Below are 57671 nucleotides of genomic sequence, written 5' to 3' on the forward strand. Positions count from 1 at the left end.
CATTCAGACCCGCCATCGCCGCGACATCTGCGGGTGGGGACACGCCGTGCGGCTGGATGGAAAACACTGCAGGCACGTTCAGATAGTCGAGTCGCGTCAGATCCGGATCGGGATGATGCAGGCGGATGGCGAAGCGGCTGGGTTCACCCAGGGTTTCATGCCCTTCGAAACTGATCACGCTGAAGGCGTTTGCCGTGAGTCCGGCCCGGGGAATTTCGAGTTGATAGCTTTGCCGAAAGTTGGTGAGCAGCGAGCCTGCGATATCGAGCGCCTTCATCGATTTTTCCTTGAATTGCTCAAGCCGAACTTGAACGTCTGTTCCGACAGCGAGTGGATTTTCTGCATGCGTGCGACGAGCGTCGCAAGAGGAGGGCAATTACAGCACCCGTGGGATTGATCGGTAAATCGAAGTCCGTAGGGTTTTTGTCTTTTATGGTTGGGTGGCGCGGGGGAGCAAAGGCGCTTCCCAGCAATCATTGAACGTAAGGAATGCTTGCCAGCGCAGGCCCGCATTTTGAAAAGCTTTGAGCCGGTGAACTTTTGAATTCCTTAAACATTGTCATACAACTCGTGCGCGGTTTCGCAGCGTTGCACGTTCCGTTTATTCCCGTAAAAGCTCATTTTGATGATCTGGGGATGAGCCGGTTTGCCAGATGGCTGCACGCGGACACAGGCGGAACTTGGCCTGATTGATTGCTCAGGCGGAAACAAATCCAGGAAGCTGAAAGGATTATTTGCAAATCCCAAAAACGCTGGATATACTCCGATCAATGTTGTACGACGTCTTATAACCATTGATACTTTATCAATCAATATTTTGTCAATCCAATAAAAACAAAGCGACAGCTATCCCGAGACAGCCCTTGTGCAGTGTTCCTGCTTTGCCTCCAGACCAGATGGCAGGGCAAGTGAATGCAAGGTTGGCGAAGCGGATGGATGCCCGCAGATCAAGCCAGGAGATTTCAGTGAGTTCAAGCAATATCGCCGCAGCCGCCGGCAAGGGCCAGACCACCCACATTCGTTATCTGATTCTGTTCATGCTGTTTGTGGTGACCACGGTCAACTACGCCGACCGCGCCACGCTGTCGATCGCCGGTTCGGCAATGAAATCGGAGCTGAGCCTGGATCCGGTGACCATGGGCTACATTTTTTCCGCTTTTAGCTGGGCCTATGTTCTGGCGCAATTGCCGGGCGGCTGGCTGCTCGACAAGTTCGGCTCCAAGAAGATCTACGCGCTGAGCATCGCGCTGTGGTCGGTGTTCACCATCCTGCAGGCCGGCGTGACCTGGATGAGTACGGCGGCAGCGGTGGTGACCCTGTTCATGCTGCGCTTCATGGTCGGCCTGGCCGAATCTCCTTCCTTCCCGGCCAACGGCCGCATCGTCGCCGCCTGGTTCCCGACGGCGGAGCGCGGCACCGCTTCGGCGATCTTCAATTCGGCACAATATTTCGCGGCCGTGCTGTTCACGCCGCTGATGGCCTGGATCACGCATGCCTACAGCTGGCACCATGTGTTTACCGTGATGGGTGTGTTCGGCCTCGTGCTGGCGCTGATCTGGGGCAAGATCATCTACAGCCCCAAGGAACATCCGATGATCAGCCAGTCCGAGCTCAAGCACATCGAAGACGGCGGCGGGCTGGTCGACATGGATAGCAAGAAGGCTGCGGTCGCAGGCCCCAAGCCCAAGAACAATTACATCAAGCAACTGCTGAGCAACCGCATGCTGCTGGGTGTGTACATCGGCCAGTACTGCATCAATGTGATCACCTACTTCTTCCTGACCTGGTTTCCGGTATATCTGGTGCAGGAGCGCGGCATGTCGATCCTGAAGGCCGGTATCGTGGCCTCGATTCCGGCAATCTGCGGTTTCATCGGCGGCGTGGTCGGCGGCATTATTTCCGACCGTCTGATCAAGCGCGGTTTCAGCGTCACCTGGGCACGCAAGATTCCTATCGTCGGCGGCATGCTGCTGTCGATGACGATGATTCTGTGCAACTACGTCGATGCGCAGTGGATGGTAGTCGGCATCATGGCGCTGGCTTTCTTCGGCAAGGGTGTCGGCGCGCTGGGCTGGGCCGTGGTGGCGGATACCGCGCCGAAGGAAATCGTCGGTCTGAGCGGCGGCCTGTTCAACATGTTCGGCAATGTGGCGGGCATCACCACGCCTATCGTGATCGGCTATATCCTGAAGGAAACCGGTTCTTTCTCCGGCGCGCTGGTGTTCGTCGGCATCAATGCCCTGATCACCGTGATCAGCTACCTTGTCATCGTCAAGGAAATCAAGCGCGTTGAGTTGAAGCCGGCCAACTGATGCCGTGGCCTGCGTCCTTTCCGGGACGCAGGCGTCGTTGTTGCAGCGATATTGAGCGTTTCATTTTTCAGCGTATTTTCAGTTTTCTTTACCCGTATTCAGCCGTATTGGAATCAGCATGAGCACCGAGACAATCCCAGCCGCCCGCCAGGCAGACGCACCGCGTTACATCATGATGAACGACACCGACAATGTCGCCATCGTCGTCAATGAAGGCGGCTTGCCGGCCGGCACCGTATTCGCCGACGGCCTGACGCTGCGCGATCGTGTGCCGCAAGGCCACAAGATTGCGCTGACCGATATCGCCCAGGGCGCGCCTATCGTGCGCTACGACGTCGCCATCGGTTACGCCGTGCGCGATATCGCCAGGGGCAGCTGGATTGAAGAGTCGCTGGTGACCTTGCCGCCGGCGCGCGAGCTCGACAATCTGCCGATCGCCACGCGCAAGCCGGCGCCGATGCCGGCGCTGGAGGGGTATACCTTCGAAGGTTTTCGTAATGCCGACGGTTCGGTCGGCACCCGCAATCTGCTGGCGATCACCACCACCGTGCAATGCGTGGCCGGCGTGGTGGAGCATGCGGTCAAGCGCATCCGCGAAGAGCTGCTGCCCAAGTATCCCAATGTGGAAGATGTGGTCGGGCTGGAACATACCTACGGCTGCGGCGTCGCCATCGATGCGCCGAATGCATACATCCCGATCCGCACCTTGCGCAACATCAGCCTGAACCCGAATTTCGGCGGCCAGGCCATGGTGGTCAGTCTCGGTTGCGAAAAACTGCAGCCGAATCGTCTGCTGCCGGAAAACATGATCCCGATCCACAAGGAAGGCGACGCCTATGTGGTCTGCCTGCAGGATGCGGAACACGTCGGCTTCAATTCCATGATTGACTCCATCATGCAGATGGCCGAGCTGCGTCTGCAAGAGCTGAACAAGCGCCGTCGCGAAACCTGCCCGGCGGCCGATCTGGTGGTCGGCGTGCAGTGCGGCGGCAGCGATGCCTTCTCCGGCGTCACCGCCAATCCGGCGGTCGGCTTTGCCACCGATCTGCTGGTGCGCGCCGGCGCCAGCGTGATGTTTTCCGAAGTGACTGAAGTGCGCGACGGCATCGATCAACTGACCTCGCGCGCGGTCAACGAAGAAGTGGCGCAAGCCATGATCCGCGAGATGGACTGGTACGACAAATACCTGACCAACGGCGGCGTCGACCGCAGCGCCAACACCACGCCCGGCAACAAGAAGGGCGGTCTCGCCAACATCGTGGAAAAGGCCATGGGCTCGATCGTCAAATCCGGCAGCAGCCCGATTTCGGGCGTGCTGTCGCCGGGCGACAAGCTCAAGCAAAAGGGGCTGATCTATGCCGCCACGCCGGCCAGCGATTTCGTCTGCGGCACGCTGCAACTGGCCGCCGGCATGAATCTGCATATCTTCACCACCGGCCGTGGCACGCCTTATGGCCTGGCGGCGGTGCCGGTGATCAAGGTCGCCACGCGCAATGAGCTGGCGCGACGCTGGCACGATCTGATGGACGTCAACGCCGGCCGTATCGCCAGCGGCGAGGCCACGATTGAAGACGTCGGCTGGGAGTTGTTTCAGCTCATGCTGGACGTCGCCAGCGGCAAGAAAACCTGGGCGGAACACTGGAAGCTGCACAATGCGCTGACCTTGTTCAATCCGGCGCCGATTACCTGATTGCCTGATTGCCTGATTGCCTGATTGCCTGATTGCCTGAGCACTGACTGGCTCCTGCAGCGTGCCGGCCATCTGTTGCAGACGCGCTGTCACGATTTCATCGCACAAACTTCATCGATAAAGAGACGGGCAATTCATGCGCTGGCGCGATTGGTGCAGGGTGAGCTCGCACGGGGAAGCAAAACATAAATAAACGCCAAGGAGACACCATGCCTGCTGCAACAACAATTTCATCCGCAGTTTCATCTGCATCCGCATCTGCAATTTCATCGTCGCCCCTGAAGCGTCTGGCCATTGCGGCTGCAGTTGCAAGCGGTCTGCTGGCCGGCGCCGGCGCACAGGCCGGCACCGTCGCCTATGTCTCGAATGCCGATAGCCAGGATATTTATGTCCTGCAACTCAACATGCAGGACGGCAGTCTCGGCCTGCTGGACAAGGTCGCCACCGGCAGTACGGTGATGCCTTTGGCGATCAGCCCGGACCGTAAATTTCTGTATGCCTCGCTACGCGCGCAACCGTTCTCGGTGGCCAGCTACGCCATCGACGCGGTCAGCGGCAAGCTGAAGATGCTATCCACAGTGCCGCTGGCGGACAACATGGCCAATCTGGCGACCGATAAAACCGGACGCTATCTGTTTGCCGCTTCCTACACTGGCCACAAGATTTCAGTGAATGCGATCGGCGCCGACGGCACGGTGCAGACGCCGCCCTTGTCGGTGATTCCGACCGGCAAGAATGCGCATGCCATCGGCAGCGATCCGGCCAATGCTTACGTGTTTGCTTCCAATCTGGGCAGCGATGTGATTCTGCAATATCGATTTGATGTTGCTACCGGCAAACTCACGCCCAATGATCCGCCGTCAGTGTCGACCAAGGCCGGCGCCGGACCGCGTCACTTTGTGTTCGCGCGCGACCGTCGTTTTGTCTATTCGACCAATGAGCTGGACGGCACCGTCAACACCTACGAGTACGACGCCGCCCGGGGCACGTTCAAGCTGCTGGCGACCGATTCGGCCTTGCCGGATGACTTCCGCAGCAGCGAACAACTGGCGACCGCCGACCTGCATCTGACGCCGGACGGCCGCTTCCTGTACGTCAGCGAACGCACTTCCAGCACCCTCAGCGGTTATCGGGTCGATGCCGCCAGCGGCCGCCTTACTCGCATTTTCAATAACCCGACCGAAACCCAGCCGCGCGGTTTCAACATCGATCCGCAGGGCAAATATCTGCTGGCCGTGGGGCAGAAATCGAATGCACTTACCAGCTACGCCATCAATCCCGACAACGGCATGTTGTCAGTCTTGTATCGCTATACCCTCGGCAAGAACCCGAATTGGGTCGAAATCATCGATCTTCCGTGAGGATTGATTCGGCCGGCGACGCGGCATACTTTCGCTCGTCGGCCTGTCTTGCAGGCCCTCGGGGCGCCTCGCATCGAGAATTAAAATGTCTTTTGATCATGATCAGGCGCCGGCGGGAGATGCGGTTTGTTTGATCTGGGATAGCGAACCCGCTATTTTTTTATACGACAATCCGCCCGGGGGAGAAGACCGTTTCCAGTCACAGAGTCTGGCAGACGGGCTTCAGGCCATCTGGTTACAACATGAATTAAATTGAGCGGAGATCGGGAATGCGGAATGTCACTGTTCGCTTTACATTGACGGCGGCGCTGGTATTGTTTTCCAGCATGATTGTGGTGGGTGCAGCGGTTGGCATCTTTGCACTGGGGCGGGCGAATGACTCGACCACTTTTGTGCACGAGATCACCGAGCGGACCTTGCTCATCAACGATGCCTACAAGGACACTACGCGTACGCGCGCCGCGCTGACGCGCGCCTACAGCGCGCTCAAAGAGCAGAACGACGAGAAGGTGCGCGATTCGGCCCTGGCCAGCGCGCAGACCACGTATGACCGCACGCTGAAGCAAATGAATGAGTTCGCGGCCTTGCCGGCCTTGGACGGCCAGGACGAGGCGGTCAAGATCGAGCTGATCGAATCGGTCAAGCAATTGTCGGATGCGCTCAAGCGATCATCCGATGCGCTCAAGGGCGGCGATACCGCCGCCTATTCCACGATCAACGGCAAGGATATTACGGTCGGCGGACAGCGTTTCAGTGCCGCGCTGGACAAGTACCAGAAGTTGGCGATGCAGCTCAACGATGATGCGGTGGAAAAGCGTCAGACTGAATACAAGCTGGTGATATGGATGGTCGGCATCGGTCTTGCCGTGGCGCTGCTGATGGTGATCGGGGTCCAGGCTATTCTCAACAATATCGTCATCAAGCCGCTCAACCGCGCGGTGGAATTTCTGAATCAGGTGGCCAGCGGCGATCTCACCGCCACCGTCAAGGTCAAGAACAGCAATGAAATCGGCAAGCTCTTTCTGGCGATTCGCAGCATGCAGCAAAGTCTGCTGAATACCGTGTCGCAGGTGCGCAGCAGCTCTGACAGCATCGATACCAATGCCAGGGAAATTGCGGCCGGCAACATGGATCTGTCCTCACGCACCGAACAGCAGGCCAGTTCGCTGGAAGAAACCGCGGCCTCGATGGAGCAGCTTACCGGCACCGTCAAGCAGAACGCCGAGAACGCGATGCAGGCCAACCAGCTGGCGCATTCGGCATCGACTGTCGCGATCAAGGGCGGCGCGGTGGTGGCGCAGGTAGTCGATACCATGGATGCCATCAATACCTCTTCGCGCAAGATCGTGGACATCATCAGCGTGATCGACGGCATTGCCTTCCAGACCAACATCCTCGCCTTGAATGCCGCAGTGGAAGCGGCCCGCGCCGGTGAGCAGGGCCGAGGTTTTGCAGTGGTGGCCTCGGAAGTGCGCAGCCTTGCGCAACGCAGCGCCAGCGCCGCCAAGGAAATCAAGGAGCTGATCGCCGACTCGGTCGAAAAAGTCGATGCCGGCAGCAAGCTGGTAGGCGAAGCCGGCATGACCATGAGCGATGTGGTCGACAGCGTAAAGCGCGTGACCGACATCGTCGGCGAAATCGCCGAAGCCAGTCGTGAACAGAGCAGCGGCATCGAGCAGGTCAATCAGGCGATTACGCAGATGGATGAAGTGACGCAGCAGAATGCGGCGCTGGTGGAGCAGGCCGCTGCGGCGGCGCAATCGCTGCAGTCGCAGGCCACCAATCTGGTCGGTGCGGTCAGTATCTTCAAGATCGATGCGACGCAGAGCGTGGCGGCGAACGGTACGAACAGTGCTGCCGGCACCGCTTCCGGCGCCGCATTCAAGCCAGCGGCCCCGGTGCGTACCGCCGTCAAGAAACCGGTCGCAGCTGCGACCGCACAGCCTGCCAGGGCGTCTGGCGACGCGCCTAAGCTGGCATCGCCTGCTGCGCGCAGCACGGCGCCGGCCAGCAGCCGCGCCAAGGACGAAGGGCAGGATTGGGAAGAGTTCTGAGGCGCTGAGCCGCCATAAAAAAGGCGCGGAAGTCAGACTTCCGCGCCACGTCTTGCGATGGCCGGCTGATGCCGGCTTTTTTATTGCTTATAGAAAACCGAAACCGATCCGGATTATTACGCCGCCGTATAAGCCGTCTTGACCGTGGTGTAGAACTCCGCTGCATAAGCGCCTTGCTCGCGCGCGCCGTAGCTGGAGCCTTTACGGCCGCCGAAGGGTACGTGGTAATCGACGCCGGCAGTGGCGGTGTTGACCATCACCATGCCGGCTTGCGCGTGACGCTTGAAGTGGGTGGCGTACTTCAGCGAGGTAGTGCAGATGCCGGACGAAAGACCGAACTCGGTATCGTTCGCCAGTTGCAGCGCATGCTCGTAATTGTCGGCCGGGATGACGGCGGCGACCGGGCCGAAGATTTCTTCACGCGAGATGCGCATGTCGTTGTTGCAGTCCGCGAACAGCGCCGGCGCCATGTAGAAGCCTTCGGTGTCGCGCTGCAGACGTTCGCCGCCGATCACCAGCTTGGCACCTTCGTCCTTACCGATGGCGACATACGACTGGTTCTGATCGAGCTGCGACTGATCGACCACCGGGCCGATCTGGCTTTCCTTCTGCAGCGCGTGGCCGACGCGCACGGCTTCCAGTTGCGCGCGAGCTGCCTCGATGAAGCGCGGGTAGATTCCCTTTTCAACGATGATGCGGCTGGAGGCGGTGCAGCGTTGGCCGGTCGAGAAAAACGCACCTTGTACTGCGGCGCTGACAGCCACATTCAGATCGGCGTCATTGAGCACCACCATCGGATTCTTGCCGCCCATTTCCAGCTGGAACTTTGCCATGCGCGTGATGCAGCCTTGCGCCACACGATTGCCGGTGGCGACCGAGCCGGTAAAGGAGATGCCGCTGACGCGACGATCTTCGATGAAGCGCTGGCCGACCACCGATCCACGGCCCATCACCAGATTGAATACGCCGGACGGAATGCCCGAGCGGCTGATGATTTCAGCAATCGCCCAGCCGCTGCCGGGCACCAGATCCGCCGGCTTGAAGACTACGGTGTTGCCGTAGGCCAGCGCCGGCGCAATCTTCCACGCCGGAATCGCGAGCGGGAAATTCCAGGGCGCGATGATGCCGATCACGCCCAGCGGTTCGCGCGTGATTTCCACATCCATGCCGGGGCGCACCGAGGCCAGTTTCTGGCCCTGAATGCGCAGCACTTCAGCCGCAAAGAATTTAAAGATGTTGCCGGCGCGCGCGGCTTCGCCTATGCCTTCCGGCAGCGTCTTGCCTTCTTCGCGCGACAGCAGCTGACCCAGTTCTTCCTTGCGCGCCAGGATCTCGTTGCCGATCTTGTCCAGCGCATCCGAACGGGCCTGAATGCTGCCGGTGCTCCAGGCCGGAAAGGCCTGATGCGCAGCCGAGATGGCGATGTCGGCCTGCTTGGCATCCGCCTGTGCATATTCGCCGACCAGATCGCTCAGATCGGAGGGATTGATATTGCGCGTGACGGCGGCGCCTTGCAGCCATTCGCCGTTGATGTAGTTTGCAAATTGCGTCATGAGTGATCTCCTTAACGAAGTGGAATATGGGGATGGCCGGCTAGCCTGTTCAGGTTTGAATTTCGATGGTGCATAAGCCTGATGCCGGTCTGGTCGTTGTCGCGGTTACTGATTGGCAGCTGCTGCAAAAATGAAAAAACCGGCCGCGCAGGATGCGGCCGGTTTGCAGGGGTGATCTCTCTGATGATTCCCGTGATCCGGAGAGTGGCCCTGAAATGCTTATTGCGGGCCGAGCTTCTTGATCAGCGCGGCCAGTTCTTCGTGCTCGGCTTCGGTGCAGTTGGTCAGCGGTGTGCGTACCGGACCTGCATCGTGGCCAACCACGCGGGCGCCGGCCTTGACGATGGAGACGGCATAGCCGGCCTTGCGGTTGCGGATTTCCAGGTAAGGCAGGAAGAAGTCGTCGATCAGGCGGCCGACGGTTTCGTGGTCGTCCTTGGCGATCGCGTGGTAGAAGTCCATCGCAGTCTTGGGAATGAAGTTGAACACGGCCGAGGAGTAAACCGGTACGCCCAGCGCCTTATAGGCCGCAGCGTAGACTTCGGCAGTCGGCAGGCCGCCGAGGTAGGTGAAGCGGTCGCCCAGACGACGGCGGATTTTCACCATCGGCTCGATCTCGCCGACGCCATCCTTGAAGCCGATCAGGTTAGGGCAGCGATCAGCCAGCTTCAGCAGGGTATCGGCATCCAGCTTGCAGACCGCGCGGTTGTAAATGATGACGCCGAACTTGACCGATTTGCAGACGGCTTCAACGTGAGCGGCGATACCGTCCTGGCTGGCTTCGGTCAGGTAATGCGGCATCAGCAGAATGCCGTGTGCGCCGAGGCGCTCGGCTTCTTGCGCGTAAGCGATGGCAGTGCGGGTCGGGCCGCCGGCGCCGGCGATGATAGGCACCTTGCCACGGCAGGTTTCCACCGCAGTGCGGATCACATCTGAATATTCGCCCGGCACCAGCGAGAAGAATTCACCGGTGCCGCCGGCTGCGAACAGCGCGCTGGCGCCGTAAGGGGCCAGCCATTCCAGGCGCTCGATGTAGGTCTTGGGGCGGAATTCGCCTTGCTCGTCGAAGTCGGTCAGCGGGAACGACAGCAAGCCGGAGGAGAGGATGTGCTTCAGATCTTGTGGTGTGTACATGACGTGTCAACTCAATGTAAAAGGAATTGGATGAAAATCTCTTGGTCTTCTTATTTATCGTTTTAAGATATCAGTCATCGTACAACATGGATTTTGAGAATGCCAGCATTTTTTAATGCCGGCTTTATTTTTGTGGGGTTTGCGCGGAAGCGCCTGCTTCGGCCTCGATTTGCGCCCGGCGCAGGCGTTCGCGGCTGTTGGTGAGGTGATTGCGCATGGCGGCGCGTGCCGCTTCGCTGTCGCCACGGGCAATGGCTTCGTAGATGTCTTCGTGTTCGCGTTGCACGCGGTCGAGATAGCTGGCTTGCGGATCGCGCGCCAGTTCAGCCGTGTTCAGACGCTTGCGCGGAATCACACCGGCGCCGAGGTGGCTCAGAATCTCGATGAAATAGCGATTGCCGGTGGCGTTGGCAATCTGGAAGTGGAAGCGGAAGTCGGGGCCGACGGTGTCGCCGCCCTTGGCCAGATTATCTTTGAAGGCATCCAGCGCCAGCCGGATTTCCTTGAGCTGAGCGTCGGTACGGCGCGCCGCTGCCAGACCGGCAGTTTCTGTTTCCAGGCTGATCCGCAATTCAAGCAGGGCGAGCAAATCCTTCATGGTGGTGATGGTGGCCGGATCGATGTTGATGTTCGATCCCTTTTTTGCTTCCAGCACAAAAGTGCCGATGCCGTGGCGGGTTTCGACCTGACCGGCTGCCTGCAGCCGCGAAATGGCTTCGCGCACGACGGTGCGGCTGACGCCTTGCGATTGCATGATCTCGGATTCGGTCGGCAGTTTGTCGCCCGGCTTGATTTGGCCCTTGGCAATCATCTCGGAAATCGCGGCGACCACCTCCTGCGACAGGCTCTGGGCCTTGCGGCGTGGGCGGATCAATGGGCTGGGAGAATCGCTGACGGTCATAATTTTGTACTTGTCGTAATGGCGGTTGCAGCATCGACTTCATCGTCAATTTGCCGGAATTTGCTGGTCAATGCCTGATGACACTGCACGCGCTGGCATAGGCAATGGCGAAGAAGGTGTTGCGGTGATGTGACATCTTATCAGATCGCTTTCTGATGATCGACGCGGCAGGCCTTTAAATCAGGCGGAGCCGACTTTCTGGCGAGGTATTCACGCGTGCTGAGCCTGGCCTGCTCAGCGGCAGTGGATTCTTTTGTAGCGCGGCAGGACAGGGCGATTGCGGCTGCGAGATTTCCGATTTAATCAGTACCTGACAGATTTACTCAGGTTTGATATACTTGACTCAAATATTCGGGAATTCAGGGAGCCGGTATTCAACTTGTTTCTGGAGCAGGAATTTCATGCGATTAACTACCAAAGGTCGGTTTGCCGTGACAGCGATGATTGACTTGGCCTTGCGCCAAGGCAACGGGCCTGTGACTTTGTCCGCGATCAGCGAGCGCCAGGAAATTTCTTTATCATATCTGGAGCAGTTGTTCGGCAAATTGCGACGTCATCAGATCGTCGAGTCAGTACGTGGTCCGGGGGGCGGTTACAACCTCGCGCGCAAGGCTCAGGACGTGTCGGTGGCGGACATCATCATCGCAGTGGACGAACCCATGGATGCAACTCAGTGCGGCGGCAAGGAAAATTGCCACAGCGCCTCGCATCCGGGCGGAACGCGCTGTATGACGCACGACCTGTGGTCGACCCTGAATGAAAAGATGGTCGAGTACCTTGACTCCGTTTCGCTGCAGGATCTGGTGGATCAGCAGCACCACAAGGAGCAGGGGCAGGAGCATCGTCTGACTGACAAACAAAGCGTGGTTGTAATGCACCGCCCTCACGCAGCGGCTTGATTGGAGTTTTGAAGATTATGAATGCACCACTGGAAAAAAGCCTGTTGGATACCCTGAAGGCACCGCATTTCCCGATCTACATGGACTACTCGGCAACCACGCCGGTTGATCCGCGCGTGGCCGACAAGATGATTCCTTACCTGCGCGAGCAATTCGGTAATCCGGCATCGCGCAGCCACATGTATGGCTGGTCGGCCGAGAAGGCGGTTGAAGATGCGCGTGAAGAAGTCGCCAAGCTGGTCAACGCCGATTCGCGCGAGATCATCTGGACTTCCGGCGCCACCGAAAGCAACAACCTGGCGATCAAGGGTGCAGCGCAGTTCTACAAGACCAAGGGCAAGCACATCATCACGGTAAAGACCGAGCACAAGGCTGTGCTGGATACTTTCCGCGAACTGGAGCGTCAAGGCTTCGAAGCGACTTATCTGCAACCGCAAGACAATGGTCTGGTGACCGTCGAGCAGATTGCCGAAGCCGTGCGCCCGGACACCATCCTGATTTCGGTCATGCTGGTCAACAATGAAATCGGCGTGATCCAGCCTATTCCTGAAATCGGCGAATTCTGTCGTCAGAAGGGCATCATTTTCCACTCCGACGCTGCGCAGGCAACCGGCAAGGTCAAGATCGATCTGGAAAACTGGAAGGTCGATCTGATGAGTTTCTCGGCGCACAAGACTTACGGCCCGAAGGGTATCGGCGCCTTGTACGTGCGTCGCAAACCGCGTGTGCGTATCGAAGCGCAGATTCACGGCGGCGGTCACGAGCGCGGTTTGCGTTCCGGCACGCTGGCGACGCATCAGATCGTCGGCATGGGCGAAGCTTTCCGCATCGCCCGTGAAGAGATGGATACTGAACTGGCGCAGATCCGCGCCATGCGCGATCGTCTGGCCAAGGGCCTGCAGGAAGTCGAAGAAACCTATATCAACGGCGACATGGATCACCGTGTACCGCATAACCTTAACGTCAGCTTCAACTACGTTGAAGGCGAGTCGCTGATCATGGCGATCAAGGACATCGCGGTGTCGTCAGGCTCGGCTTGCACCTCGGCCAGCCTGGAGCCGTCATATGTTCTGCGCGCGCTGGGCCGCAGCGACGAACTGGCGCACAGCTCGATTCGTTTTACCATCGGCCGTTTCACGACTGAAGAAGATGTCGACTTCACCATCAATCTGATCAAGAGCAAGGTCGGCAAGCTGCGCGAACTGTCGCCGCTGTGGGACATGTACAAAGACGGCATCGACATCAGCACGATTCAGTGGGCAGCACATTAAAATAACGCGCGCTGCAGCGGTCGCGACGTTTTAAGTTAAGCGGCGATGGCAGCGGAACAAATCCTCAAGGAGTATCAAAATGTCTTACTCGGAAAAAGTACTCGACCACTACGAAAACCCACGTAATGTCGGCGCCTTCGAAAAGGGCGACGAAACCGTAGGCACTGGTATGGTAGGCGCGCCGGCGTGCGGCGACGTGATGAAGTTGCAGATCAAGGTCGGCGCCGACGGCGTGATTCTCGATGCAAAATTCAAGACCTACGGCTGCGGCTCGGCGATTGCTTCGTCGTCGCTGGTCACCGAATGGGTCAAGGGCAAGACGCTCGATCAGGCGCTGTCCATCAAGAACACACAGATCGCAGAAGAACTGGCGCTGCCGCCGGTCAAGATTCACTGTTCGATTCTGGCTGAAGATGCGATCAAAGCCGCGATTCAGGACTACAAGTCCAAGCACGGCACGACCGAGCAAAAGGTCGCCGCCTGATCGGCTGAATGCGACACCGTAACAAGCTAAGAGGCTTTGCCCGACGTAGTGGTCGGGTTGAGCAGCAAGGCTGGCAGTAGCGAAATCCGCTTGATTTTTCGTGGGCCAGGGCAATATCGGCATTGAAGATCATCCCGGCGGGTTTCGCCAGGCAAGCAAAAAAGGCAGGCATCATGGCAATCACACTGACAGAAAAAGCTGCGAAACATATCAGTCGCTACATGGAACGGCGCGGCAAAGGCATAGGCCTGCGTCTGGGCGTGCGTACCACCGGCTGTTCCGGTCTGGCGTACAAGCTGGAATATGTGGACGAAGAAGTCGCTGAAGATCAGGTCTTCGAGTCGCGCGGCATTCGCGTATATGTTGATCCGAAAAGCCTGCCTTATATTGATGGCACCGAACTCGATTTCGCGCGCGAAGGCCTGAACGAAGGCTTCAAGTTCCAGAATCCGAACATGAAGGACGAATGCGGCTGCGGCGAAAGCTTCCGCATCTGAGCTTCGCAGCGTTCCCTTATATTCAGTGCTTAGCCAGATAATCAGCGATAGCCTCAGACGTTCTTTGGCCATGATCCACTCCTGATTGCCGGTCTCCAGTTTTGCCAAGCCTGTTGAAGTCCGACAGGCTTTTTATTTTTTGAACTTATGCAAAATCACTTCGCCCTGTTCCATCTGCCGCAGCGTTTTGCAGTCGACCTAAAAGCCCTGGAGTCGGCCTACCACGGTGTGCAGAATCAGGCGCATCCGGACAAGTTTGCCCACGCGGGCGATGCCGAGAAGCGAGTGGCGATGCAATGGGCGACGCGCGCCAACGAGGCCTATCAGACTCTCAAGAACCCGCTCAAGCGCGCGCGTTATCTGTGCGAGCTGAATGGCGTTGATCTGCAGACTGAATCGAATACGTCGATGGCGCCGGGTTTTCTGATGCAGCAGATGGAGTGGCGCGAAACCCTGGATGATGCACGTGCCGGCAAGGATCTGACGGCTCTGGAAACCCTGCACGAGGAACTGAAGCAGGCCCGTAAGGCGGAGGTGGCGCGGATTGAAGTCCTGCTGGATGCGGACGATTTCACGCAGGCGGCGCAGCTGGTGCGGCAACTGATGTTTCTGGAAAAATTCGGCGAAGAGATCGATTCCGTTTTCAGTCTGATCGAAGGTTGAGTTAAGTCAGCAAACCGGACAGAGCTGAGTACGGTAAATCGCAAATCTGCACGACATGTTCAAGCGATCCACAAGTCGCACCTACAATTCAAGCACTTAATCCAAGCACGTTCACTGAATTCCACCGCGACCTGAACCGACATGCCCGACGTCTTCCTCTTTTTGCTGGCTGCAATGACATTGACCCTGGCCCCAGGTCCGGACAATATCTATGTGCTGACGCGCGGCATCGCGCAGGGTCGAAAAGCCGGGCTGGTTGCTGCTTGCGGTTTCGCCTCCGGCCTGCTGTTTCACACGACGCTGGCGGTATGCGGCTTTGCCGCAGTCATCAAGGCTTATCCGCCGGCGTATCACGCCCTGCAATATGCCGGCGCGGCGTATCTGGTCTATCTCGGCATCCGCACCCTGCGTTCCGCTGCCTCGACGCTGAGCATGAATGTTGACGGCGACGCACCGCAGATTCCACTGCGCACCATCTACTGGCAAAGCGTGATCGCCAATATTCTGAATCCCAAAGTCACCTTGTTTTTCATCGCCTTTCTGCCGCAATTCATCCATCCGGAAGCGGGCCACGTGCCTGCGCAGATGCTGTTGCTGGCCGCGATTTTCATTGTGCAGGCACTGGCTATCTTCAGTGCCATCGCTTTTTTCTCCGGCATCGTCGGCGCCTATTTCCGGCGTCGCGCTTCTGCTTCCGTGCAACTGAACCGCCTTGCGGGCTGCGCCTTCATCGGTCTGGGCATTCGTATCGCCTTGCCTGACTGAACTGGCAGAATCCGAACAGAATCATCCTATGGCCTTACTTCAAATTTCCGAACCCGGCATGTCGACTGCGCCGCACCAGCGGCGTCTGGCAATCGGCATCGATCTCGGCACCACCAATTCGCTGGTCGCCACCGTGCGCAACAGCATTCCCGAAGTGCTGAGCGACGACGAGGGCCGCGTGCTGCTGCCATCGGTTGTGCGCTATCTGCCGAACGGCAACGCCAACATCGGCTACAAGGCACAGGCAGCGCAGACTTCCGACCCACGCAACACCATCGTTTCGGTCAAGCGCTTCATGGGGCGCGGGCTGAAAGATATCGCGCACGCCGAAAACATGCCTTACGATTTTCAGGATGCGCCGGGCATGGTGCAACTGAAGACGGTTGCCGGGGTCAAGAGCCCGGTCGAAATCTCGGCGCAGATTCTGGCCACCTTGCGCCAGACCGCCGAAGATGCGCTGGGCGACGATCTGGTCGGCGCCGTGATCACGGTGCCGGCGTATTTCGACGATGCACAGCGCCAGGCCACCAAGGATGCCGCGCAACTGGCCGGCCTCAATGTGCTGCGCCTGCTCAATGAGCCGACTGCGGCGGCCATCGCCTACGGCCTCGACAATGGTTCGGAAGGCGTGTTTGCGGTCTACGATCTGGGCGGCGGCACCTTCGACATTTCCATCCTCAAGCTGAGCAAGGGCGTGTTTGAAGTGCTGGCGACCGGCGGCGATTCCTCGCTCGGCGGCGATGACTTCGATCACCGTCTGTTCTGCTGGATCAGCGAGCAGGCGCAACTGGCGCCGCTATCCGATGAAGACACCCGTCTGCTGCTGGTCAAGGCGCGCGAGATCAAGGAGCTGCTGTCGACCAAGTCCGAAACTCAGGTCGATGCGGTGCTGAAGTCGGGCGAAGAAGTCCATCTCTCCCTGAGTGCGGACGAGCTTGCTGCCATGACTCAGCATCTGGTCAACAAGACCATGACGCCGACCCGCAAGGCCCTGCGCGACGCCGGTCTGAGTATCGACGATGTCGACGGTGTGGTGCTGGTGGGCGGTTCGACCCGCATGCCGACCATCCGCAAGGCGGTCGGCGAGTTCTTCAAGACCAATCCGCTGTCCAATATCGATCCGGATAAAGTGGTGGCGCTGGGCGCCGCCGTGCAGGCCAATCTGCTGGCCGGCAACCGCGCGCCGGGTGACGACTGGCTGCTGCTGGATGTCATTCCGCTGTCGCTGTGCATCGAAACCATGGGCGGTCTGGCGGAAAAAGTGATCCCGCGCAATTCCACCATTCCCTGTGCGCGTGCGCAGGAGTTCACCACCTTCAAGGATGGTCAGACCGCGATGGCCATCCACGTGGTGCAGGGCGAACGCGAACTGGTGAGCGACTGCCGTTCGCTGGCGCGTTTCGAGCTGCGCGGCATTCCGCCGATGGCGGCCGGCGCGGCGCGTATTCGCGTCACTTATCAGGTCGATGCCGACGGCTTGCTGGCGGTGTCGGCGCGTGAATTGAATTCGGGCGTGGAAGCCTCGATCAGCGTCAAGCCGTCCTACGGTCTGGCCGATGACGAGATCGCGCGCATGCTGCAGGAATCCTTCCAGTCGGCCGACGACGACATGCTGCGTCGCGCGCTCAGAGAGGAGCAGGTCGAAGCGCAGCGCATCGTGCTGGCCACGCAATCGGCGCTGGATGCCGACAGCGCCTTGCTGTCCGAGCAAGAACGGATCGAGATCGTGCAGCTGATCGAAGCGCTCAAGGACAAGGCCGGTGGCGACGACCATCAGGCCATCAAGGCGGCGGTCGATGCGCTGGCACATGGCACTGAAGAGTTCGCTGCGCGCCGTATGGATCGCAGCGTGCATGCCGCGCTGGCCGGTAAAAAGCTGGACGAAGTATCGTAATCAATCAAGGGTCAACCATGCCTCAAATCGTAATTCTCCCTCATCCCGTGCTGTGTCCCGAAGGTTCGGTCATTGACGCACCGGCCGGCACGACCTTGTGCGACGCCATGCTCGGCAACGACGTCGATATCGAACACGCTTGCGAAAAGTCCTGTGCCTGCACCACTTGCCACGTTGTGATCCGTGAAGGTTTCAATACGCTGGGCGACCCGACCGACAAGGAAGAAGACTTGCTCGATATGGCCTGGGGCCTGGAAGCGCATTCGCGCCTGTCCTGTCAGGTTGTGCTGGGCGAAGACGATCTGGTGGTGGAAATTCCGAAGTACACGATCAATCACGCCAGCGAAAATCACTGATCTTTGGCCGCGTCGGTAAACCTGGCGCCGCAGCCTTCATCCACACCCGGCCCTAGGTGACATCATGGACCTGAAGATTTCATGCACGCTGGCTTGTAGCGCAGAACGCGCCTTGCAAGAGGTGATGAAGCCGACGCTGATGCAGCACATCGCACAGCCGCTGGTATATTTTTCACCGCTGGCGCCGGCCGGCTTGCCGGCGCAATGGCAGGATGGCGGCGTGTATCCGGTGCGTTTGCGCCTGTTCGGATGGCTGCCGTTCGGCACGCAGACCATCCGCACCAGCGGCGCCAGTGAAGAGACGCCGCAAGGCCCGGTTTATCGTCTGCGCGACAACGGCTACAGCCGCATGATCAAGGTCTGGGATCACGGCATTGCCATTCGCAGCGTACCCCGTGCTCGTCCTGGCCTCAACACCATTGGCGCGACAGCGCACTGTACTTACACCGATACGCTGAAGCTGCACGCCGGCATCTGGACGCCGTTCATCTGGCTGTTTGCGCAAGGCTTCTATCGCTGGCGGCAGCGCCGCTGGCAGCGTCTGATCAAGAACAATTTTGAATATAAGTGAGACCGACCATGAAATGGACCGACACGCAGCGCATCGCTGAAGAACTCAACGACAAGTTTCCCGACATTGATCCCAAGACGATCCGTTTCACCGACCTGCATCGCTGGGTGATGGAGCTGGACGGTTTTGACGACGATGCCAATCGTTCCGGAGAAAAGATTCTGGAAGCGATTCAGGGGGCGTGGATAGAAGAGGCGGAGTAATCCGAGCAGGACAAGGCCGCAAGCTCGCCACAATAAAAATGCCGTTCAGTTGAGAGCTGAACGGCATTTTCATTTCTGCGGCCGCGTCAGACGAAGAAATTCGGCATGCCGCTGGCGCGCGCCGCATATTGCGGAAAGATCTCCTGCAGCGCCTGATCGGGTATCCGCATGTGTTTTTCCGCCAGCACCGACAGCACGCTGCGGAAGTCGGTGGTGATGGCAAGATCCCGGCCTTCGTTGAGCGCGCTCTGGTTCAGGCCCGGCCATTGCCCGTAGATTTTGCCGCCGCGCAGATTGCCGCCCATCAGCCACATGGCGTTGCCGTGGCCGTGATCGGTGCCGCCGTTGCCGTTTTCGCGGAAGGTGCGGCCGAATTCCGACACCACCACGACCACGGTGTCATTGAAGGCCGGTCCCAGTTCCTGCGCCAGCGTCGCCAGCCCCGTGGCCAAGGATGCCAGGCGTCCCGCCAGCTGTCCCGCGCCGTTGCCCTGGTTGATGTGGGTATCCCAGCCGCCCACCGCCAGAAAGCTCAGGCGGATGCGCGGATCGTTGCGCATCAGACGTCCCAGTCGCGCGGTGTCTATCGCCAGTCCGTTGGGCAACGGCGCGCCGTTATTCGCCATCTGCTGTTCCTGACTGTTGATTTCGCTCATGAGCTCCTTGCGCGCGGCGAGGCCGTCGCGATACGCGGTGGACAAGGCATCGTTGCCGGCGTAGAGCGTGCTGAAGAGTTGATTTACGCGGGGCTGGTCGATCATGCTGAGTCTGGACGGTACCCGGCCGGTCGGCATGTTGGCGATGGCTTGCTTGCCGCTCATGATGCGCGGTGTGGCGTCGCCCAGCGCAAGCGCCTGCAGCGGAGATTCGGAGTGCGGCAGATTGCCCTGCAGCCGGTTCATCCAGCCGTCGCGCGTGTTGTGCTGACCGGGCGTGCCGGTTTCCATGTAATCCTGCGCTTCGAAGTGCGAGCGCGAACCGTCCGGCGAGCCGGAGGCATGCACGAAGGCCAGCTGGCCGCCGTCCCAATAAGGCATCAGCGGGCGCAAGGCCGGATGCAGACCGAAATAGCCGGTGAGGTCGATGGCGCCATTGGGCTGGCCCGGGCGCGCCACCGCAATCGTGGGGCGCGCGCGATAGTATTCCTGGTCGCCATGCGGCACCACCACGCTGAGGCCATCCACCGCGCCGCGCATGAATACCACCACCATGCGCGGCGCGTCATCGCCGTTGGCATGCGGGCGCGATTTCGGCGAACCGTAGGCCAGCGGGTGCGTGCCGCCGGCGCCAGTCTGTGCCGCGTTCCTGGTGCCGGGCGAGACCACGGCACAGCCGCTCAGACCGATCGGCACCAGCACCGCGCCGCTGCCGGCGAGGCCCGCATAACGGATAAATTCACGACGGTTCATACTTGATCCTGTAGGTTGGTCGCGCTCATGGCGATGAATGAATGGTCATTGATGACTGATGATTCATGATGGATAGTCGTCTGGATACATCCGCTCAGCGTCTCATGAAGGACGGGCTGCCGAGTATCAGGCCCGCTTGCAGATTGGGTGGTGCTGCCGCGACTTTGGCTGCGACCTCCGGCGCGATGGCCGGGCCCAATGTTTGCAGCAACTGTTGCGGATCGACCGGCGGCGCATCTGCAGTAGAGGGTGTCGGCGCGTTCTCTTTGCGGGAGATCGGCGATTTGCCGGTGGCAAGCGCGCCGGCAAAATTGATACGGCGCAGCAGCGCATCCGAATTCAGCCAGGCCTCTTGCGAATACTTGTAGCCCTCAGGCGTCAGCCAGCCGTATAGCGGCATGCCGAACTGCCCCAGCGAGCCGTTGACCGATTTTTGGTTGATCACCGGCGTGGCGCTGGCGCGCAGCGATGAAATCACGAACTGATAGGGCGTCTTGAACTGCGTCTGATAATTGCTGCGCGACCAGAACTGCTGGCTGTCGAACAGCACCCGCAGCACGGCCTTGATGTTGCCATGGCTGCTCAGAAATTCCTGCGACAATTTTTGCACCAGCACCGGATCGGGCTGATCCGAGACAAAGTACTGCACCAGTTTGGTCGAGATGAAACGGGCAGTGGCCGGATTGCTGGCTAGCAGGTCCAGCGCTGTTTCGCCCTCCTGATAACCACGCGCCTGCAGATCGCGGCCGAGGAAAGTCTTGGGGGTGTTGTCATGCCGTTGCGGATTGAAACTGAAGGGCGCGGCACCGCCTTTCATCGCCTGCACATCGATGGTCCAGCCGCTCAGAATGCGCGCCAGAGCAATCACGTCGGCCTGCTGGTAACCGCCATCGACGCCCAGCGTATGCAGCTCCATCAACTCGCGTGCATAGTTTTCGTTGAGCCCCTTGAAGCGGCCTTTGGCGCCCGGAGTATTGGCGCCGCTGCTGAGCCAGTTGTCGAGGTAATACAGCATGGCCGGATGATGCGCGACGGCACCCAGCAGCGTGCGGAAATTGCCGAGCGCATAAGGCCGGATGGCATTTTTTTCGTAATCGCCGACCCAGTAGCGCACCCATTCCTTGCCTTCGAAGACATTGAAATGATTGAGCCAGAATTCCGTCATCACCTCTTGCAGCTGGCGCGGACTTTCGGTGGCCAGCCATAGCCGCTCCTTGTGAAATTGCGGCGTCAGTTCGGCCGCCGCACGCTGCCGCGCCGCCTGCTTCTCTTCCTTCGTTCCATCTTTATCGAAGGAGGGCGGGCCATAGTCGTTGAACAGTTGCGTCGTGCTCATGCCATAGGCCGGCAACGAATCCAGCCGCGCCTGCAGATCGGGCGGCATGGCGATGCGATCCGGATTGAGTTGCTGTTCGATATAGCGCTTCACACCCATGTTCTCAACCTGCTGCAGATCGCCAGGGCGCGGACCGTAGGCCAGACGATTGAGGACATGCAAGGATTTTTCCTGCTCATCGAGCGCTTGTGCCTGCGCCTGCATGGGCAGCGCATGCAAGGCAAGCACGGCCAGGGTGGCGAGCAGCAATCCGCGTGAATGAGCGCTGGCCGGCATGCTGTGTTTGCTTGTCTGCAGGGTCTTCATGATGGTCATGAGCGTTTGAGCTGACATGTTTCTATTGCCTGTCCCGATGTTCTTTACTCTTGCCTGACTGTAAATCCGGCATGGCGCGAGGCTATTTGATCGGCGTGGAGGAGACACATTCTGAAAAAAGCAGATCTAAAAATCTTTTGGAATTTTTTAGAAATATTATTGATTTCAGTATGGTTAAGGCCAGCAGCGTTTGCTGTAATAAAGTGTAAAAAGAATGCTGTCTCAAGCACACGACAATTTTGGGATGTTGGTGTCTGCATTGACCATGCAGGGGGCGCGAAAGTCAGGCTGCAAAAGGACGTCAGAGCAGAGAAATAAATCTGCTGCAGGCCGGAAAGAGCTCGCCTCCGCCTTTCTCGCGCGACATTACACAGTACGTTACAAACGAGAGTGCGCCGGGAAGTTTCAGGAAAGCTGCCATCCGCCGGCTGGCCGACATGTTGAAAGACGGGCAGGTGCAATAAGCTGACAGAAATGGCGATCCGCGGTGTATCGGCGGCAGCCTGAAGCGGCGGCGTTGCACGGCTCAGTTTTCAATCATTTCGAAATTGCCGTTGCCGCGCCAGACGGTCTGATCGCTGATGCGGCTGCCGGTCACGGCCACCCGCGCTTCGATATCCACCTGCACCGAAAACGAAGTGCCTTTGATCGGGCGGTCGTTGACGATGGGTGTGGCGCCCGTGTTCGGCGGCAGGGCGCTGCTGTTGCCGGTGTTTTCCGGCACCTGGCCGGCGCTGATGACCGAGCCCAGACCCACCGCCTTGCCATCCATCTGCGCATTCGAGAGATACAGCGTGAAACTGCCGGCATTGCCGAAGCGATAGCTGCCGGCGTCGACCGCCGGTCCCCGGAAGAAAATGGTCATCTGCACCGGTTGGCGACAGGTGGCGGTCAGCGTGGCCGTTTGTTTGCCGAGCGTCATCAGCAGCGGCGAGATTTGTTTCTTCATCAGCTCGGCGCGCGTGACTGCGCCATAGTCGACTACAGGATTGCTGAGCTGCAGTGTGCAGTTACCGTCGGCCGCATAGGCGGTGTCGACTGCGCCGGCCAGCGCGAACAGCAGGGCAGCGCTGCCGGCGCACAGGCCGGGCCGGCGCGTTGAATGCAGCGCGCGGATGTGCGTGGCGATCCGGTCAAGTTGGGGCAGATGGTACATAGCTGACTCCTGGTTTCCTGGCTTGCAGATCCGGACGGCAGATCGCTTCGGTGCTTTCGAAGAACATGTCGGGATCGGGTTTGTCTGCGATCTTGTATTGCAGACTGCAATTTTTTCCGTCCGGCATCTGCACATGCAATTGAGACCCGGGAATGCCGTTGATCAGGAAGATCTGGCCGTCGTCCACCACCGTGGTGACGAACTGGTTGTCGGCATCGAGCACGAATGCGCCCTTGGGCAGAACCTGCTGGTCAGGGCCCTTGGCATTGAGCAGAATGCGACGCACCCTGATGACCTCGAAGTTGACGTAGTTGACCGAACCGCGGCCGGGATCGACGACCTTGAAACCGTTCTTGATATCCACATTGCGCGGCAGGCTCTTGGTGGTGATCTCGACCCGGCTGCTGACGTAGGCCGGCATCTGCGAGATCACCGCCTGACCCCACAGATCGGTCCAGACCGGGCCATAGGGCGTGCTAACCTTGATTCCCGACACATCGCCCACCTTGAGCACGCCGAAGGTATCCTGTACCGGATACGGCGACAGCGTCAGGCCCTGTTCATGCAGCACCATGCCGCCGCGAATGCCGCCGTTATACGCGGTGCTGCCCGAGCCGTAGCGCGAGTAGCCGAGATTGACCTGCGCGTAGCGCGGCAGCACCGCAACCTGCGTCGACAGATCGGTTTCCCTGGATTGCGTATTGCGTTCCGCCGAGACGGTGTAGTTGACGTAGTCGTTGAGCTGCTCGTTGACCGAAGCGCCCAGGCGGTTGTAGCCGCTGCTGTTGTTGATATAGCTGCGCACGCTGCGCTTGCCGAGCGGAATGCTGAGCGTCAGATAAAAGGTATTGGCGCTGACGCCATTGCGCGTGCCGCCGCCCATTTCATGTTCGAGATTGAAATTGACGGTGCCGAAATCGTAGGTCTTGCCCCAGGCGCCGATCACGCGCTGGGTGCTGGCGCTGGTGAATTGCACCGAGCGCGAATACGAAACGTTGACGCCACCCAGCCAGTCGCGCGCCCATCCCAGCGAGGCTGTGTATTGGCCGCGATAGCGCGTCTGCGCCCAGTCCGGCTGGCCTTGCAGATCGATGGTGGTATCCATCAGGTCGCGATAGCCGAGTGTCTGCTGCGTGCCGGACAGACTGAGCGAAAGACTGCTGCTCAGAATGCTGCTGGACGAGACCAATATCTGCGTGCCGCGTTCGCCTTCGCGCGCGGCATTGGACATGCGTTGTTGCAGGCTCAGATTGGTGTCGAACAGACGCGTATCGAAGCCCCAGCTGGCGGCCTGATATGAAGTTGCCGCCATCAGCCCGGCGCTAACATTGGTTTGCTTGGTCAAAGGCCAGCCGCCGGTGGCGGTTGCCAGCCAGGGCTGGCGGCCGGTGCTGTTGCCGAGGCTGCGCAACTTGCCCAGCGCGAAGGAATAGCCGCGCTGATTGCCCAGCGTGCCGCTATGCAGCGAAGCAGCCGGCACGATGAAGCGGCGTTGCGCGCCATTGGCTTCGATCACGGTGACTTCCAGATCGCTGGTGGCATTAAGCAGCGGCAGATCGGTCAACGCGAAGGGGCCGGGCGGCACCACGGCGGTGTAAATCATGGCGCCGACCTGACGCACTTCCACGCGCGCCTGCGACTGGGCGATGCCTTCCACCATCACATTGTTGCGGCCGGTGTCGGTGAGTGCGGCTTCCGGCAGAATCTGCACGCCGGTCACCGGCCCGCTGGCGAAGGCAGAGCTGGCGATATTGATCTGGCCGCCTTGCAGGATGGATTTGTAGTCCATCAGCGTTCTTTGCGCATAAGCGTACAGGTGCTGACGCTGGGACGTGTTGTCCTGCGCCGAATACATCTCGCGCGTGCGCACGATCCAGTCTTGCAGATTGAAACCCAGTTCCAGATTGGCGCTGAGGAAATCGCTGCTGGTGCTGCTGAACTGACTGCGTGCGGCCAGAATGTCGTAATTGAGAATGGCCGCCTTGCCGCCGCTGCTGTAGCCCGAAAAATCACCCTCGTTGGGACGCAGACCTGAGGTCGGCACGATCAGCGCCACTTCCTCCTTGCCGGGCCGCAGTTCGATGGCGGTCTGCGGATAACTGGCCTTGTAGTCGTAGCAGACCGGCGTCGGCAGGCTGCCGGGGACTGCCGTGGCCGAGGTCGATCCCATGGTTCTGTCGGGAATCCTGAGGCCGCCTTTGTCGAGCACATTCTTGTCGAAGCACAGCTCGCCCTTGTCGTTGAAACGCGCATCGATGCGGCCGCGCTTGGCGCCGTTGACGAACAGCGTGATGACCGTCACCCCGGGGCGGAAACGCGGCGCTTCCTTGAAGTATTCGGCGAGCTGCGGATCGATGCCGCGTTCGCGCAGCATGTCCAGGTCGAAGCCGGCGTTGCCCGGCGCGGCCGGCTTTGCGGCAGCGGCCGCAGCGGGAGATACCTTGTCGGTCTGTGCCGCTCCTGGCAGTGGCAACAGCATGCAGCAGAGGCCGCTGCTCAGACTGAATAGCGTCAGTTTCGCCGAGGAACTCCGGCGTGACGGAGCGCCGCGTTGAACGCTCGCAGAAACCAAGTCCTGTAAGCGATCGGAGGCCGTACGGATCGCAGCAGGGTCTTGCCCTGATTGCGCTGTTTTCAGTTGCCGGTGTTGCAGATATTGCCGAGCGTGTGGATGCGCTGCAAACACACGGGGCTTGCTACCGCGTCCTCGCAATGTGATCCGGGGCAGCTTTGTCATGGCGTCGGATTGAGTTTTCCGTGCCCGAGAATCAAGGCTTGACGGGGCTTAGAGGCGCATCGAAATTGTCGACCGAGAAGCCGTATACGGTCGCCGGTGAGAAGCGGACAGCGGTGGTGCCGGCGGCATTGCCCTTGATGGCAGCGGTCAGTTTTTCGCCGGGCAGAATATAGGTGCGTGAAATATCCACTTCAGTCTTGGCCGGCAGCAACTGCACGGCCTGCGCCATGCGCACCACGTAAGGGCTGTCGTTGCGGATGATCAGCGCGCCGTCCTGAATCGACCAGGTCAGCAGTTTCCACGGTTCGCGGTTCAGCGCCAGATTCTTGGGATGAATGATGACCGGCAGATTCTGGCGCACATTCATCGTCACCTTGACGCCGCCTTCGCCGGATTTTTGTGGGATGCCTTCGAAGATCACCCGCTTGAAACGCTGAGTCTTGAGCGGTTCCTTCAATTGCAGGATGAAGCGCACCAACTGGGTTTCATCAGGCTCGACGCGCGCTACCGGGGGCGAAACGACCAGCAGATTGTCCTTGTCTTCAGGCAGATTCTGGATCGAGGTGTAGAGCAGGGTGGCGGTGGCGTCGGTGTTCTTGACGTTGATGCTGCTTTCGCCGTCGGCTTCATTGACGATCACCACCGAGGTTTCAGGCAACATGCCGCTGGCGCCGGCCGGTGCCGGGCTCAACATCAAGCTCAATGCCAATGTCGAGACGCAGGCGAAAGTCAGAACGGGGCGGGTGTTTTTCTGCGCGGGAAGAGACATGGACACTCCTGATAACGCCTTCGCGTCGGAAACCCTATAGTGTCTTCAAATCACTATGTGGAAAACATAGAAAAACGGCGATATTCGTAGCCGTTTTATCGTTTAGGCGCTCGTGCGGACCTCGTGCGACAGTCTCGCTGCAGTGCGGGATCGGCGTTGCAAATGAGCAAGCGAGCAAGCGAGGAAGGCGCGGGCGACGTGACTGCAGGAGGGGCTGCTCAGCCGGGCAGGGCGTGCTTTCCCCGGAAAACAGGATGCGCGAAAGCGCCGCGGTTCAGAGGTAATTTAATTCAATGGTGGCGGAGCCATCCAGCACGATTTCCTGGCTCAGCGAGAGATTTTCGGGTTTGTTGAGGTAGGGCTGGATGTTGAGCACGCCCGCGATATTCTGGTAGGCATCCACGCTGTTGCTGCTGCCCGAGCTCCATGAAAAGCTGCGGCCCTTGGCCACTTCGCCGCTGTTCCAGGCCTGCCAGGAAGTGCCGCCGTCTGCGGAGGACATCAGTTGCGCCGAGCGGTAGTCGCCGGTGTAGCTGCCGGGCTGCAGTTTGATCAGATAGCCGCCGATATTCTTGCCGGAAGCGCTGCCCAGGCCAAAGTTAAAATCGTCGCCCAGGCTGCCGTTGCCGGAGCCGCTGGCGACGATTCCATTGACCAGTGAGCCGGCGCGGTTGTCTATCATCCTGATGCTGATCTTGGCGGCGGCGTCGCAGCTGATGGTGAAGGACAGTGAGCGCGTTTCCAGCGCCGTGATGCGGCCAGGTTTCAGGATATCGGCCGACATGGTGCCGTAATCGGCCACGCCGCCGCCGGACAGCGAGGGCGTGCAGGCCGCCGGCGTAATGGTGCTCACGACTTCCATCGGTGCAGTATTGGCGGCAATGGCCGGCATGATTGCGGGCAGGCATAGCGGCAGCAGAGTCGCTGCGGTTATCCGTCTGAACGGAGACGCGATGTGATGCTTGGAGGATGGATTGAACATGGGCGCTGGTTGCCGCAGAAATGGTCGATGCCTGCCAACATACACGCTTCTCCCGATCTGTAAAAGCCGCTGATGTACTCAGCGCACTGCGCGATCGTCAATGGCAGGGATCAATGCACTGAGCGTCGCTTACAGATACATCAATTCAAACGTCGCCGACCCGGACAGCGGCACTTCATCTTTCAGTGGAAGATTTTCGGGCTTGTCGACGATGGCCTGAATGCTCAAGGAAGTCTGTACGTTGCGGATCTTCATCGGCGCCGTACCGGAGGCGGCCCAGGTATAGAAGGCATCCTTGCGCACCGCGCGATCATTGGTGACGCGCCACGAGCTGCCGCTTCTGGCGTCGTTCATTTCCAGCGTAGGCGCAGCGTTGCTCACGCCTGAAGCCTTGGATGCGGTCGCAGCCTGATTGTCGAAAGAAATGATGTAACCGCCGATTTGGCGGCCCTGATCGTTGCTGATACCGAAGTTGTATTGATCGTTGCGGCCCTGGACGCTGCCGTAGGACGTCCTGACCAGTCCCGGCACGACCGCGCTGCTCTTGTTGTCGACCAGCTTGATCGCGACATTGGTCGGGATGGCACAGGCCACCGACAAGGTAATCTGTTTCCTGCTCAGCACGGTGGCATTGCCGGCCTGCATGGCGGAGGTGCTGATCTGTCCATAATCGGCGACGCCACCGGACGAAAAACTGGTGACGCAGGCATCAGGCACGATGCGGCCCGTCACACGCAATTCGGCGCTACCGCCGGCCAGTGCCACGTGGGGCAATGCGGCAATCAATACGATTGCAAACAGTTTTTGCTTCATGTGGTTTCCCCGGTTCTGAAATGGAAGGGCGCCTGAATTGCCGTCCATCTGAGTACATCGTTCGCCGCGTCTGAGTGCCGTGGATCGCTAGGATCTTGGAATGCGCAACGAGAAAATTCTAGAATAAAAACTAATATTCTCTGCGCAAATAGTCGTTTGACTATCGATTCTACATATTTTTCTATTTATTTTTAGAGTTTATACGATGGCTTGCGTGTGACCCAGAGCGGCCCCTCTGCGTTAGCACGCGCCGGCTGCCGATTTGTTGTTTTCAGGCATCGCCGGCCCGCTTCTGGCGCCACCAAATTAAGAGAATTCTCATATACCCGAATCGAGCCTCTCAACACAATCACTACTTACAGAAAAATCTTAATTTCTGCCTTCGAGGCAGTCGGGTGGAGAAAACATGAAATCGATCGCGGATTTATCCATTATGGTGATAGAGGATGAACCGTTTCAACGTGCGTATGCCGTTGAAAAAATTCGCGCATTGGGCGCGGTGGACATACTGGAAGCGGAAGACGGGGCGCAGGCCACCGATTTGCTGAAAGAGCATGCCATCGATCTGGTGTTTTGCGATATCGGCATGCCGCACATGGACGGCCCGCAGTTCGTGCTGGCCCAGCGCGATTATGCCGAGCTGCTTTACGAAGGCGGGCAGCGCGACTTGCCGATGCTGGTGTGGATGAGCGCCTTCGACGGCGACGTGCTGGAGTCGCATCAGCAGATGGCCAGTGCGGCCGGATTCCCTTTCGTCGAGACAATCTCCAAGCCGCTGTCGACGCCGACCCTGATCTGTATTTTCGAAATGGCGCTGGCGCTGATCAATTCGACGCAAGAGCGGCGACGCCATCCGTCGCCGCATATTGCTGCGCTGAACATCAGCGACGACGACATTCTGCGCGCCATCTGCGACACCAATGAATTCGAAGTCTGGTATCAGCCGCAATTGTCATTACAGACGCGTGAAATTCTGGGCGCCGAAGCGATGGTGCGCTGGAATCATCCGAAATTCAGCTATCTGATGCAAGATCAGTTCCGCAGTCTGATCGAGCATCAGGGACTGGGACTGGTGCTGTTTTACCGCACCGTCAACCACGCGTTGAAGACCCAGCAGAAGCTGAAAAAGATGGGGTGCACCATTCCCATTTGCGTCAAGGTATCGGCGCTCACACTGGAAACGCGCGAGATCGCCGACTATCTGCTGGAGCGCGTCACGCAGCACGATGTGATGCCGGAGCAGATCATTATCGGCATGTCGGAGTCGGAGCCGCCAATGCAACCGTTGCATCTGGCTGCCTCGCTGAATCGCCTGCGCATCAAGGGCTTCGGCCTGTCCATCGATGATTTCGGCGTCGGGCTGTCGACCATGAAACTGCTGTCGGAAATGCCGTTCACCGAAATCCGTATCGACGCGCATTTCGTGCAGCACATTTTGTGCCAGACGCCATGCCGGGTAATCGTGGAAGCCATCATCGGCATCGCCAGCAAGCTCGGTTTGAAGTTGACCGCGCAGGGCGTCGATCTGGAAAAGCAGGCGGAGATTCTGCAAGGCATGGGTTGCCACCGGGTACAGGGAGACATTGCGCATGCCATGCAACAAGGGGATTTTCTGTCAGCGATAGGCGCCAGCAAATTGTTCAAAGATCAATTTTCGGTGCTGTCGCAGATGCCGGATTGAGTCCTGATCAAGTCTCCGATTGAGAGCAGAAACCCTTTCTATTCAATTAACTGAGCGCATTCTGCCTTTGCTACACTGCTTCGCAGCCCATTTCGTTTTTGCTGTTGAAAGGGTTAAGGGGCACAAGAGGTCAAGTGCCGCAGCTTTGTTTGCCGTATCAAACCGACTGCGAAAAAAGGAATCCATGATGACATGGACAACCGCAAGAACTGTCCGAATAGCCTTGCTCGATGATCATGCTGTAGTGCGCTATGGTCTCGCCGGCCGTCTCGCCGAAGAGCCGGATTTTCAGGTGGTCGGCATGTATGCCACCAGCCGTGAAATGATGGCGGCCTTGCGCACCGTGCCGGCCGATCTGCTGGTGATTGATTATTCGCTGGGCGTCAACGATATCGATGGTCTTAATCTGATCCGGGCGCTAAAAGTGCGTTTCCCGGACAGCAAGATTCTGGTCTCCTCGTCGCATTACAATCCGGCCACCGTCGCGCTGGCGATGAAAGCCGGCGCGCGTGGCTTCGTCGGCAAGGCGCAGGAATTGTCCGAGCTGATCCAGGCGATCCGTACCATTGCGCTGGGGCGCGTGCACCTGAACAACGCCATGGCCGCCGAGCTTTCTTCCATGCTGTCGAGCGACACGTCCGAAGGAGAAAAGAGCGGCGCCGAGACCAGCGATTCGCTCAGTGAAAATTCCGAACTGTCTCCGCGTGAGCGCGAAGTTCTGCGCTGCTGTCTGGATGGCATGTCGGTGACGCAGATCGCCGAAAAATTCGCCCGCAGCGTCAAGACCATCAGCGGACAAAAACAATCTGCATTTCGCAAGCTAGGCGTTCGTAACGATAGCGAACTCTTCAAAATCCAGCATCAATTGCAAGATCTATAGGGACCGCCCCATGAGTGAATCCATGCAAAATTCCGGAGCACATCCGCGAGTGCTGGTCGTTGACGACTCAGCCACCAGCCGGGTGGTGATCGAAAAGCAATTGAAGAAATTCGCCTGCCTGGTTGAAACCGCGGCCAACGGCGGTCAGGCCATTACAGCGATGGAAAAATCGCGTTATGCGCTGGTGCTGCTGGATTGCTACATGCCTGACATGAACGGTTATGAAGTAGCGCGTTACGTGCGGCGGATGGAGGCCGAGCAGGGCTTGTCGCACACGCCCATCATTGCCATTTCTGCCGAAGCGGATGCCGAACATGTGCAGTTATGTCTCGACAGCGGCATGGACGGCATTCTGGGCAAGCCGCTGCCGCAGGATGAGCTGAAAAAGATCCTGTCGCTGTGGTGTGATATCGATGTAGACGCGATTGCCACGCCGTCACCGGCGCCGATCGAAAGCAAACCGGTGGACTTGGTTGGCTTGTTTCGCACTACTTCGCTGGATGATTTCGCCGACTTGCGCAAGGCGCATGCAGCAGGCGATCGCATGATGCTCAAGCGTCTGGCGCATCGCATGAAGGGCGCGGCGCTGACGATGGAAAAAGCCGGCATGGTCTCGACGCTGGAAGGCATAGAGGCAATTGCGCAGGGCGGTGATGCGCAGGCGCAAGGGCAGCTCGATTTGCTGATGCTGCAACTGGAGCGGCAACTGGCCGCGCTGTAATGGCGGCTTTATTTTCAGGCTGAACTTTCGTTCAGCCTTCAAGACTTTTTCTGATCCCCTCGCCATCGACATTTGGCTTGGCTCTCACAGGCAGTATTGATTCGCCGTGAGACCGTGGAAGACCGTAAGGCGAGCCTTACGTCGATGCCGGCTCAAACTCCACGCATAAATCGGTGCTGCTCAAGCATGTCATGGCAAGCAGCGTATGCCCCGGAGTCGTCGTCATTTACCAGGCAAGCCAATTGATCGGTCCGAATGTCCGGCGTTTTTACGTTCGCATCAGGCACCCATCCAAGGTAATCCGGCCTTGCACCAACCCTCTATGGTCTTGCGGTGTCCGGCCTCATCCTTGTTGCCTTCGAAGCCTTCCAGAATGTCGTAGCAGTTCTGATAGCCGTTTTCGGTCGCCAGTTTGGCCGCATGACGCGAGCGCACGCCGGAACGGCACAGGAACAGCAGGGTGTCGTCCGGGCCGGCGACTTGCGCCAGTTGTTCCAGGAACTGAGGATTGGGCTTGCCTTCCGGATACAGATTCCATTGCACCGCCAGATGCTGTCCGGCCGGGATGAGCACGCTGCCAATCCAGTCGCGCTCAGCCTTGGTCCGCACATCAACCAGTTTCACGTCCGGCTTGCTTTGGATCAATGCCAGTGCTTCTTGCGGCGTGACCGCGCCGCGATAAGGGAATTGTCCGGCCGCGCTTCTTTGTTGTGCTGTGTCCAGAATGTTGTTGTCGCTCATATGAATCCTTGCTGATCGAAATAATTTAGAAGATTGCCTGTAGATAACAAGATGGTTTAAGCATCAAATCAAAATATTGCCATCAACACAATTTCACCATTTTTGTGCGAAAGTTTATTTTTGATTTAATTTGGTGCGAAAAATAATATTTGATTTAATTTGGTGCGTAATTTTGTAGGACTTGCACTGAACAGATCTGCTCATAAGCCAGCCTCTCCCTAAAATATCCCACAAATGGGCCTCCCGGGGAGGCGGTGGCATGGAATCTGCTATCATCCCACGCTGAGTTCTGGCGCACTTCTGTTGTATTCAATGCAAACATCCAGTCGCACGAAATCGGCTCATTACCCAAATTTATACTACTTCCTCGTTTTAGGAGATTCGCATGGCAAGGACGGCCGCAGAGGTTTTGAAGATGGTGAAGGACAACGAAGTCAAGTTCGTCGACTTCCGTTTTGCTGACACCCGGGGCAAGGAACAGCACGTTACAGTTCCAGTTTCCCATTTCGATATCGACAAGTTCGAATCCGGTCACGCCTTCGACGGTTCGTCGATCGCCGGCTGGAAGGGTATCGAAGCCTCCGACATGCTGTTGATTCCGGATCCGAACACTGCCAACATCGACCCGTTCATGGAAGAAACCACATTGTTCATGCAATGTGACGTGATCGAACCATCCGATGGCAAAGGCTATGACCGCGATCCACGCTCCATCGCCAAGCGCGCTGAAGCCTACCTGAAGTCCTCCGGCCTGGGCGACACCGCCTACTTTGGTCCTGAGCCAGAATTCTTCATTTTCGACGGCGTACGCTGGGGCGCGGACATGTCCGGTTCCTTCGTCAAGATCGATTCCGAAGAGGCTTCCTGGAGCACCGGTTCCAAGATCGAAGGCGGCAACTCCGGCCACCGTCCGGTAGTCAAGGGCGGCTACTTCCCAGTGCCACCGGTCGACAGCTTCCAGGACATGCGTTCGGAAATGTCCCTGATCCTCGAATCCCTGGGCATCCCGGTTGAAGTGCACCACCACGAAGTGGCCGGCGCAGGTCAAAACGAACTGGGCACCAAATTCTCGACGCTGGTCGAGCGCGCCGACTGGACACAGACTCTGAAGTATGTGATCTGGAACGTTGCTCACACCTACGGCAAGACCGCAACCTTCATGCCGAAGCCACTGGTCGGCGACAACGGTTCGGGCATGCACGTTCACCAATCCGTCTGGAAAGATGGCAAGAACCTGTTCGCAGGCGACGGCTATGCTGGTTTGTCGGAATTCGCGCTGTTCTACATCGGCGGCATCATCAAGCACGCCAAGGCGCTGAACGCCATCACCAACCCAGGCACCAACTCGTACAAGCGTCTGGTTCCAGGCTTCGAAGCACCGGTCAAGCTGGCCTACTCGGCACGTAACCGTTCGGCTTCGATCCGTATTCCACACGTGGCGAATCCTAAGGGCCGTCGTATCGAAACCCGCTTCCCGGATCCTCTGGCGAACCCATACCTGTGCTTCTCGGCTCTGCTGATGGCCGGTCTGGACGGCGTGCAGAACAAGATCCATCCGGGCGAAGCAGCTTCGAAGGACCTGTACCACCTGCCACCGGAAGAAGACAAGCTGATCCCGACCGTGTGCGCATCGCTGGAAGAAGCGCTGGAGCATCTGGACAAGGATCGCGAGTTCCTGACCCGCGGCGGCGTCTTCACCGACAGCATGATCGATGCGTATCTGGACCTGAAGGGCCAGGAAGTTCAGCGCTATCGCATGACGACTCACCCGATCGAATTCGACATGTACTACTCGCTGTAATTCGAGTGTCGGTCTGAGTGTCTAAAAAAGGGGAAGCTTGCTTCCCCTTTTTCTTTTGTGCGTACCTATTTTCTTCTGCGACGCCTGCATGTCTTCGATGCGCGGCGCGCATCAGTTGATGGACGTCGTTGAATATCTGCACCGAACAGCCTTTTCGCTGTCCTAAAACCGGGAGGGCGATTTTCGGAGCAGATCGATGAAAGCCTATTTTCTTTTTCGCCATGGGGTGTTGAGCACTTGTCTGCTGAGCGTCCACGTGATCGCCGTGGCACAGAACATTCTGATCTGTACCGATCAGAACGGTCATCGTGAATACCGTGATGCAGGCTCGACGAACGGCTGTAGCAAGCAATTGCTGCCGCAATTGAATCTGGCCCCGGGCTTGCCAAAGCAGCCGACAAGCGGATCTGCTGCGACGATAAGCGAGGGCGCTAAAGATAGCGCCAGAGGCGGCCCGGGATCAGGGCCAGATCAGGCGCATGCCGCGAATCTGCGACGCCTGTTCAATGCTGAACGTGAAAAATTCGCGGCACTGCAAGCCGAATTCAACGGTGGTGAACCGGAGCGTCATGGCGATGAACGCAATTACGCCAAATATCAGGAGCGAGTCGCTGCGATGCAGGAAGCCCTGACGCGCAGCAAGGCGCGCCTGGAGAGATTGTCGCAGCAACTTGATCGGGCCGGCAACGACGCACGAGCATCGACGCCGTAAGGGAATGCCTGATTTCATGCGCTGTTTCGCCACCGTACGATAGGCATGAGCGCCGCAATGCCCGGCGACCGGAGGTTGCATGCGGGTTAGCCCGAATCTTGCTATAGAGGCAGGAGCATTGTCGAACATGTTTGAATTATTCTTCTGTCGGCAATCGTGCTTGAAATCGTCAACTGCTGAGGCAAGGCTGATCTGGCGTGCCAGCGACAAGCTAGTCGGCATGCTGCTTGAGACCGGCGCCCGCTGAGTCGGCAGGACGGGCGTGTCACCAACGCCTGAGGCAAGGCCGAAGTGAAACCGATGCAAGCTCAAGAACAATCCTGGGCAAGAGCAATGCAAGACCAACGAAGCATACGAATGAAAACCACATTTCCATCGCTTGAGGGACTCGATCTGCTGGCTTCGGCCGTCATCATTCTGGATGCGGAAGGCGGTATCGTCTACGCCAATGCAGCCGCAGAGAACATGCTGGAAAGCTCGTTCAAGGTGCTGTCGCAGCAGAAGCTGTCGGAGCTGTTCCTGAACGGCAAGGACCTTACCGCGCTGTTCTATCAGGCTGTGCAGCACCAGTTCGCGGACAAGCGTCTGGACCTGGTGCTGGAGCGCGCCAATCGCGAGCCGCTGCAGGTGCATACCATCGTCACCGCGCTCGACAATACAGATATGCCGGTACTGCTGGAACTGCGTGAAAACGTGCAGCAACTCAAGCTCGACCGTGAAGAACGCATGCTGGATCAGAGTCAGGCCAACAAGGAACTGATCCGCAATCTGGCGCATGAAATCAAGAATCCGCTGGGCGGCATCCGCGGCGCGGCGCAATTGCTCGAGCTTGAATTGCCGGAACGTCATCTCAAGGAGCTGCGCGAATACACCCAGGTCATCATCAAGGAAGCCGATCGCCTGCAGACCCTGGTCGATCGCCTGCTGGCGCCGCATCGCCATCCGCATATCGTCGGCGACGTCAACGTGCACGAAGTCTGCGAGCGCGTGCGCAGCCTGATCCTGGCGGAGTTCCCCAACGGTCTCACCATCAAGCGCGATTACGATCTGTCGATCCCGGAATTCCGTGGCGACAAGGAGCAACTGATTCAGGCGCTGCTCAACATTGTTCACAACGCTGCGCAAGCGCTCGCAGAACGCATGCGCGCCGGCGATGCCGAGCTGATTTTGCAGACGCGCGTCGTGCGTCAAGTGACGCTCGCCAAGGTCCGGTACCGGCTGGCACTAGATTTGCATATCATCGATAACGGTCCCGGCATCGCGCCGGACATTCAGGACAGAATTTTCTATCCCCTGGTGTCCGGCCGTGAAGGCGGCAGTGGTCTCGGTCTGACGCTGGCACAGACATTCGTCCAGCAGCACATGGGTGTGATCGAGTGCGACAGCCGTCCGGGATGTACCGATTTCAGAATCCTGATACCGCTGCCGTGACAAGTGCATGCGAGGCAGAGTGATACAGGAAAACCAAGGCTAGCCAATGAAGCGAAGCCATCGCCAAGGCAGTTAAGCAAGTGCAGGAAAATGGGGGCTGGCGCAAGACGCCGCATTGACAAGGCCGCCGATCCGGCAACAGATCGGGCCATAGCAATGCGGCAGCACATGCAGGCGCGCCACAACAGCATTAACAGCATCACAAACGCAGGATGAATACACACTTATGAAGCCAATCTGGATTGTTGACGACGACGAATCGATACGCTGGGTTCTCGAAAAAGCCCTCGCGCGAGAAAATCTCGCCACACAAAGTTTTTCCAGCGCACGCGATGCCATGCAGGCCCTGCAAACCGGCACGCCGCAAGTACTGGTCTCCGATATCCGGATGCCCGGCGCTTCCGGGCTGGAGCTGCTGCAAGCCGTCAAGGCCAAGCATCCCGGCATCCCGGTCATTATCATTACCGCGTTTTCCGATCTGGATTCGGCAGTCTCGGCGTTCCAGGGAGGCGCATTCGAATATCTGGCGAAGCCCTTCGACGTCGACAAGGCGGTCGAGCTGATCCGGCGCGCGCTCGATGAAAGCTTGCGCGAAACCGATGTCGAGCAATCCTCCGCCCAAACGCCGGAAATTCTCGGCCAGGCGCCGGCGATGCAGGACGTGTTCCGCGCCATCGGCCGCCTCTCGCAATCCAATGTGACGGTGTTGATCACGGGCGAATCCGGTTCCGGCAAGGAGCTGGTCGCGCGTGCCTTGCACAAGCACAGTCCGCGCGCTGCGCAGCCTTTCGTCGCGCTGAATACTGCAGCGATTCCCAAGGATCTGCTGGAGTCCGAACTGTTCGGCCATGAGCGCGGCGCCTTCACCGGCGCGCAGGCCATGCGGCGCGGTCGTTTCGAACAGGCCGAAGGCGGCACGCTGTTCCTCGATGAAATCGGCGACATGCCGCTGGACCTGCAGACGCGTCTGCTGCGCGTGCTGTCGGATGGCCATTTCTATCGCGTCGGCGGTCATCAGTCGCTGAAGGCTAACGTGCGCGTGATCGCAGCCACGCACCAGAATCTGGAGCAGCGCGTGCGCGAAGGTCTGTTCCGTGAAGACTTGTATCACCGTCTGAACGTGATCCGCCTGCGTCTGCCCAGCCTGCGCGAACGCAACGAAGACATCCCGATTCTGGCGCGGCATTTCCTCACCCAAAGCGCACGTCAGCTCGGTGTCGAAGCCAAGCGCCTGTCGCCGCAAGCGATGCAGTTCCTGTCGCAGCTGGAGCTGCCGGGCAACGTTCGTCAGCTGGAAAACCTGTGTAACTGGATCACCGTCATGGCGCCCGGCCAGACCGTGGAAGTCAAGGATCTGCCGCAGGATCTGATCGAAGAACGCAGCTACGTCGGTCATGCCGCGCCGCTGACTGCCTCCGCTCCGGCGCAGGCGGCAGCGCCTGCGGAATATGCCGGCGGCGCGCCGGCCGCCATGGATGCCGGCGGCGAACGTGCCAGCTGGGTCTCGCTGCTGGAAGCTGAAGCAGCGCAGATGCTGGCGCAGGAGCAGCCTGAAGTGATGGACATCCTCGGTCGCCAGTTCGAAGCGGCGCTGATCAAGATCGCACTGAAGCACACGCATGGCCGCAAGAATGACGCGGCGGTGCGCCTGGGCATCGGCCGCAACACGATCACGCGCAAGATTCAGGAGCTCGGGATCGGCGGCGCCGAGGACGATTGAATGCAGTGAAGCAGGGTGATTCAGCATTCGGCAGCATGAATGCGTATTGAATGACGAGGGTGGGGAAGGGGATGTGTGTGCCGCTGCGCAAATCCTCTGCAAGGGGAATCAGCGGAGAGAAAAATAGAGAACGGGCCGGATTCAGAAAACTGAAGCGGCCCGTTTTTACTTGCATCGCATACGCTGCATTTAATCTGCGCAAGCTTCAGCGATATGGCCTGTGAAGCTTGCGCAGAGTGCAGCGCAGATTCATACCGATTACTTCAATTTCAGCACGGCACGAGCAGACACGCTGGCCAGCACGCTCAGCACCGCGCCGAAGATCACGAAGTAACTCACCGACAGTTTGTCGCCGGTGACGTCGATCAGCCAGGTGATGATCAGGCCGGCAAAGCCGCCGAAGATGGTGACCGCGATGTTATACGCCAGCGACATGCCGGTACCGCGCGTCTGCACCGGGAAGATGTCGGCCAGCAGCGCCGGCATCGACGCGAAGTACAGCGTCATCAGCACGCCGATCACCGCCTGCAGCATCAGCAGCGTGCCGAAGTTCGGGTTGTTGCTCAGATACAGGAACATCGGATAGGTCAGCACCACGAACAGCGCGCTGCTGACGATCATGAACGGCGTGCGGCCGTACTTGTCGGACAGCTCGCCCACCAGTGGCGAACCGACCGCCATGATCAGACCGGCCACCGACATCGCAGCAAACGACGACCATGCCGGCATGCCCAGTTGCTTGACCGCGTAGGTCGGGATATAGAGCGACAGATAGACCGACACGGTCGCCATGATCACACAGCCGGTGCCGATGAACAGGCGCATTTTCTGGGTGCTGAACGTCTCTTGCAGCGGCTTGCTGGTGGTGTGATCGGATTCGCTGAATTCTGGCGATTCTTCCAGGTGACGGCGAATGTAGATACCGGCCGGTGCAATCAGCAGGCCGAAGATGAAGGGAATGCGCCAGCCCCACGAAGCCAGTTGATCGGCGGTCAGCAGATTGTTCAGCGCGGCGCCGAAGATCGCTGCCAGCAGCAGACTGATGCCCTGGCTGGCGACTTGCCAGCTGGAGAAAAAGCCGCGTCGGTGCGGGGCGTGTTCGACCAGAAACGCCGTCGAGCTGCCGAACTCGCCGCCGGCCGAAAAGCCCTGAATCATCTTGCCGATGGCAATGCCGGCCGGCGCCAGCAAACCGATGGTTTCATAGTTGGGCATGAAGGCGATCAGCGCGGTGCCGATGGTCATGAGCATGATGGACAGCATCAGTGCCGACTTGCGGCCGACGCGGTCGGAATAGGCGCCCAATACCACTGCGCCCAGCGGACGCATGAAGAAGGACACGCCGAAGGTGCCGAAGGTCAGCAGCAGCGAAACGGTTTCATTCCCGGCCGGGAAGAACTGCTTGGCGATCACCACGGCGAAGGCGCCGTAGATCAGGATGTCGAACCATTCGAGCGCATTGCCGATGGACGATGAAATGATGGCCCGTCTTGCCTGTGGATGGGTTTTTCCTGCCGTGGATGCGGTGGCGCTGGTGGTCATGAATTCTCCTGTCGTAAAAGCCCTGTGGCGAACCTCGCTGACTTCCTTGCGGAGGTCGCGATGCGTTTATTGGTCGTGCAAAGTCGTGATCTTCCGGGGCGGATGTGACGCTGTTCCGAATGCGTGCTCAGGAGCTGCCGAGCGAGTGTTGAATCGGTCTCCTTCCGATTGCGGATGCCGATTCGATATCGATGCAGCGCCGGTCTGGCGCATGAGCTGCGCATTGTTTTTCTGGACCGCTGCCGCATGCCATTCTCTGAATTTCCTTCGATCGCTTTTGCAGCCCTGCGAGAATAGGCGGCGGGGTAGAAGCCTGTCAAGAAACTTGTACGAGAAAGCCATCGCTTTGAATTCGATGTTTGTCCGTAAATAGTTTTGATTGTTATGGCTTGAACAGAGCGGGCAGTGTTTGCTGCCGAGTGACGCCACTCACGCGTCTGCCTTTACATTCCCCAGCTCCTTCAGCTTGCGCCAGAGGGTGGTGCGGCTGATGCCCAGATAGTTGGCCACCGCCTCCCGGTTGCCGTCGAGTTTTTGCATGGCTTCGCGCAGTTTTTCGTTCTCACTCTGCGGGAATGGTGGCGCGGGTATTTCGGCGCCTGTAGCGGCGTAGGGCGCTGACCTAAGTGACGGTGCGGGCGAAAGCTGATTACCTGGCGCCGGTGTGTTTGCACTCGGCGACAAGGCCGGCGACGGCAACAGTTCCGGCGCGATGCGCAGGATCAGACCGGGTGTCAGCGCCTGCAAGGGTTCGGCTGCCAGAAACAGCGCCAGCCTTTCCATCAGATTGCGCAGCTCGCGCACATTGCCGGGCCAGGCGTAGCTTGCCAGCAGCGGTACGCAGCGCAGAATTTCGGCATGCAGATTGGCATGCGGCCGGATATCCATCGCCGCCAGCGCATGCTTGAGACACCATTCCGCCAGCGGCGCCAGATCGTCGCTGCGCTGGCGCAGCGGCGGCAATTGCAGGCGCAGCACACTCAGGCGATAGAACAGATCGGCACGGAAGCGACCTTCGCGTACGCGCTCATCCAGATCGCAATGCGTGGCGCTGATGATGCGCACGTTGACCGGAATCGGCCGCGTGCCGCCCACGCGCACCACCTCGCGCTCTTCCAGCACGCGCAGCAGACGGGTCTGCAAGGGCAGCGGCATCTCGCCGATTTCATCGAGGAACAGCGTGCCGCGATGCGCGGCTTCAAACAGGCCGGCACGGCCGCCGCGCCGCGAGCCGGTGAAGGCGCCTTCTTCATGGCCAAACAATTCCGACTCCAGCAGCGATTCCGCCAGCGCGCCGCAATTCACCGCGACGAAGGGGTGTGCCGCCTGCGCCTTGCCCTGCATCATGGGATGGGCACGGTGCATCGCCTGCGCCGCCAGCTCTTTGCCGGTGCCGGTTTCACCCTGAATCAACACCGTCGCCGGCGAGCGCGCGAACAGCATGATTGATTGACGCACGCTTTCCATTGCCGCCGATTCGCCGCGCAGGTCGTTGATGTGATGTCGTGCGCGCAAAGTCTCTGCCACCGGCAGAGTGCGGCCGCGTGTGCTTTCCAGTTGCGTCAGGCGGGCCAGTTCGAGTGCGTCGTCGAAGGCCTGGCGGATCGAGGCTGAGGAATAAATGAAGATGCCGTGCAAGCCGGCTTCTTCCGCCAGATCGGTAATCAGTCCGGCGCCGACAATCGCCTTGATGCCGTCGGCTTTCAGATCGTTGATCTGGGCCCGCGCATCCTCTTCCGTGGCATAAGTGCGCTGCACGATGTCGAGACCGAACATGTTCTTGAACTCGGTCAGCGCCGGCATGGTTTCCTGATAGGTGATCAGGCCGATCTTGCTGCTCAGCTTGCGCGCGCGCGCCAGTGCCTGCATCACATCGAAGCCGCTGGCCTTGGCGATGATCACCGGCACCGGCAGCCGGCTCTTGAGATAGGCGCCGTTTGAACCGGCCGAAATCACGGCATCGCAATGTTCGGTGGCGAGTCGTTCGCGGATATGCCGCACTGCATCTTCAAAGCCCAGGTGGATGGGTTCGATGTTGGCGACGTCGTCGAACTCCAGCGTGATGTCGCGGAACAGATCGAACAGGCGCGAGACCGAAACGGTCCAGATCACCGGTTTGTCGGCGTTGTCGCGCGTAGAGGATGCGGGGCGTTTCATATGGCTTATCTGTCCGATGAGTGTGCGATCAGTGATGCAGATTTGTTTCGAGAGATGTTTCAAAAACGTTTCATGCATGTTTCTCTGGTCGAATTTTAACGTATTTGAAACGTGATGAAGCGCCCGGCCGATTCTTCTGCAGATTTGATCATCGCGTTCTTCAACGCCCATAAGTGTTTGATTTCAAATTGATTCGAAGCTGATGTCTCGCGAGCGCTTCGTTTTTATCCGCCTCGCCGCGCCATGGTGGCACGCGCATTGCAATATGAGGCACAGCGTCGCGGCCTGAAACAGGTCGCAACAGGTCGCGCAGCCTGCGGGTGTTGCGCTCTCCGGGACTTCGGCCTGGAGTCCGCCTGAATCGCCAGAACAAGATGTCGAGACAAGCTGACAGGCAAGAATACTCAGGCATTTCCGCAACTTCATCGTTCCACATTCAAAGGGTTCATCATGGCTCTCCATTCCGCAGGTGCAGCATTTCGCAAAGCCGTCCAGGAAGAATCGCCGTTGCAGGTCATCGGCGCCATCAACGCCAATCATGCCTTGCTGGCCAAGCGTGCCGGCTTCAAGGCGATCTATCTTTCGGGTGGCGGTGTCGCTGCCGGTTCGCTCGGTTTGCCCGATCTCGGCATCTCCAATCTGGATGACGTGCTGACCGACGTGCGCCGCATCACCGACGTCTGCGATCTGCCCTTGCTGGTGGATGTGGATACCGGCTTCGGTTCGTCCGCCTTCAACGTGGCGCGTACCGTCAAATCGATGATCAAGTTCGGTGCAGCGGCTATTCACATCGAAGACCAGGTCGGCGCCAAGCGCTGCGGCCATCGTCCCGGCAAGGAAATCGTCAGCAAGCAGGAAATGGTGGATCGCATCAAGGCCGCCGTCGATGCGCGTACCGATGAAAATTTCGTGATCATGGCGCGCACCGATGCGCTGGCGGTCGAAGGTCTGGAGGCCGCCATCGAGCGCGCGGTGGCCTGCGTCGAAGCCGGCGCCGACATGATCTTCCCGGAAGCCATTACCGATCTGCCGATGTACAAGCAGTTCGCCAATGCCGTGAAGGTGCCGATTCTGGCCAACATCACCGAGTTCGGTTCGACCCCGCTGTTCACGGTGGACGAGCTCAAGGGCGCCGACGTCGGCATCGTGCTGTATCCGCTGTCGGCCTTCCGCGCCATGAACAAGGCGGCCGAAAACGTCTACACCGCGATCCGCCGCGACGGCACACAAAAGAATGTGGTCGACACCATGCAGACGCGCATGGAGCTGTATGACCGCATCGGCTATCACGATTTCGAGCAAAGACTGGATGCCTTGTTCGCGCAGCAGAAGAACAAGTAACAGCAAGTAAGGACAAGCAAAAGCGTCCGCAGCAGAGCAACTTATAACCAGACATTGAACGAACATTTGAGGAGAATTTGATGAGCGAGCAGACTGCAGCAGCAACAGGTTTCAAGCCTAAAAAATCGGTGGCGCTGTCCGGCGTCACTGCCGGCAACACCGCGCTGTGCACCGTCGGCAAGACCGGCAATGACTTGCACTATCGCGGCTACGACATCCTCGACGTCGCCGATAGCTGCGAATTCGAAGAAATCGCTCACCTGCTGGTGCACGGCAAACTGCCGACCGCAGCTGAACTGAAAGCTTACAAGGCCAAACTCAAAGCGCTGCGGGGCCTGCCGGCCAACGTCAAGGCGGCGCTGGAATGGTTGCCTGCGGCCTCGCATCCGATGGACGTGATGCGCACCGGCGTGTCCGCGCTGGGCTGCGTGCTGCCGGAGAAAGACGATCACAATACGCCGGGCGCGCGCGATATTGCCGACCGTCTGATGGCCTCGCTGGGCTCGATGCTGCTGTACTGGTATCACTACAGCCAGAACGGCAAGCGTATCGAAGTCGAAACCGATGATGACTCCATCGGCGGCCACTTCCTGCATCTGCTGCACGGCGAAAAGCCGTCCGAGCTGTGGGAAAACGCCATGCACACTTCACTGATCCTGTACGCCGAACACGAATTCAATGCCTCCACGTTCGCCAGCCGCGTCATTGCCGGCACCGGTTCCGACATGTACTCGGCGATCACCGGCGGCATTGGTGCGCTGCGCGGTCCCAAGCATGGCGGCGCCAATGAAGTGGCCTTCGAAATCCAGAAGCGCTACGACAATCCGGACGAAGCGGAAGCCGACATCAAGCGCCGCGTCGAAAACAAGGAAGTCGTGATCGGCTTCGGCCATCCGGTCTACACCATCTCCGATCCGCGCAACAAGGTGATCAAGGAAGTGGCGCGCAAGCTGTCCAAGGATGCCGGCTCGGTCAAGATGTTCGACATCGCCGAACGTCTGGAAACCGTGATGTGGGACATCAAGAAGATGTTCCCGAATCTGGACTGGTTCTCGGCCGTCTCGTATCACATGATGGGCGTGCCGACCGCCATGTTCACGCCACTGTTCGTGATCGCACGCACTTCCGGCTGGGCCGCTCACATCATCGAGCAGCGCATCGACAACAAGATCATTCGTCCATCGGCCAACTATGTCGGTCCGGAAGATCTGAAGTTTGTGCCGATCAAGGATCGCAAGTAATTATTGCAGCTGCGTGCTTCCTCCCTGATAGCGCACCTGCCGACTCCCTCCCTTTCAAGGGGAGGGCCGGGGTGGGGATGGGTTGCCAATGCAAGCTGAATCCACGATGCTGAAAAAGCTCGCAGCAAGCGGCGAGTTTCGGATGGCAAAATGTTGAATGAGCTGGATGTGGTCGGATGTGTTTTGAACCCATCCCCACCCCAACCCTCCCCTTGAAGGGAGGGAGCTGTAAAGAGAATTGAAATGAGCCACAAACCACAAGACGCCTGCATCTTCGCTGCTGCTCTTACCAATGTTTCCTTAGGGACCGAGTCATGAATACCGCAAATCGCAAACCTTTACCCGGCACTCAGCTGGACTATTTCGACGCCCGTGCTGCGGTGGAGTCCATCAAGCCAGGCGCCTGGAACAAGCTGCCCTATACCTCGCGCGTGCACGCAGAAAATCTGGTGCGGCGCTGCGATCCGAGCATCCTTGTGGATTGTCTCAGGCAGATCATCGAATGCAAGCGCGAGCTGGATTTTCCGTGGTTCCCGGCGCGCGTGGTGTGTCACGACATCCTCGGCCAGACTGCGCTGGTCGATCTGGCCGGTCTGCGCGATGCGATTGCCGATCAGGGCGGCGACCCGGCCCAGGTCAATCCGGTGGTGCCGGTGCAACTGATCGTCGATCACTCGCTGGCGGTGGAATGCGGGGGCTTCGATCCGCAGGCCTTCGAAAAGAATCGCGCGATTGAAGATCGCCGCAATGAGGATCGCTTTCACTTCATCAACTGGACCAAGAAGGCCTTCAAGAACGTCAACGTGATCCAGCCCGGCAACGGCATCATGCACCAGATCAATCTGGAAAAGATGTCGCCGGTGATCCATAACGAAAACGGTCTGGCTTACCCGGATACCTGCGTCGGCACCGACAGCCACACCCCGCACGTCGATGCGCTGGGCGTGATCGCGGTCGGCGTCGGCGGGCTGGAAGCCGAGAACGTCATGCTGGGCCGCGCCTCGTGGATGCGCCTGCCGGAAATCATCGGCGTCGAACTCTCCGGCAAGCCGCAGCCTGGCATCACCGCCACCGACGTGGTGCTGTCGCTGACCGAATTCCTGCGCAAGGAAAAAGTGGTCGGCGCGTATCTGGAATTCCGCGGCGAGGGCGCTTCGGCGCTGACCCTGGGCGACCGCGCCACCATCTCCAACATGGCGCCCGAATATGGCGCGACGGCGGCGATGTTCTTCATCGACCAGCAAACCATCGATTACCTCAAGCTCACCGGACGCGACGACGAGCAGGTCAAGCTGGTTGAAACCTACGCCAGGGAAGCCGGCCTGTGGGCCGACAGCCTGGCGACCGCTGAATACGAGCGCACGCTGAAGTTCGATCTGTCGAGCGTGGTGCGGACTCTTGCCGGCCCCTCCAATCCGCATCGCCGTCTGCCGGTCTCCGCGCTGGCCGAGCGCGGCATCGCCGTCGATCTGGACAAGGCGCAAGCGCAGGAGGCTGAAGGCCTGATGCCCGACGGCGCCGTGATCATCGCCGCCATCACCAGTTGCACCAATACCAGCAATCCGCGCAATGTGATCGCTGCGGCGCTGCTGGCGCGCAACGCCAACAAACTGGGTCTGACCCGCAAGCCCTGGGTCAAGTCTTCGCTGGCGCCCGGGTCCAAAACCGTCGAGCTGTATCTGGACGAAGCCGGTCTGACCGAAGATCTGGAGAAGCTGGGCTTCGGCATCGTAGCCTTTGCCTGCACCACCTGCAACGGCATGTCCGGCGCGCTGGATCCGGTGATCCAGAAAGAGATCATCGAACGCGATCTGTATACGACGGCGGTGCTGTCGGGCAATCGCAATTTCGACGGCCGCATCCATCCTTACGCCAAACAGGCCTTCCTCGCTTCGCCGCCGCTGGTGGTGGCCTATGCGATTGCCGGCACCATCCGTTTCGATATCGAGAAGGATGTGCTGACCGTGGTCGACGGCAAGGAAATTCGCCTGAAGGATATCTGGCCTACCGATGAAGAGATTGACGCGGTGGTCAAGCGCGCGGTCAAGCCCGAGCAGTTCCGCAACGTCTACACGCCGATGTTCGCGGTGCAGGCCGACAAGGGCGAGCAGGTCAGTCCGCTGTACGACTGGCGCGCCATGAGCACCTACATCCGTCGTCCGCCGTATTGGGAAGGCGCACTGGCCGGCGCCCGCACCATGAGCGGCATGCGCGCGCTGGCGGTGCTGCCGGACAACATCACCACCGATCACCTGTCGCCATCGAACGCGATTCTGGCCGACTCGGCAGCCGGCGAATATCTGGCCAAGATGGGCTTGCCGGAAGAAGATTTCAATTCCTACGCCACCCACCGCGGCGATCACCTGACGGCCTTGCGCGCGACCTTTGCCAATCCGCAACTGGTCAATGAAATGGCGGTGGTCGATGGCGAAGTCAAGAAGGGTTCGCTGGCGCGGGTCGAGCCGGAAGGCCAGGTCATGCGCATGTGGGAAGCGATCGAAACCTATCTGAACCGCAAGCAGCCGCTGATCATCGTGGCCGGCGCCGATTACGGTCAGGGTTCCTCGCGCGACTGGGCGGCCAAGGGTGTGCGTCTGGCGGGCGTGGAGGTGATCGCGGCCGAAGGCTTCGAGCGCATCCACCGCACCAACCTGATCGGCATGGGCGTGCTGCCGCTGGAGTTCAAGCCGGGCGTCACGCGCAAGACATTAGGCATAGACGGCACCGAAAGCTTCGATGTGATCGGCAAGCGCACGCCGCGTGCCGATCTGACGCTGGTGATCACGCGCAAGAACGGCGAGCGGATCGAAGTGACGATGACCTGCCGTCTCGATACCGCAGAAGAAGTCTCGATCTACGAAGCCGGCGGCGTGCTGCAGCGCTTTGCGCAAGACTTTCTGGAGTCGACCGTCAAGGCGGCCTGAGCGGCTGATGGTCTTTTGCTGCACTTGCTGCAGATCGTCAACAGGTTATAAATTCAATCGGATCAGGAAAGATGTCTATGAGCCACGTACCGCAAATCAAAATCCCCGCCAGCTACATTCGTGGCGGCACCAGCAAGGGCGTGTTCTTCCGGTTGCAGGATTTGCCGCCGGCGGCGCAGGTGCCGGGCGCGGCGCGCGATGCGCTGCTGATGCGCGTGATCGGCAGCCCCGATCCTTACGGCAAGCAGATCGACGGCATGGGCGGCGCAACTTCCAGCACCAGCAAGACGGTGATCCTGTCCAGATCCAGCCGCGCCGATCATGACGTCGACTATCTGTTCGGCCAGGTTGCCATCGATAGCGCCTTTGTCGACTGGAGCGGCAACTGCGGCAATCTGTCGGCGGCGGTCGGCCCGTTCGCCATCAGCAACGGACTGGTCGACCCCGACCGCGTGCCGCTCAACGGCGTGTGCACCGTGCGCATCTGGCAGGCCAACATCAGCAAGACCATCATTGCGCACGTGACCATCACCGATGGCCAGGTTCAGGAAACCGGCGATTTCGAACTCGACGGCGTGACCTTTCCGGCGGCCGAGGTGCAGCTCGAATTCCTCGATCCGGCCGATGAAGGCGAGGGTGACGGCGGCGGCTCGATGTTCCCGACCGGTAATCTGGTCGACGATCTGGACGTACCGGGCGTCGGCACTTTCAAGGTCACCATGATCAACGCCGGCATTCCGGCGATCTTCCTGAACGCGGAAGCCATCGGCTATACCGGCGCTGAATTGCAGGACGCCATCAACAGCGATCCGCAAGCGCTGGCCAGGTTCGAAACCATACGCGCGCACGGCGCGGTGCGCATGGGTCTGATCAAACATGTGGACGAAGCCGCCAAGCGCCAGCACACGCCCAAGGTGGCTTTCGTTGCTGCACCGCGCGATTACATTTCATCGAGCGGCAAGCAGGTCGCTGCGGGCGACGTCGATCTGCTGGTGCGCGCGATGTCCATGGGCAAGCTGCATCACGCCATGATGGGCACGGCGGCGGTCGCCATCGGCACCGCTGCGGCAATCCCCGGCACGCTGGTCAATCTGGCGGCGGGCGGCGGTGAACGCAGCGCGGTGCGCTTCGGCCATCCATCCGGCACCTTGCGGGTAGGCGCAGAAGCCAGGCTGATCGATGGTGAATGGAGCGTCACCAAGGCCATCATGAGCCGCAGCGCGCGCGTGCTGATGGAAGGGTGGGTGCGGGTGCCGGGCGATGCGTTCTGATCACTAGGGCGTATTAGCTGGTCGGTTCCTATAGGTTTCAATTTGTAACAGCTTCATCGGAATTCAAAACAGGTCTCAATAAATTGTTAAGATTCGGTCGAATCAGTTTTGAGGTCGGTTCTCGCCGTCTTTGTCATTTATAACCTGCACTGGATTTCCGATGATCGCTTTCAAGGCCGTACGCGCCGCATTCGCCGCTACCCATTCTTTTGTTTCGTCGTTTGCAGTTTCATCTTCAGTTTCATTCGGATCGCGTGCTGCAGCAGCGCTCAGGTTCGGTTCGGCACTGGCGGCGACGGCGGTGCTGGCTTCCTGCGCATCGGAAAAAATGCCGGTGACCGAAACCAAGCCGCTGCTGCCGGCCTTCAACAAGGCGCCCGAGGCCACGCTGCCGACCTGGGCGACACAACTGAAGACCGGCAATTTTGCTTGTGAAATGGGCAACAAGGTCGAGGTCAAGTATGAAGGACGCGTCACCGATGGCGTGACGCTGGTGTGGAAGGGAAGCGCGTATCGCATGGAGCCGGTGACGACATCGACCGGTGCGGTGCGGCTGGAAAACAAGGGCGAGGGCCTGGTCTGGATTCAGATCCCATCGAAGTCGATGTTGCTCAATTCGAAAGCCGGTCAGCAACTGGCCAACGATTGCAAGGCATCTTAGCCGCCGCGACGTAATCGTATCGGGCCTGCATGCACTGCATGCGGCGGGTGATGAAGCACGGCGCGGCAGAAATGCATTTTCTAGCTGAGGAGAAAGCATGTCCGCGCACATTTCAAACATCCGTCCCAGGCACGACAAGGTGCTGGTCGACATCGTCGATTACGTCAGCACATATCGCATCAGTTCCAAAGTCGCCTACGACACGGCGCGCAACTGCCTGATCGACGCGCTGGGCTGCGGCCTGGAAGCGCTCGAATATCCCGCCTGTAAAAAACTGATGGGCCCGATCGTGCCCGGCACTGTCGTGCCCAACGGCGCCCGCGTGCCGGGTACCCAGTTTCAGCTCGACCCGGTGCAGGCCGCCTTCAACATCGGCGCCATGATCCGCTGGCTGGATTTCAACGACACCTGGCTGGCCGCCGAATGGGGACATCCCTCGGACAATCTGGGCGGGATTCTGGCGACCGCCGACTGGCTGTCGCGCAACGCCGTCGCCAACGGCAAAAAGCCGCTTAACATGAAAGAGGTGCTGACCGGCATGATCAAGGCGCACGAAATTCAGGGTTGTATCGCGCTCGAAAATTCATTCAACCAGGTCGGTCTCGATCACGTGGTGCTAGTCAAGGTGGCCTCAACGGCGGTGGTGGCTGAAATGCTCGGCCTGAGCCGCGATGAAATCCTCAATGCCGTCTCGCTGGCCTGGGTCGATGGCCAGTCATTGCGCACCTATCGGCATGCGCCGAATACCGGCTCGCGCAAATCCTGGGCGGCCGGCGACGCCACCTCGCGCGCGGTGCGGCTGGCGCTGATCGCCAAGACCGGCGAGATGGGCTACCCCTCGGTGCTGACGGCCAGGACCTGGGGCTTTTACGACGTGCTGTTCAAGGGCCAGCCCTTCACATTCCAGCGCAAATACGCTTCTTACGTGATGGAAAACATACTGTTCAAGATTTCCTTCCCGGCCGAATTCCACGCGCAGACGGCGGTGGAAGCGGCGATGACGCTGCACGGACAACTGGCCAAAGCCGGCAAGACCGTGGACGACATCAAGCGCATCACGATCCGCACGCATGAGGCCTGCATTCGCATCATCGACAAGCAGGGGCCGCTCAACAACCCGGCCGACCGCGATCACTGCATTCAATACATGGTCGCGGTGCCGCTGATTTTCGGCCGCCTGACTGCCGCCGATTACGAAGACGAGATCGCCACCGACAGACGCATCGATGTGCTGCGCGACAAGATCATCTGTGTCGAAGATGCAGCCTTCACCCAGGATTATCACGATCCGAAGAAACGCTCCATCGCCAATGCGCTGACGGTGGAATTCAAGGACGGCAAGAAGCTCAAGGAAGTGGTGGTTGAATACCCGATCGGCCATGCACGCCGCCGCAAGGAAGGCATTCCTCTGCTGGAAGACAAATTCAGAATCAATCTGGCGCGTCAGTTCCCGCCGCGCCAGCAGCAAAGGATACTGGAGGTCTCGCTCGATCAGAAAAAGCTGGAAGCCATGCCGGTACACGAATATGTCGATCTGTACGTTATCTGAGACCTTGCACGGCGGCGTCTCGACATATTCAATGCTGGAAATCAGTGAGCCGGCATAAGCAAGCCGTAAGCTTCGCCTGCCAAAGTAAGGCGCATCATCAGATAGTAAAAAAACAAAAAACAGCACGGCCACAGACCTGAATGAATCAGGCAAAACCGGCGAAAAGCCAATCAGGACGCAACGTCCTACATGAGGAGACATCATGCAATTCGACGAATTCTATCGGCAGTCGATAGATCATCCGCAACTGTTCTGGGCCAGGGAGGCGGAGCGCATTCACTGGCACAAACCGTTCGAGCAGACCCTGGATTTTTCGCGGCCGCCATTCGCGCGCTGGTTCATCGGCGGCCAGACCAACCTCTGCTATAACGCCATCGACCGGCATCTGGCCGAGCGTGCTGAGCAGACTGCATTGATTGCGATCTCGACCGAAACCAACAGCGAAAAAAACTATACCTTCGCCGAGCTGCACCGCGAGGTATGCGCAATGGCGGCCAGCATGCAGTCGCTGGGCGTGAGCCGTGGCGACCGTGTATTGATCTACATGCCGATGATGGCCGAAGCGGTGTTCGCCATGCTGGCCTGCGCGCGCATAGGCGCGGTGCATTCGGTGGTGTTCGGCGGCTTTGCGTCGAACAGTCTGGCGACCCGCATCGACGATGCGCAACCGCGCCTGATCGTCTCGGCCGACGCCGGCTCGCGCGGCGGCAAGGTGGTGCCTTACAAGGGTTTGCTGGACGAAGCGATCAGGCTGGCGCAGCACAAGCCGGCGCATGTGCTGTTGGCAGACCGCGGCCTGGCGCAAATGCCGCGCACGCTGGAACGCGATGTCGACTACGCGCCGCTGCGCGAGAAATATCTGCACGCCGACGTGCCGGTGACCTGGCTGGAATCCAACGAGACTTCCTACATTCTCTACACCTCCGGCACCACCGGCAAGCCCAAGGGCGTGCAGCGCGACGTCGGCGGCTATGCCGTGGCGCTGGCGGCGTCGATGCAGCATGTGTTCTGCGGCAAGCCGGGCGAAACTTATTTCTGCACCTCCGACATCGGTTGGGTGGTCGGCCATTCCTACATCGTGTATGGGCCGCTGATCCATGGCATGGCGACCGTGCTGTACGAGGGTTTGCCGATCCGGCCGGACGCCGGCATATGGTGGAGCATCGTTGAGAAATACAAGGTGACGCGCATGTTCTCGGCGCCGACCGCGATCCGGGTCTTGAAGAAGCAGCCGCCGGAGTTCATGGAAAAGCACGACGTGTCCTCGCTCAAGGCGCTGTATCTGGCCGGCGAGCCGCTTGATGAAACCACTTCGAGCTGGATTTCAAATGCGCTGGGCGTGCCGGTGATCGACAATTACTGGCAGACCGAAAGCGGCTGGCCCATCATTTCCATCGCCAAGGGCGTGGAAGACAAGGCGACGCGGCTGGGCAGCCCCGGCGTGCCGCTGTACGGCTACAAGATGGCGATCATCGATGAAAGCACCGGCGCGGAATGCGGCCCCAATCAGAAAGGCGTGGTAGTGATCGAAGGTCCGCTGCCGCCCGGCTGCATGCAGACCGTGTATTGCGACGATCAGCGTTTCGTCGACACCTACTGGTCGAATTTTCCGCGTCAGGTGTATTCCACCTTCGACTGGGGCATACGCGATGAGGACGGCTATTACTTCATCCTCGGCCGCACCGATGACGTTATCAATGTGGCTGGTCACCGGCTCGGCACGCGCGAGATTGAAGAGAGCATTTCCAGCCATCCGAACGTGTCGGAAGTTGCCGTGGTCGGCATCGAAGACAAGCTCAAAGGTCAGGTGGCCATCGCCTTCGTGATCGCGCGCAATGCGGAGTCGGCAGTCTCGTCGCAGCAAAAGCAGGCGCTGGAAGCCGAGATCATGGCGCTGGTCGACAAGCAGATCGGCGCCGTCGGCCGGCCTGCGCGCGTGTATTGCGTCAGCCTGCTGCCGAAGACGCGCTCCGGCAAGCTGCTGCGCCGTTCGATCCAGGCCCTCTGTGAAGGGCGCGACGCCGGCGACCTGACCACCATCGAAGATCCGACTTCGCTGGATCAGATTCGCGCAGCGCTGCAGGGCTAGCAAAAGCAGAGGGAAAGAGCGGGGCGAAGGGCTGCGGATTTGGGTACACTAGCTGCTTCTTCGTTCGCTCTGTTTCCGATTCATGTCCATTCGTCCCGTCACGCTCGCCGATGCCGAAGCCATCTGCACCATCTACAACCACTACGTGCTGAACACCACCATCAGTTTTGAGCTGGATGCCTTGAGCACGCAAGAGATGGCGGCACGCATCACCGAAGTGAGCGCCAGCTTCCCGTGGCTGGTGTACGAAGAAGAAGGGCGTATTCTGGGCTATGCCTACGCCAGCAAATGGAAGCCGCGTCTGGCCTATCGCTACTCGGTGGAAAGCTCGGTCTATCTGGGCCAGGACAGCGGCGGCAAGGGCGTCGGCACGCAGCTGTATCGCCGTTTGCTGAGCGAATTGAAGCAGATGGGAGTGCATCTGGTGATTGGCGGCATCACGCAACCGAATCCTGCCAGCGTGGCCCTGCATGAAAAGATGGGCTATGTGAAATGCGGACAATTCAACGAGGTCGGCCGCAAGTTCGATCGCTGGCTGGATGTCGGCTACTGGCAGCTTAATCTGGAGCAAATGCAATGAGATCAACCCGCGCCGCCAGCGCCATTGAACGCCTGAACTCGCGCGCCGAGACCAGGCAATATTCCATGCTGCGCACTTCGGATGAGCGTTTTCAGCTGGTGCAGCGCGTGGCCGGCGCACCGATGGAAAAACTCAGTGAAGCGCTGGAGCTGGATGACTTCGTGAAATTCGTGAACGCTTTCGGCCCGCAAAAAGCGCGCCGCGTCAGCAAGCTGGACGTGGCCTTCGAAAAGAATATGAAGAACAAGAAAGAGAAGCCTGAGGAGGCAGAGTAGGTATCTTTCTTTCTTGAGATTCAGGCAGCTTGCCCCACGTCACAATTGAAAAAGCCCGCTGACTTGTCGCGGGCTTTTTCATTGTGGAAAGCAAATCAGTCCAGCGTCGCCACTACCGGCGCGTGATCCGAGGGCTGCTCCCATTTGCGCGGCACCTTGTCGATCACGCAGGCGGTGCAGCGGCTGCTCAGTTCTGCCGACAGCAGGATATGGTCGATGCGCAGGCCGCGATTCAGGCGGAAACCCATCTGGCGATAATCCCACCAGCTGTACATTTTTTCAGCTTGCTCGAACATGCGATAGGAGTCGGTCAGGCCCAGCGCCTGCAGCTTCTTGAAGGCATCGCGCTCGGGTACCGACACCAGCACCTGATCTTTCCAGCCGACCGGATCATACAGATCGCGGTCTTCCGGCGCGATGTTGTAGTCGCCCAGCAGCGCCAGACGCGGATAGATCGCCTTTTCCTGTTCCAGCCACTCATGCAGCGCCGCCAGCCATTTCAGTTTGTAGGGATACTTTTCGGAGTCCAGCGACTGCCCGTTCGGAATGTAAGCGCAGACATAGCGCACTCCTTCGATGGTCGCGGCGATGATGCGTTGCTGCTCATCGGGAAACAGCGGATTGTTCTTCACCACCTCCGTCATAGGCTGACGCGACAGGATCGCCACGCCGTTGTATGTCTTCTGCCCGCTGAACTCGACCATATAACCGGCCGCCGCGATTTCGGCTGCCGGAAATTTGTCGTCGGTCATTTTGGTTTCTTGCAGACACAGCACATCGACAGGATTTTCTTCCAGCCATTTCAGCACCTGCGGCAGGCGGACTTTGAGCGAATTGACGTTCCAGGTGGCGATTTTCATGGGTGATGCTGATCCTTGTCTGGCCTGTGTTTGCAGCGGGAGGCGTGGACTCGACGTCCACGCTGCACCGCATTCATGTGCTGCAATCAGGCATTAAATTTGAGCGGATGACACTATAGCATCACTGATTATTCTTATTCCGCTCGATGCACCAGCAGGGCGATGCCCGCACTGAGCCTCGAAAACGATCTTGCAATTTCAATGGCGCCCAATTGCAATGGCTTGTCTGCAGTCATGTCATTCTTTTTGGACTGACGCTGGTCGCCATAGCTCTCCTCGTCCACGAAAGATATCTGTGGAGCAAAGAGCGGCGTGAGTGCATGGCTGAGGTGGCAGGGCCTAAAGCCAAGCCGCGGTATGCGGATATTTAATTTGCCGCATGGAAATAAAAGGCGTATATTTTCCGCAAAGAAATTAAAAATTATGGAGACGAAAATGCGTCAGTCATTAATCTTGGTCATCTGTGCACTGGCCATATGCGCTTGCAGCAGATCGCCAGCAGAGCAATTGGCCTATCAGCACGCTGAAGAGCAATATCAAATCAACAAAGAAAATTCGGCGAGATACCGCCAGTCATTGGAAGACGGCGAAGAGATTGTGCCTGCCCCCATCATCCTCACGAGCGCACATTCCAAAAACTAAAAAGCCGCCGAAGGCGGCTGGATCAGATGCAAGGCAGCGATCAATTAAAACCACCCAAGGCTGTGCTACGTGTTGATGAGCTCGCCGCTGTGTTTGCCGACCATCCATTTGCTACCGACTGTGCCTGCAGGGTGGCGGCAGGTTTGAATTCAACCTGGGTTTCCGTGGCTTCCGGTTCGCTACACCGGATCGAATTGCGCAGACTGAGTGCAGAGCTTTTATTCGGAGGCGATGCGTGACGGCAGCGGCGCCCATCCGATGATGTCTTCCTCGTAGAAGTTATTTTCTACGTCCCCGCTATCGCAGAAATACAAGTGTTCAGCCGCGCCATTCCAGCCGGCCAGCTCCGGGTCGAAATAGACTTCTCCTGCGCCGCTTGCAGGCGTGCATTTGCCATCGCCCCAGTAACCTACGAATGGATGCGGCAGCGTTTTGCACCTCAAGATAATGCGGGTGCCGTCTCGCGGCGCGCTCCCGATATCGAACCATTGCGGCGCAAGCGGCAAACGCGAATCGATGTTCTGGTTCAATGGCACCACCCGTCTGGCGCCTGAGCCGCGTGCCGCGCCTATTCCATGTGCGGTTTCGCAGGCGCGCCAGATGCGGACGGCGGCTGTTGTCAGGCCATGGGATCCCTCGCCATTACCCGCGCCTTTCTCCGATGTGTCGGCCGGGCGATAGCCGATGCTGCCGGGAAGCGCTTTCAGAATCTGTTCATCGTTCATCGGTTCCCGTTGCGCGACAGCCAGGGCCCGTTCGGCAAAATCGAACATAGCATCGCGGCCATACATACCGGCCCACGGCGTCGCATATCCGGTACTTTTGTCGGGTGGAGGCGTGGGGCCGACGGAAATTTCAATACGGCCATCGACACTTCTGGCATAGCCCCATGGCTGAGGCAGTTCCGGTAGCTGACTCATGGCGACTGTTTCTTGATCTATAGGCGACGGACGCATAGGCAATTGCTTTCGGTTTGGTGCTGCTGGGAGCTTCTTGGTGTACGGGCGCATGAATTGCCAAGGCTGCCTGATGTGTGCAGAGGTCGCGGCGCAGTGGCTGCATGACGAGGATGTTGAATGGCGACATGGGTACATCGAAGCGTCTAAGTGCTATTAAAGCAGAGGCATTTGCGTTTGAGCTGACGGAGAACTGACGAGGGCTAAAGAAGTGGTATCAAAACGTTACAGACATTCTCGGGCATTGATCTCTGCGCTGCAAAAAACGTCCTCATGTTTCGTCGGGTGCAATAAAAAAGGAAGCTCGCGAGCTTCCTTTTTTTGTGCGTCCCGCAGGGGGCGCTATGTCGATGTAGGAGTGATACCGCTCGCCGCGCGGATGGCCGCTCTGCGTGCAACTTTTGCACCGATGTAACGCCGTATCGGTTCGTCGTAATAGTGGTGCAGAAGCCAGGCCAGCAAGCTGATCGCCATCAGGAAAATAATGCCTGCCATCGGCGCATACGCATCGACCGGATGACCGATGAGCCTGGGCGCACTCAATCTGATGAGCTCTGCGATCGGTGAGTGGACGATATAGATCGGATAAGAAACGATGCCCAGAAATTTGCAGAGGTGCGAAAGCCAGCCGCTGGTCTGGTAGCGCATGCCTGCATAAATGAGCACCGGAAAGCCGACGCACACCGCAAAGAAATCAAAGAAAGCCACCAGGTGCAGCGGCGGAGATGACATCAGCAAGCCGGCCAGACCGCACATGGCCAGTACTACCTTGCCATTGCTCACGATCGGCCCGGCTACGCGCCGCGTATAGATCCGATACAGCAGAATACCGGCAGCGAATGAAAGTGCTACGCGGATATAGCTGACGTAAAAAGTCTTGCGCTTGAACCCGGCATCGAGGCTATGCCCCGGCGAAAAAGCAAGAAAGGCGATCAGGGCAAGCATGGCGACGCCGACCACCGCGAGCAGCACGCGATCGTTCAGCAGGCGGACTTTCCAGCCATAAAATACATTGACCGCGACTTCGGCCGAGAGCGACCAGGCCGGGCTGTTGAGCGGGAACAGCGTGCTTGCCTGCATGCCGGGGATGAAGAGCAGGCCGAGTACGGCGGCGAGCCCCAGATGTTTTTCGTACTGGATCGCGCCTGTCAGCGCAGCGACGATACCGATGGCGGTGCCAAGGAAATAGAGCGGATAAAGCCGCAGCATCCGGATCCACACAAAGCTTTTAAGCGGCAGTCCGCCCAGCAGTCTTGCTTCATAGGCGCGGGCAACAACGGCGCCGCTCAGCAGGAAGAAGAGATCGACCGCCAGGTAGCTTTCATAGAAAGGATTGCCGCCGAAAAAAGGAAGTGTGTGCCGCAAGACCACGAGAATGGCGGCTACACCGCGAAAGCCGTCCAGGCTCAGGAAGTGATCTTTTTTTATCATGTGGTCCCCTTGGCATTTGCAGATCATTGGATTTGCAGCAGGATACTGCAATTGCAAAATCCTGTATGCAAATGCATGCTGAAAGCCTTTGCTGGCTTGCCCTGCAAGAAGTGTTGCCTTGCGTCGGCTTGCAATCAAGCATGCTAGAACTCGAATTGAAAATGCCCAGGGCGGGAGGCGCAGAACAGGCTGACAAAACGCTGAATGCCGGATCGATTCGATCATGCTAGGATGCTCGAAAATCAAAAAATCAGAAGGGGGAAAACATGACGTGCGCACGATGCGATTCGATCATTCCGGGGCGGCGCAATGCCGATGGTCATGAACGGCTGAAGGCACA

Annotated in this window: 49 protein-coding genes and 1 pseudogene; 31 read left to right on the forward strand and 19 right to left on the reverse strand. The window is 58.9% G+C overall.

The genetic code is table 11. The features are described from left to right. Window positions 1-277: pseudogene (locus PQR62_RS24805) on the reverse strand (hypothetical protein); the annotation flags it as partial. Between the two features lie 760 nt (window positions 278-1037). Here PQR62_RS24805 and PQR62_RS24810 point away from each other — a divergent pair. The 4 genes from PQR62_RS24810 (at window position 1038) to PQR62_RS24825 (ending at window position 7417) form a co-directional block, all read left to right on the forward strand. Next, window positions 1038-2312 (forward strand): MFS transporter, encoded by a 1275-nt coding sequence (locus tag PQR62_RS24810; protein ID WP_408160804.1) that lies wholly within the window; start codon window positions 1038-1040, stop codon window positions 2310-2312. 118 nt (window positions 2313-2430) lie between these two features. Next, entirely contained in the window at window positions 2431-4002 is a 1572-nt protein-coding gene (gene garD / locus PQR62_RS24815) for a galactarate dehydratase (protein WP_408160754.1), read from the forward strand. Between the two features lie 209 nt (window positions 4003-4211). Then, window positions 4212-5363: a lactonase family protein gene (locus PQR62_RS24820; protein WP_408160755.1), complete on the forward strand. Its 1152-nt coding sequence runs from the start codon at window positions 4212-4214 to the stop codon at window positions 5361-5363. A gap of 269 nt (window positions 5364-5632) precedes the next feature. Next, a complete protein-coding gene (locus PQR62_RS24825; protein ID WP_408160756.1) occupies window positions 5633-7417 on the forward strand; it encodes a methyl-accepting chemotaxis protein in 1785 nt (594 codons plus the stop codon). A gap of 116 nt (window positions 7418-7533) precedes the next feature. Here PQR62_RS24825 and PQR62_RS24830 read toward each other — a convergent pair whose 3' ends face one another. From PQR62_RS24830 to PQR62_RS24840, 3 genes are all read right to left on the reverse strand, one after another. After that, complete coding sequence (locus PQR62_RS24830; RefSeq protein ID WP_408160757.1) at window positions 7534-8970, reverse strand: aldehyde dehydrogenase family protein; 1437 nt, start codon at window positions 8968-8970, stop codon at window positions 7534-7536. A 219-nt stretch (window positions 8971-9189) separates the two neighbouring features. Further along, window positions 9190-10104 (reverse strand): 5-dehydro-4-deoxyglucarate dehydratase, encoded by a 915-nt coding sequence (gene kdgD, locus PQR62_RS24835; RefSeq protein ID WP_408160758.1) that lies wholly within the window; start codon window positions 10102-10104, stop codon window positions 9190-9192. A gap of 124 nt (window positions 10105-10228) precedes the next feature. Beyond that, complete coding sequence (locus PQR62_RS24840; RefSeq protein ID WP_408160759.1) at window positions 10229-11005, reverse strand: FadR/GntR family transcriptional regulator; 777 nt, start codon at window positions 11003-11005, stop codon at window positions 10229-10231. Window positions 11006-11406: 401 nt separating this feature from the next. On the opposite strand from PQR62_RS24840, the gene iscR reads away from it, so the two are divergent. From iscR to iscX, 10 genes are all read left to right on the forward strand, one after another. Then, window positions 11407-11904, forward strand: coding sequence for a Fe-S cluster assembly transcriptional regulator IscR (iscR, locus tag PQR62_RS24845; protein WP_408160760.1), 498 nt, complete (start codon window positions 11407-11409; stop codon window positions 11902-11904). 17 nt (window positions 11905-11921) lie between these two features. Then, window positions 11922-13175, forward strand: coding sequence for an IscS subfamily cysteine desulfurase (locus PQR62_RS24850; RefSeq protein WP_408160761.1), 1254 nt, complete (start codon window positions 11922-11924; stop codon window positions 13173-13175). A gap of 79 nt (window positions 13176-13254) precedes the next feature. After that, window positions 13255-13659, forward strand: coding sequence for a Fe-S cluster assembly scaffold IscU (gene iscU / locus PQR62_RS24855; RefSeq protein WP_408160762.1), 405 nt, complete (start codon window positions 13255-13257; stop codon window positions 13657-13659). A gap of 173 nt (window positions 13660-13832) precedes the next feature. Further along, complete coding sequence (gene iscA, locus PQR62_RS24860; protein WP_408160763.1) at window positions 13833-14156, forward strand: iron-sulfur cluster assembly protein IscA; 324 nt, start codon at window positions 13833-13835, stop codon at window positions 14154-14156. Window positions 14157-14303: 147 nt separating this feature from the next. After that, window positions 14304-14819, forward strand: a complete 516-nt coding sequence (gene hscB / locus PQR62_RS24865; protein ID WP_408160764.1) for a Fe-S protein assembly co-chaperone HscB — start codon at window positions 14304-14306, stop codon at window positions 14817-14819. 141 nt (window positions 14820-14960) lie between these two features. After that, window positions 14961-15584 carry a LysE family translocator gene (locus tag PQR62_RS24870; RefSeq protein ID WP_408160765.1) on the forward strand — a complete coding sequence of 208 codons (624 nt, stop codon included), beginning with the start codon at window positions 14961-14963 and terminating at the stop codon, window positions 15582-15584. Between the two features lie 28 nt (window positions 15585-15612). Further along, on the forward strand, window positions 15613-17478 hold the full coding sequence (hscA, locus tag PQR62_RS24875) for a Fe-S protein assembly chaperone HscA (RefSeq protein ID WP_408160766.1): 1866 nt from the start codon (window positions 15613-15615) through the stop codon (window positions 17476-17478). A gap of 17 nt (window positions 17479-17495) precedes the next feature. Further along, window positions 17496-17834: an ISC system 2Fe-2S type ferredoxin gene (fdx, locus tag PQR62_RS24880; protein WP_408160767.1), complete on the forward strand. Its 339-nt coding sequence runs from the start codon at window positions 17496-17498 to the stop codon at window positions 17832-17834. Window positions 17835-17898: 64 nt separating this feature from the next. Beyond that, on the forward strand, window positions 17899-18405 hold the full coding sequence (locus PQR62_RS24885) for a hypothetical protein (RefSeq protein ID WP_408160768.1): 507 nt from the start codon (window positions 17899-17901) through the stop codon (window positions 18403-18405). A gap of 8 nt (window positions 18406-18413) precedes the next feature. Further along, window positions 18414-18608 (forward strand): Fe-S cluster assembly protein IscX, encoded by a 195-nt coding sequence (gene iscX, locus PQR62_RS24890; protein WP_408160769.1) that lies wholly within the window; start codon window positions 18414-18416, stop codon window positions 18606-18608. Window positions 18609-18694: 86 nt separating this feature from the next. On the opposite strand, the gene PQR62_RS24895 is transcribed toward iscX, so the two are convergent. The 7 genes from PQR62_RS24895 to PQR62_RS24925 form a co-directional block, all read right to left on the reverse strand. Next, window positions 18695-20017, reverse strand: coding sequence for a DUF1501 domain-containing protein (locus PQR62_RS24895; protein WP_408160770.1), 1323 nt, complete (start codon window positions 20015-20017; stop codon window positions 18695-18697). Window positions 20018-20111: 94 nt separating this feature from the next. Then, a complete protein-coding gene (locus PQR62_RS24900) occupies window positions 20112-21557 on the reverse strand; it encodes a DUF1800 domain-containing protein (protein WP_408160805.1) in 1446 nt (481 codons plus the stop codon). Between the two features lie 637 nt (window positions 21558-22194). After that, a complete protein-coding gene (locus PQR62_RS24905; RefSeq protein WP_408160771.1) occupies window positions 22195-22824 on the reverse strand; it encodes a DUF1120 domain-containing protein in 630 nt (209 codons plus the stop codon). Continuing rightward, a complete protein-coding gene (locus tag PQR62_RS24910; RefSeq protein ID WP_408160772.1) occupies window positions 22802-25303 on the reverse strand; it encodes a fimbria/pilus outer membrane usher protein in 2502 nt (833 codons plus the stop codon). The genes PQR62_RS24905 and PQR62_RS24910 overlap by 23 nt, the downstream gene beginning before the upstream one ends. A 289-nt stretch (window positions 25304-25592) precedes the next feature. Further along, window positions 25593-26330, reverse strand: coding sequence for a fimbria/pilus chaperone family protein (locus tag PQR62_RS24915; RefSeq protein WP_408160773.1), 738 nt, complete (start codon window positions 26328-26330; stop codon window positions 25593-25595). Between the two features lie 274 nt (window positions 26331-26604). Further along, the gene (locus PQR62_RS24920; RefSeq protein ID WP_408160774.1) at window positions 26605-27222 is read right to left on the reverse strand and encodes a DUF1120 domain-containing protein; all 618 of its coding nucleotides are present in this window, start codon (window positions 27220-27222) and stop codon (window positions 26605-26607) included. A gap of 219 nt (window positions 27223-27441) precedes the next feature. Further along, on the reverse strand, window positions 27442-28125 hold the full coding sequence (locus tag PQR62_RS24925) for a DUF1120 domain-containing protein (protein ID WP_408160775.1): 684 nt from the start codon (window positions 28123-28125) through the stop codon (window positions 27442-27444). A gap of 406 nt (window positions 28126-28531) precedes the next feature. Between PQR62_RS24925 and PQR62_RS24930 the strand changes: the two genes are divergently transcribed. From PQR62_RS24930 to PQR62_RS24940, 3 genes are all read left to right on the forward strand, one after another. Then, on the forward strand, window positions 28532-29806 hold the full coding sequence (locus PQR62_RS24930; RefSeq protein WP_408160776.1) for an EAL domain-containing response regulator: 1275 nt from the start codon (window positions 28532-28534) through the stop codon (window positions 29804-29806). A 187-nt stretch (window positions 29807-29993) separates the two neighbouring features. After that, window positions 29994-30686: a response regulator gene (locus PQR62_RS24935; protein ID WP_408160806.1), complete on the forward strand. Its 693-nt coding sequence runs from the start codon at window positions 29994-29996 to the stop codon at window positions 30684-30686. 22 nt (window positions 30687-30708) lie between these two features. Then, entirely contained in the window at window positions 30709-31407 is a 699-nt protein-coding gene (locus tag PQR62_RS24940) for a response regulator (protein WP_408160777.1), read from the forward strand. Between the two features lie 279 nt (window positions 31408-31686). Here the strand turns inward: PQR62_RS24940 and PQR62_RS24945 are convergent, their stop codons facing one another. After that, window positions 31687-32148, reverse strand: a complete 462-nt coding sequence (locus tag PQR62_RS24945) for a rhodanese-like domain-containing protein (protein WP_408160778.1) — start codon at window positions 32146-32148, stop codon at window positions 31687-31689. Window positions 32149-32533: 385 nt separating this feature from the next. Between PQR62_RS24945 and glnA the strand changes: the two genes are divergently transcribed. The 4 genes from glnA to ntrC all read left to right on the forward strand — a co-directional run bounded on the left by glnA (window position 32534) and on the right by ntrC (window position 37812). Beyond that, the gene (gene glnA / locus PQR62_RS24950) at window positions 32534-33949 is read left to right on the forward strand and encodes a type I glutamate--ammonia ligase (protein WP_408160779.1); all 1416 of its coding nucleotides are present in this window, start codon (window positions 32534-32536) and stop codon (window positions 33947-33949) included. Window positions 33950-34145: 196 nt separating this feature from the next. Beyond that, a complete protein-coding gene (locus PQR62_RS24955; RefSeq protein ID WP_408160780.1) occupies window positions 34146-34661 on the forward strand; it encodes a DUF4124 domain-containing protein in 516 nt (171 codons plus the stop codon). 357 nt (window positions 34662-35018) lie between these two features. Continuing rightward, window positions 35019-36092 carry a nitrogen regulation protein NR(II) gene (gene glnL / locus PQR62_RS24960; protein ID WP_408160781.1) on the forward strand — a complete coding sequence of 358 codons (1074 nt, stop codon included), beginning with the start codon at window positions 35019-35021 and terminating at the stop codon, window positions 36090-36092. Between the two features lie 226 nt (window positions 36093-36318). Next, window positions 36319-37812: a nitrogen regulation protein NR(I) gene (ntrC, locus tag PQR62_RS24965; protein WP_408160782.1), complete on the forward strand. Its 1494-nt coding sequence runs from the start codon at window positions 36319-36321 to the stop codon at window positions 37810-37812. Window positions 37813-38070: 258 nt separating this feature from the next. Here the strand turns inward: ntrC and PQR62_RS24970 are convergent, their stop codons facing one another. Next, entirely contained in the window at window positions 38071-39354 is a 1284-nt protein-coding gene (locus PQR62_RS24970) for an MFS transporter (protein ID WP_408160783.1), read from the reverse strand. Between the two features lie 429 nt (window positions 39355-39783). Further along, on the reverse strand, window positions 39784-41511 hold the full coding sequence (prpR, locus tag PQR62_RS24975; protein ID WP_408160784.1) for a propionate catabolism operon regulatory protein PrpR: 1728 nt from the start codon (window positions 41509-41511) through the stop codon (window positions 39784-39786). Window positions 41512-41961: 450 nt separating this feature from the next. On the opposite strand from prpR, the gene prpB reads away from it, so the two are divergent. From prpB to prpF, 4 genes are all read left to right on the forward strand, one after another. Further along, on the forward strand, window positions 41962-42852 hold the full coding sequence (prpB, locus tag PQR62_RS24980; protein ID WP_408160785.1) for a methylisocitrate lyase: 891 nt from the start codon (window positions 41962-41964) through the stop codon (window positions 42850-42852). Between the two features lie 80 nt (window positions 42853-42932). Further along, on the forward strand, window positions 42933-44093 hold the full coding sequence (gene prpC / locus PQR62_RS24985; RefSeq protein WP_408160786.1) for a bifunctional 2-methylcitrate synthase/citrate synthase: 1161 nt from the start codon (window positions 42933-42935) through the stop codon (window positions 44091-44093). 314 nt (window positions 44094-44407) lie between these two features. Further along, entirely contained in the window at window positions 44408-47017 is a 2610-nt protein-coding gene (acnD, locus tag PQR62_RS24990) for a Fe/S-dependent 2-methylisocitrate dehydratase AcnD (RefSeq protein WP_408160787.1), read from the forward strand. A 77-nt stretch (window positions 47018-47094) separates the two neighbouring features. After that, window positions 47095-48288, forward strand: coding sequence for a 2-methylaconitate cis-trans isomerase PrpF (prpF, locus tag PQR62_RS24995; protein WP_408160788.1), 1194 nt, complete (start codon window positions 47095-47097; stop codon window positions 48286-48288). Window positions 48289-48390: 102 nt separating this feature from the next. Here prpF and PQR62_RS25000 read toward each other — a convergent pair whose 3' ends face one another. Then, window positions 48391-48636: a hypothetical protein gene (locus PQR62_RS25000; RefSeq protein ID WP_408160789.1), complete on the reverse strand. Its 246-nt coding sequence runs from the start codon at window positions 48634-48636 to the stop codon at window positions 48391-48393. Here PQR62_RS25000 and PQR62_RS25005 point away from each other — a divergent pair. From PQR62_RS25005 to PQR62_RS25025, 5 genes are all read left to right on the forward strand, one after another. After that, window positions 48617-48949 (forward strand): hypothetical protein, encoded by a 333-nt coding sequence (locus PQR62_RS25005; protein WP_408160790.1) that lies wholly within the window; start codon window positions 48617-48619, stop codon window positions 48947-48949. The two genes, PQR62_RS25000 and PQR62_RS25005, sit on opposite strands and share 20 nt — an antisense overlap. Before the next feature lie 97 nt (window positions 48950-49046). After that, window positions 49047-50498, forward strand: coding sequence for a bifunctional 2-methylcitrate dehydratase/aconitate hydratase (locus tag PQR62_RS25010; protein ID WP_408160791.1), 1452 nt, complete (start codon window positions 49047-49049; stop codon window positions 50496-50498). A gap of 202 nt (window positions 50499-50700) precedes the next feature. After that, complete coding sequence (locus PQR62_RS25015; protein WP_408160792.1) at window positions 50701-52587, forward strand: propionate--CoA ligase; 1887 nt, start codon at window positions 50701-50703, stop codon at window positions 52585-52587. Between the two features lie 82 nt (window positions 52588-52669). Next, complete coding sequence (locus PQR62_RS25020) at window positions 52670-53167, forward strand: arsinothricin resistance N-acetyltransferase ArsN1 family B (protein ID WP_408160793.1); 498 nt, start codon at window positions 52670-52672, stop codon at window positions 53165-53167. Beyond that, window positions 53164-53442, forward strand: coding sequence for a hypothetical protein (locus PQR62_RS25025; protein WP_408160795.1), 279 nt, complete (start codon window positions 53164-53166; stop codon window positions 53440-53442). Before PQR62_RS25020 ends, PQR62_RS25025 begins: the two co-directional genes overlap by 4 nt. Window positions 53443-53537: 95 nt before the next feature. On the opposite strand, the gene xth is transcribed toward PQR62_RS25025, so the two are convergent. Together xth and PQR62_RS25035 are read right to left on the reverse strand one after the other, a co-directional pair. Further along, entirely contained in the window at window positions 53538-54302 is a 765-nt protein-coding gene (xth, locus tag PQR62_RS25030; RefSeq protein WP_408160796.1) for an exodeoxyribonuclease III, read from the reverse strand. Window positions 54303-54436: 134 nt separating this feature from the next. Beyond that, window positions 54437-54586, reverse strand: a complete 150-nt coding sequence (locus tag PQR62_RS25035) for a hypothetical protein (protein WP_408160797.1) — start codon at window positions 54584-54586, stop codon at window positions 54437-54439. A 151-nt stretch (window positions 54587-54737) separates the two neighbouring features. Between PQR62_RS25035 and PQR62_RS25040 the strand changes: the two genes are divergently transcribed. After that, on the forward strand, window positions 54738-54944 hold the full coding sequence (locus PQR62_RS25040; protein WP_408160798.1) for a hypothetical protein: 207 nt from the start codon (window positions 54738-54740) through the stop codon (window positions 54942-54944). Between the two features lie 218 nt (window positions 54945-55162). On the opposite strand, the gene PQR62_RS25045 is transcribed toward PQR62_RS25040, so the two are convergent. Both PQR62_RS25045 and PQR62_RS25050 read right to left on the reverse strand, forming a co-directional pair. Then, window positions 55163-55864: a hypothetical protein gene (locus tag PQR62_RS25045; protein WP_408160799.1), complete on the reverse strand. Its 702-nt coding sequence runs from the start codon at window positions 55862-55864 to the stop codon at window positions 55163-55165. Window positions 55865-56242: 378 nt separating this feature from the next. After that, the gene (locus PQR62_RS25050; RefSeq protein WP_408160800.1) at window positions 56243-57556 is read right to left on the reverse strand and encodes an acyltransferase family protein; all 1314 of its coding nucleotides are present in this window, start codon (window positions 57554-57556) and stop codon (window positions 56243-56245) included. Between the last annotated feature and the right edge of the window lie 115 nt (window positions 57557-57671).

This window comes from Herbaspirillum lusitanum (assembly GCF_046025995.1).
Taxonomy (GTDB): Bacteria; Pseudomonadota; Gammaproteobacteria; order Burkholderiales; family Burkholderiaceae_D; genus Herbaspirillum; species Herbaspirillum lusitanum_A.

What these genes read in the sequence shown, in the direction of transcription:
- PQR62_RS24810 (WP_408160804.1), top strand. Translation starts at nt 1,038, where the DNA reads ATGCTGTTTGTGGTGACCACGGTCAACTACGCCGACCGCGCCACGCTG.
- garD (WP_408160754.1), top strand. Translation starts at nt 2,431, where the DNA reads ATGAGCACCGAGACAATCCCAGCCGCCCGCCAGGCAGACGCACCGCGT.
- PQR62_RS24820 (WP_408160755.1), top strand. Translation starts at nt 4,212, where the DNA reads ATGCCTGCTGCAACAACAATTTCATCCGCAGTTTCATCTGCATCCGCA.
- PQR62_RS24825 (WP_408160756.1), top strand. Translation starts at nt 5,633, where the DNA reads ATGCGGAATGTCACTGTTCGCTTTACATTGACGGCGGCGCTGGTATTG.
- PQR62_RS24830 (WP_408160757.1), bottom strand. Translation starts at nt 8,970, where the DNA reads ATGACGCAATTTGCAAACTACATCAACGGCGAATGGCTGCAAGGCGCC.
- kdgD (WP_408160758.1), bottom strand. Translation starts at nt 10,104, where the DNA reads ATGTACACACCACAAGATCTGAAGCACATCCTCTCCTCCGGCTTGCTG.
- PQR62_RS24840 (WP_408160759.1), bottom strand. Translation starts at nt 11,005, where the DNA reads ATGACCGTCAGCGATTCTCCCAGCCCATTGATCCGCCCACGCCGCAAG.
- iscR (WP_408160760.1), top strand. Translation starts at nt 11,407, where the DNA reads ATGCGATTAACTACCAAAGGTCGGTTTGCCGTGACAGCGATGATTGAC.
- PQR62_RS24850 (WP_408160761.1), top strand. Translation starts at nt 11,922, where the DNA reads ATGAATGCACCACTGGAAAAAAGCCTGTTGGATACCCTGAAGGCACCG.
- iscU (WP_408160762.1), top strand. Translation starts at nt 13,255, where the DNA reads ATGTCTTACTCGGAAAAAGTACTCGACCACTACGAAAACCCACGTAAT.
- iscA (WP_408160763.1), top strand. Translation starts at nt 13,833, where the DNA reads ATGGCAATCACACTGACAGAAAAAGCTGCGAAACATATCAGTCGCTAC.
- hscB (WP_408160764.1), top strand. Translation starts at nt 14,304, where the DNA reads ATGCAAAATCACTTCGCCCTGTTCCATCTGCCGCAGCGTTTTGCAGTC.
- PQR62_RS24870 (WP_408160765.1), top strand. Translation starts at nt 14,961, where the DNA reads ATGCCCGACGTCTTCCTCTTTTTGCTGGCTGCAATGACATTGACCCTG.
- hscA (WP_408160766.1), top strand. Translation starts at nt 15,613, where the DNA reads ATGGCCTTACTTCAAATTTCCGAACCCGGCATGTCGACTGCGCCGCAC.
- fdx (WP_408160767.1), top strand. Translation starts at nt 17,496, where the DNA reads ATGCCTCAAATCGTAATTCTCCCTCATCCCGTGCTGTGTCCCGAAGGT.
- PQR62_RS24885 (WP_408160768.1), top strand. Translation starts at nt 17,899, where the DNA reads ATGGACCTGAAGATTTCATGCACGCTGGCTTGTAGCGCAGAACGCGCC.
- iscX (WP_408160769.1), top strand. Translation starts at nt 18,414, where the DNA reads ATGAAATGGACCGACACGCAGCGCATCGCTGAAGAACTCAACGACAAG.
- PQR62_RS24895 (WP_408160770.1), bottom strand. Translation starts at nt 20,017, where the DNA reads ATGAACCGTCGTGAATTTATCCGTTATGCGGGCCTCGCCGGCAGCGGC.
- PQR62_RS24900 (WP_408160805.1), bottom strand. Translation starts at nt 21,557, where the DNA reads ATGCAGGCGCAGGCACAAGCGCTCGATGAGCAGGAAAAATCCTTGCAT.
- PQR62_RS24905 (WP_408160771.1), bottom strand. Translation starts at nt 22,824, where the DNA reads ATGTACCATCTGCCCCAACTTGACCGGATCGCCACGCACATCCGCGCG.
- PQR62_RS24910 (WP_408160772.1), bottom strand. Translation starts at nt 25,303, where the DNA reads ATGCTGTTGCCACTGCCAGGAGCGGCACAGACCGACAAGGTATCTCCC.
- PQR62_RS24915 (WP_408160773.1), bottom strand. Translation starts at nt 26,330, where the DNA reads ATGTCTCTTCCCGCGCAGAAAAACACCCGCCCCGTTCTGACTTTCGCC.
- PQR62_RS24920 (WP_408160774.1), bottom strand. Translation starts at nt 27,222, where the DNA reads ATGCCGGCCATTGCCGCCAATACTGCACCGATGGAAGTCGTGAGCACC.
- PQR62_RS24925 (WP_408160775.1), bottom strand. Translation starts at nt 28,125, where the DNA reads ATGAAGCAAAAACTGTTTGCAATCGTATTGATTGCCGCATTGCCCCAC.
- PQR62_RS24930 (WP_408160776.1), top strand. Translation starts at nt 28,532, where the DNA reads ATGAAATCGATCGCGGATTTATCCATTATGGTGATAGAGGATGAACCG.
- PQR62_RS24935 (WP_408160806.1), top strand. Translation starts at nt 29,994, where the DNA reads ATGACATGGACAACCGCAAGAACTGTCCGAATAGCCTTGCTCGATGAT.
- PQR62_RS24940 (WP_408160777.1), top strand. Translation starts at nt 30,709, where the DNA reads ATGCAAAATTCCGGAGCACATCCGCGAGTGCTGGTCGTTGACGACTCA.
- PQR62_RS24945 (WP_408160778.1), bottom strand. Translation starts at nt 32,148, where the DNA reads ATGAGCGACAACAACATTCTGGACACAGCACAACAAAGAAGCGCGGCC.
- glnA (WP_408160779.1), top strand. Translation starts at nt 32,534, where the DNA reads ATGGCAAGGACGGCCGCAGAGGTTTTGAAGATGGTGAAGGACAACGAA.
- PQR62_RS24955 (WP_408160780.1), top strand. Translation starts at nt 34,146, where the DNA reads ATGAAAGCCTATTTTCTTTTTCGCCATGGGGTGTTGAGCACTTGTCTG.
- glnL (WP_408160781.1), top strand. Translation starts at nt 35,019, where the DNA reads ATGAAAACCACATTTCCATCGCTTGAGGGACTCGATCTGCTGGCTTCG.
- ntrC (WP_408160782.1), top strand. Translation starts at nt 36,319, where the DNA reads ATGAAGCCAATCTGGATTGTTGACGACGACGAATCGATACGCTGGGTT.
- PQR62_RS24970 (WP_408160783.1), bottom strand. Translation starts at nt 39,354, where the DNA reads ATGACCACCAGCGCCACCGCATCCACGGCAGGAAAAACCCATCCACAG.
- prpR (WP_408160784.1), bottom strand. Translation starts at nt 41,511, where the DNA reads ATGAAACGCCCCGCATCCTCTACGCGCGACAACGCCGACAAACCGGTG.
- prpB (WP_408160785.1), top strand. Translation starts at nt 41,962, where the DNA reads ATGGCTCTCCATTCCGCAGGTGCAGCATTTCGCAAAGCCGTCCAGGAA.
- prpC (WP_408160786.1), top strand. Translation starts at nt 42,933, where the DNA reads ATGAGCGAGCAGACTGCAGCAGCAACAGGTTTCAAGCCTAAAAAATCG.
- acnD (WP_408160787.1), top strand. Translation starts at nt 44,408, where the DNA reads ATGAATACCGCAAATCGCAAACCTTTACCCGGCACTCAGCTGGACTAT.
- prpF (WP_408160788.1), top strand. Translation starts at nt 47,095, where the DNA reads ATGAGCCACGTACCGCAAATCAAAATCCCCGCCAGCTACATTCGTGGC.
- PQR62_RS25005 (WP_408160790.1), top strand. Translation starts at nt 48,617, where the DNA reads ATGCCGGTGACCGAAACCAAGCCGCTGCTGCCGGCCTTCAACAAGGCG.
- PQR62_RS25010 (WP_408160791.1), top strand. Translation starts at nt 49,047, where the DNA reads ATGTCCGCGCACATTTCAAACATCCGTCCCAGGCACGACAAGGTGCTG.
- PQR62_RS25015 (WP_408160792.1), top strand. Translation starts at nt 50,701, where the DNA reads ATGCAATTCGACGAATTCTATCGGCAGTCGATAGATCATCCGCAACTG.
- PQR62_RS25020 (WP_408160793.1), top strand. Translation starts at nt 52,670, where the DNA reads ATGTCCATTCGTCCCGTCACGCTCGCCGATGCCGAAGCCATCTGCACC.
- PQR62_RS25025 (WP_408160795.1), top strand. Translation starts at nt 53,164, where the DNA reads ATGAGATCAACCCGCGCCGCCAGCGCCATTGAACGCCTGAACTCGCGC.
- xth (WP_408160796.1), bottom strand. Translation starts at nt 54,302, where the DNA reads ATGAAAATCGCCACCTGGAACGTCAATTCGCTCAAAGTCCGCCTGCCG.
- PQR62_RS25040 (WP_408160798.1), top strand. Translation starts at nt 54,738, where the DNA reads ATGCGTCAGTCATTAATCTTGGTCATCTGTGCACTGGCCATATGCGCT.
- PQR62_RS25045 (WP_408160799.1), bottom strand. Translation starts at nt 55,864, where the DNA reads ATGAGTCAGCTACCGGAACTGCCTCAGCCATGGGGCTATGCCAGAAGT.
- PQR62_RS25050 (WP_408160800.1), bottom strand. Translation starts at nt 57,556, where the DNA reads ATGATCGAATCGATCCGGCATTCAGCGTTTTGTCAGCCTGTTCTGCGC.